We start from the raw sequence: 55481 nt of genomic DNA on the forward strand, positions 1-55481 counted from the left end.
GTGTGGAAGCGCAGTAATGCGTTAAGCTAACTGATACTAATTGCTCGTGCGGCTTGACCCTATAACTTTGATCTACATGATCAAGGTGTTATGCCAAGTTGACGCATTCAAGATTCCGATGCCAAAAGCATCCAAAGCTAATTCCAGACTCTATGAATTCGTTGCCTTGACTTGAGTCAAGGTGACAACCCTTTATGCCTGATGACCATAGCGAGTTGGTCCCACTCCTTCCCATCCCGAACAGGACAGTGAAACGACTCAGCGCCGATGATAGTGCGGGTTCCCGTGTAAAAGTAGGTCATCGTCAGGCTCTTACAGCCCAATCCGCCCAGCCCCTCAAAAGGCTGGGCGTTTTGCTTTGGGCACGCCGCGCAGGCGATAATCAGCGATTCAGAATGCGCGCGCCATCCGTGGCCGCAGCACCGACGGCGACGAGTTCTCCGAGGATCTCCCCGGTCAGGTCGTCCAATGGCGAGGCGCTGAAGAAACGCGTCCGGACCGTCTCCACATACGGCGTCTCCGCCAGCCAGGCGGCCCATTCACCGCGCGAGATGCTCTGCCATTCCAGCAGCTTGAATTTCAGCAGCACCTTGAGCGCGTGGCGCGCATGCTTGGCCGGCTGCTGCTGGAAGCCCTCGAGCCGGCTGCGAGCCTTGCGCAAGGCGGCCGGCGCATCGTGAAAGACACGCCCGTGGCCCGGAATCACGTGCAGCGGCGCCAGCGACGCGATCAGGTCCAGCGTGGCCCCGACCTCGTCGAACGACGGTTCGCCTAGCAACTCCGGGAAAACGACGCCAAACCCGCTTTCCCAGAGCGCATCGGCCGAGACCAGAGTCTTCGAAACGGGCTCGAACAGCATGACCGAATGCGGATCGTGTCCCTTGGCGGCATGGATCTGCCACGGGAGGCCGGCCAACACGATCTCGCGGCCCGCGGCGAGCAGCCCGTCGAAGCGAAAGCGGTCGCAGCGCTGGCCGGTGGCCTTGAAACTCAGCGCGTCTTCGTCCCAGGACGCCACGGCCGCGGATTCACCGGGCGGGATCAGCGTTCGAACGCCAGGGTGGCGCGCCTGCAGCGCGGCGTTGCCGCCGCAGTGGTCGCTGTGCAGGTGCGTGTTGAGCAGCAGGTCGAGGGGCCGCGGCCCCAGCGCGGCGTCCACCAGCGCGACGGTCTGCGCCGCGTGCGTCGCGTAGCCGGTGTCGATCACGGCCGTCTGCTCGCGGCCGATGAAGAGCACATTGTTGGCCGACAGCCAGCCGCGCTCGAAGACCTGGAGCCCCGAGGGCAGCCCGTCTGCCGACGTCGTCAAGCCGTTGCGCCCTCGCGCAGTTCGCGGCGCAGGATCTTGCCCACGTTGGTCTTCGGCAGCGCGTCGCGGAACTCGATCTGTTTCGGCCGCTTGTAGCCTGTCAATTGGTCATGGCAATAGCGCATCACCGCTTCCTCGGTCAGCGCCGGGTCCTTGCGGACGACGAAGACCTTGATCGCCTCGCCCTGCTTCTCGTCGGGCACGCCGACGGCGGCGCATTCCACCACGCCGGGGCACAGCGAGATCACGTTCTCGAGTTCGTTCGGATAGACGTTGAAGCCGCTGACGATGATCATGTCCTTCTTGCGGTCGACGATGCGGCTGTAGCCGTCCTCCTGCATGACGGCAACGTCGCCGGTGCGCATGAAGCCGTCGGCCGTGAAGGCGGCCGCGGTCTCGGCCGGCTGGTTGTAGTAGCCGACCATCACGTTCGGTCCCTTGATGCAGAGTTCGCCGGGCTCGCCCGCGGGCAGCGAGCGGCCCTGGTCGTCCTTGATCGCGATCTCGATGCCCGGCAGGGGCAGGCCGATGTTGCCGCTGTAGTGGGTGTTCGTGACCGGGTTGTTGGTGCCGATCGCGCAGGTCTCGCTCATGCCCCAGCCCTCGATCATCGGGCAGCCCGTGACCTCGAACCATTTGCGCGCCGTGCCCTCGGAGGCCGCCATGCCGCCGGCCTGCGAGACGAACAGCTGCGAGAAGTCGACGTTCTTGAACTCCGGATGGACCAGCAGGGCATTGAAGAGCGTGTTCACGGCGGGGAGCATGTGGAACGGCCGCTTCTTCAGCACGGCGACGAACTTGCCGATGTCGCGCGGATTGGGCACCAGCGTCAGGTGGGAGCCCTGGCGGATCGCGAGCAGCAGCAGCGTTAACGCGAAGATGTGATAGAGCGGCAGGGCGGCGATGCTGTTGACCTTGGACAGGTCGCCCGCCCGCCCCAGCGCCGGCGTGAACCAGGCCTCGGCCTGCAAGGTGGCGGCAACGATGTTGCGATGGGTCAGCACCGCGCCCTTCGACAGTCCGGTGGTGCCGCCGGTGTACTGCAGGAACGCGATCGAATCGAGGCTGCTCGGGTCGGCGGCCAGCGTGCGGCCGCGACCGGCCGCGATCGCGTCCTTGAAGGGCGTGACGGTGCGGCCGTTGGACAGCGCGATCTTGAAGGGCGGCACCATCTTCGCGAGATGGCGCACGGCGAAGGTGATCCAGGCGCCGTACATGCCGCCGAGCAGGTCGCCCATCGAGGTCACGGCCACGTGCTGGATCGCGGTCTGGTCGATCACCTGCTCGAGCGTGGTGGCGAAGTTCTCGAGGATGACGATCGCGGTGGCGCCCGAGTCCTTGAGCTGGTGCTCGAGTTCGCGCGCCGTGTAGAGCGGATTGACGTTGACGCAGGTGTAGCCCGCCCGCAGCACGCCGCAGACCGTGACCGCGAACTGGGGCACGTTGGGCAGCATCACGGCCACGCGGGCACCGGGCTCGAGGCCGAGCGACTGCAGCCACGCGCCCAGGGCCGTCGACAGCGTGTCGACCTCGCCATAGGTCATCCACTGCTCCATGCAGACCGAGAAGGGGCGCTCGGCGTAGCGCTTGAACGACTCGTCGAAGAGCTGCCCCAGCGAGCGGTACTGCTCGGGGTGGACTTCATGCGGCACGCCGGCGGGATAACTCTGAAGCACTGATGTCTGCATTCGATCTCCTTTGGCGCGGATTGTCGGAGCGAGCCGGCACCCGACGCCAGCGGGCTTGTCCTAGGGCCGCGGGTCGCGCGTGCGATAGTTGGCGGATGGTTGCACGTGCTCAGCGTTGGTTGGTATTGGCGTGGTGGATTGCCGCGGGCGCATGGACCGCCGCCTGGTGGGGCCGCTCGCCGGCGACGGCGATCGCCGGGCTGCTGGTGCTGAGCGGCACGCACGCGGTTTTCCTGGGGTTCGAGTTCGTGCTGGCCTGGCGCGTCGATGACAGCGACCCGCTGCCGCGTGCCAGCGGCTGGCAGTTCTTCAAGGCCTGGCTGGCCGAGAGCATCGCAGCGCCGTGCGTCTTCGCCTGGTACCAGCCCTTTCGGTGGCGCGCCATTCCGGACCACCTGCCGCAGGCCAGCCGGCGGGGCGTCGTGCTGGTGCACGGCTTCGTCGGCAATCGCGCCTTCTGGACGCCCTGGCTGCGCGAGCTGCGCGCCGCCGACCGTGCCTTCGTCGCGGTCGACCTCGAGCCGGTCTTCGGTTCGATCGACCGCTACGTGCAGACCATCGACGCCGCGATCGTGCGCGTGACGGCCGCCACCGGACAGCCGCCGCTCCTGATCTGCCACAGCATGGGCGGGCTCGCGGCCCGGGCCTGGCTGCGCGATGCCGACGGCGCGCGGGTGCATCGCATCGTGACAATCGGCACGCCGCACCGCGGCACCTGGCTGGCGCGCTTCGGCCGCACGGCCAACGGCCGCCAGATGCGCATGGGCGGCGACTGGCTGCAACGCATCGACGGCGAGCGCACGAGCGTGCAGCAGGTGCCCTTCAGTTGCTGGTATTCGAACAGCGACAACATCGTGTTCCCGACCTCGGTGGCGACGCTGCCGGGCGCCGACAACCGGCTCGCCGCCGGCCGTGGCCACGTGGAGCTGGCCTTCGACGCGCCCGTCCGGCGCGAGGTGCTGGCCTTGCTCGACGCTACTTGAGCCAGCGGTCCATCACGCGCTGGAACTCGCCGCCGGCCTGCGACAGGTGCAGCCACTGGTCGACATAGGACTTGAAGGCGACGTCGTCGCGCGGCAGCAGCCAGGCCATCTCGCCGTACTGCAGGGGCTTATCGGGATTGATCGCGCAGAGGCCGGGCTTGAGCTTCTGCTGCGTGATGGCCTCGGCCGACTCGGTGACGAAGACGTCGGCGCGGTTGGCCAGGATCTCGTCGAAGATCGTGACGTTCTCGCCGTGCAGGGTCAGCTTGGCCTGCTTGAAATTGGCGCGGGCGAAGCGCTCGTTGCTGCCGCCCGGGTTGAAGATCACGCGCACGCCCGGCTTGTCGATCTGGGCCACCGTCTGGTACTTGGCGACGTCGGCGCAGCGCGCGATCGGCGTCTTGCCGTTGACCATGTAGGCGCTGCTGAAGAAGGCCAGCTTCTGCCGGTCGGTGGTCACCGAGATGCCGCCGACCGCCATGTCGCACTTGCCGGCCGTGAGGTCGGGCAGCAGGTTGGCCCAGCTGGTCTTGACCCACTCCGGCCGTGCGTTGAGGCTGGAGGCGAAGCCCGTCATGAGATCGACGTCGATGCCCTCGTAGGCCGCGTCCGGCTTCTGGAAGCTGAAGGGCTTGTAGTCGCCCGGCGTGCAGATGCGCAGCACGCCGGCCTTCGGCACGGCGTCCAGGCGGGAGACCGGCGTCGCCGGGGGCGGCGCCGTGGCGCAGCCTGCGAGCGCCAGCACCGCGGCGGCGATCCAGGGAAGGGAGCGAAGCGAGGGCGACGTCGGAAGGCGCATGGAGACTCCAGGTGGGATGGGGGCGCCTATTGTGCGGCGGCCAGCACCCCGCGGCGAATCTGGTCGAGCTCGATGCTCTCGAACAGCGCCTTGAAGTTGCCTTCGCCGAAGCCGTCGTCGCCCTTGCGCTGGATGAACTCGAAGAAGATCGGCCCGAGCTGGTTCTCGCTGAAGATCTGCAGCAGCAGCGCACCCTTCTTGCCGTCGACCAGGATCTTGCGCTGCTTGAGCGCCGCCACGTCTTCGCCGTGGCCCGGGATGCGCTTGTCGATCAGCTCGTAGTAGGTGTCGATGGTGTCGAGCAGCTTGACGCCCGAGGCGCGCAGCGCATCGACCGAATGCGCGAGGTCGCGCGAGCCCATCGCGATGTGCTGGATGCCCTCGCCGCGATAGCTGTCGAGGTACTCCTGGATCTGGCCGGCCTTCTCGTTGCCTTCCTCGTTGATCGGGATGCGGATCTTGCCGCAGGGGCTGGTCATGGCCTTGCTCTTGACGCCCGTGACCTGGCCCTCGATGTCGAAGTAGCGGATCTCGCGGAAGTTGAACAGGCGCTCGTAGAAATCGGCCCATTCCTTGAGCCGGCCGCGGTGCACGTTGTGCGTCAGGTGGTCGATGTAGGTCAGGCCATGGCCTTCGGGCGCCAGCGCCTCGACCGCCGAGAGACCCGGCAGGGCCTCGAAGTCGACGTCGTAGAAGCCGATGTTGCCGATGTCGCCGGGCGCCGCGCCGTTCTTGCCGCGCCAGCGGTCGACGAAGTAGATCAGGCTGTCGCCGATGCCCTTGATCGCCGGGATGTTGAGCTCGCCCGGGCCGGCGCCGGGTGCGAAGCCCCAGGCGCCGAGGCCGATCGCGCGCTCGTAGGCGGCCTTGGCATCCTGCACGCGGAAGGCGATGGCGCAGATGCTGGGGCCGTGCTGGCGCGCGAAGCGCTGGGCGAACGAATCCGGCTCGGAGTTGATGATGAAGTTGATCGTGCCCTGGCGGTACAGCAGCACGTTCTTGTGGCGGTGCCTGGCGATCGGCCGGAAGCCCATCTGCTCGAAGACGCGCCCCATGGCGGCGGGGTCCGGTGCCGCGTACTCGATGAATTCGAAGCCGTCGGTTCCCATCGGGTTCTCCCAGGGGGTGAAGGCGGCGGTGTCGGTGGTGCTCATGGTGTGATCTCCGTGGGAAGTCAGTGTGCGGCCGCGGCGAAGCGGTGTCGGTATGGAACTGTAAAAGCGCGGGCCTTCATGATTTCGGCGTTTTTGGGCATCTAACGGGTATCTGACGCAGGAAAGATGCAAAATTTCGTAGATGGATGCACTTGACAAGATAGATCGGCAAATCCTTCGCACGCTTCAGGCCGATGGACGTGCCACCTACGACCAACTGGCCGAGCAGGTCAGCCTGTCGCCCAGCGCCGTCCTGCGGCGGGTCAAGCGGCTGGAGGAAAGCCGCGTCATCGACCGCTATGTGGCGCTGGTCAAGCCCGAGGCGGTCGGCCTGGGGCTCACGGCCTACCTCAACGTGCGGCTCGAAAAGCTCACCGAGAGCCACAAGCGCAACCCGATGGACTTGTTCCGGGCGAGCGTGCAAACTTGGCCCGAGGTCGTCGAATGCGCGGCGCTGACGGGCGAGATGGACTACCTGCTGCGCGTGGTCGTGGCCGACATGGCGCATTACAGCCGCTTCATCATGAACACGCTGCTGAAGCACCCGAGCGTCCAGGATTGCAAGACCAGCTTCGTGCTCGACCGGGTCAAGGCAACGACGGCCGTGCCCCTGTAACAACGTGCGTCGGCTGCCGATAAGGCAAGAGCGGAATTTGTTCACTGAATCGTCTGGGAGCAGACCCCGCGTCCTTGAAGGTTTAGGGAAAACCCTTATATTCCATGCATGCTTACCGCCAAGGCCCTCTTTCTAGCCTCACTCGGCGTCGGCTCGTTCTTGAAGGCGCCGATGGTTGAGGCGCAACCGCGCGCCGCCGCGCCGCACCCCGTCATGGTGCCGATCCGTTCGATCGGCCCGCGCGAGCGCGGCCGCATCGCGCAGCACCTGCTGGCCCTGCCGCAGCACGACCGCTACCTGCGCTTCGGCTATGCGGCCTCCGACGAACAAGTCCAGCGCTATGTCGACGGGCTCGATTTCGAGCGCGACGAACTGTTCGGCATCTACAACCGCCGGCTCGAATTGATCGCGATGGCCCACCTGGCCTTCGCACCGGCCGACCAGCAGCAGGACTGCGCCGAGTTCGGCGTGTCCGTGGCCGTCCACGCCCGCGGACGCGGCTACGGCGCGCGCCTGTTCGAGCGCGCCGTGGTGGTGGCGCGCAACGAAGGCGTCGGCATGCTGTTCATCCACGCGCTGAGCGAGAACGCCGCGATGCTGAAGATCGCGCGCAACGCCGGCGCGACCGTGGTGCGCAGCGGCTCCGAGTCCGAGGCCCATCTCGAACTCCCGGCCGCCACCTTCGACAGCCGCATGAGCGAGATCGCGCTGCAGCACTTCGCGCAGGTCGACTACCAGCTCAAGACCCGGGCCAAGCAGTTCTGGTCTTTCCTGGGCGAACTGCAGGAAATCCGCAGCGGCGTGCGCGCCGCGCGCGAGAAGTCCGCGCCCTGAACCCACCTCGAAGTCCGGCCGCGCAGCGCCCGGCTCCGGGGGTGGGTTATCCTCTGGTTTCCCCAACTCCGCCCTGCTGCAGTGGCCGACCCTCACCCTGATCGCGCGCCCGTCGAACGCGAAGACAAGCGCAGCTTTCTCCAGAAGCTCGCTGAATTCATCCACCCCGGGCCCGATTCCCGCGACGAACTGATCGAAACGCTCGCCGACGCCGAGGACAACGACGTGATCGGCGCCGAATCGCGCGTGATGCTCGAAGGCGTGCTGCGCATGGCCGACATGACGGCCGGCGAAGTGATGGTGGCGGCGCCGCGGATGGACCTGGTCAACATCGACGCGCCCTACGACGCGCTGCTGCACCTGGTGATCGACACCGCCCACTCGCGCTTTCCGGTCTACGAGGGCGAGAAGGAAAACATCATCGGCATCCTGCTCGCGAAGGACCTGCTCAAGCTGCAGCGCGCGCCGGGGCTGAACATCCGCGCGCTGCTGCGGCCGCCCACCTTCGTGCCCGAGAGCAAGGGCCTGAACGACCTGCTGCGCGAGTTTCGCGGCAACCGCAACCACCTGGCGGTGGTGATCGACGAGTTCGGCCGCGTCGCCGGCCTGATCACCATCGAGGACGTGCTCGAGCAGATCGTCGGCGAGATCGAGGACGAGTTCGACATTCCAGAGGACGAAGGCGACATCTTCGGCCTGGCCGACCACACCTACCGGGTGGCGGGCGACACGCCCATCGAGCGGGTGGCCGAGGCCTTCGGCATCACCTTCGACGACGAGGCGCTGAGCGAGGAATTCGACACCATCGGCGGCCTGATCGCGCACGAGATGGGCCACGTGCCCAAGCGCGGCGAGCACTACGCGCTCGGCGCCTTCGACTTCGTCGTGCTGCACACCAAGGGCGGCGCGGTGCGCTGGTTCAAGGTCTCGCCGGCGCGCGGCGACGATTCGGCCGATTGAAAACCACGTTGCGCGCGCTGGGCTTCGGGCTCGCGGGGCTGGCCCAGGCGGCTTCGATGGCCGCGCCCTGGAGCGGCCAGCCGCTGTGGTGGCTGCAGCTGCTGTCGCTGGCGGCGCTGGGCTGGCAGCTGGACGCGCTGCGTCCGGTCGGCGCCGATGCACCGGCTGCCGGGCCCCGGCCCTGGCGCGCGGCAGGGCTGCTCGGCTGGGTGTTCGCGAGCGCCTGGCTGTGCGGCACCTTCTGGTGGCTGTTCATCTCGATGCACACCTATGGGGGCTTGCCGGCACCGCTGGCGGCCGTGGCGGTGTTCGCGCTGGCGGCCGCGCTGTCGCTCTACTACGCGGTCGGCTGCGCCCTGTATGTGGCCTTCGCCCCGGCGAGCCCGCTGCGTTCGGCCGCCTTCTTCGCCGCCCTGTGGACCCTGGCTGAACTGCTGCGCGGCAGCTGGTTCACGGGCTTCCCATGGGGCGCGGGCGGCTATGCGCACGTCGAAGGGCCGCTGGCCCTCTATGCGCCCTGGGTCGGCGTCTACGGGATCGGCGCGATCGCCGCCGGCATCGCGACGCTGGTGCCGCTGGCCATGCGCCATGCGCGCGGGCGCGCCTTCGCGCTGCCCGTCGGGCTGGCGCTCGTGCTGTTCGGCGTTCCGGCGCTGATCGCCCTCGCGCGCGGCGTGCCGGCCGATGATGAGGCCCGCTCGCGCGGCCGCATCACCGTCGCCCTGCTGCAGGGCAACATCCCGCAGGACGAGAAATTCGTTCCCGGCGGCGGCATCGCGACCGCGCTGCAGTGGTACGGCGAGCAGCTGCGGGATGCCGACGCGCCGCTGGTGATCACGCCGGAAACGGCCCTGCCCCTGCTGCCCTCGCAACTGCCGCCGGGCTACCTGGAGGCGATTGCGGCCCGCTATGCGAGCGGCAGCCAGGCCGCCATCGTCGGCCTGCCGACGGGCGATGGCCGTTCCTACAGCAATGCCGTGCTGGGCTTCCGCCCGGGTGAGGCGGCGCCCTACCGCTACGAGAAGCACCACCTGGTGCCGTTCGGCGAATTCATCCCGGGCCTGTTCCGCTGGTTCACCGACATGATGAACATCCCGCTCGGCGACTTTCGCAGCGGCGGGCTGGCGCAGCCGCCCTTCGTCTGGCTGGGCCAGCGCATCGCGCCGAACATCTGCTACGAGGATCTGTTCGGCGACGAGATCGGGGCCAACTTCCGCAGCGCCGAGGAGGCACCGACGGTGCTGCTCAACGTCAGCAACATCGCCTGGTTCGGCGACTCGATCGCGATCGACCAGCACCTGGCGATCTCCCGCATGCGGGCGCTCGAGTTCCAGCGGCCGATGGTGCGCGCCACCAACACCGGTGCCACGGTGGTCATCGACCATCGCGGCCAGGTGACGCATTCGCTGCCACGGCTCACGCGCGGCGTGCTGAAGGCCGAGGTCGAGGGGCGGGGCGGCCGCACGCCGTACGCGGTGTGGGTGTCGCGCCTCGGGCTCTGGCCGCTGTGGGGATTGGCGCTGGCCGTGGTCGGCGCGACGATCTTCAGCCGGCGCCGCCGTTCGGCCTAGGCTTTCACCGGCCAGTCGCGCAGCTTGCCCGGATTGAGCAGGCCACGCGGGTCGAAGCGCTTCTTCATCTCGACGATCTCGGGCGCCAATGCGCCGCCGGCCTTGCCGTCCTCGACGACGAAGACATGCGGGTTGTTGATGCGCACGCCGTGTTCGCGATGCAGGCGGATGATCTCGGCCAGCCGCTCCTCGGTCGTGAAGCGCACCAGCTGCAGGGCGCTGCAGGTCAGGAGGCCGTCGAGGCCGCGCAGGAACTCGACGTGCATCAGCACCTCGCCGGCGAAGCGCTGCTCCATCTCGGTGATCTGCGCCACGTGCCGGCCCGGGACGAAGCTGCTCTGGAGGTAGGTCAGCGACTTGTCGACCTTGAGCGCATGCAGCGTCGTGTGGTTCCAGGTGAACTCCATCAAGGTGCGATTGCTCTTCCTCACCTCCTCGGCGGTCTTGCGATAGCTCATGCGGCCGCCGTGCACCTCGGCGAGCGCACGCATCGGGTCTTCGGAGGATTCCGCCACCAGCGACAGCACCGCGTGGCAGCCCTGGGGCAGATGCTCGGCCAGCTGCGCCAGGTGGTCGGGCACCGGGCTGGCGAAGAAGGCGACCTCGCGCTTGACGATGCCGGGGGCGTGCGCCAGCGCGTCGGCGAAGGCCAGCGCCGGGGCGAAGGCGTCGAACACCACCAGGCTCTCGAGCCAGGGATGGGCCGGCGCCAGCGCCACCTCCAGTTCCAGCACCAGCCCGTTGGTGCCCCACAGGTGGTGCATGCGCATCGCCTCGGCGCCGCGCAGTTCGACGATCTGCGGCTCGGGCTCGATGGTCATCGCGCGCAGGCCGAGCACGTTGCCGGGGGCGCCGAGCGGGCCGTAGTTGATCGAGCCGACGCCCCCGAAGCCGCCGCCGAACAGGCCGCCCAGGGTCGCGCTGCGGTAGGTCGACGGAATGCAGCGCAGCTCCTGGCCGGAGGGGCGGGCGTGCTTCTCGAGTTCGCCGAGCCGGATGCCTGCTTGCGCCCGCGCGACGCCGGGGCGCACCCACAGCAGCGCGTTGTAGCCGGTCATGTCGAGCACCACGCCGCCGGCCAGCGGCGTGGTTTGGCCGTAGTTGCCGGTGCCGCTGCCGCGGATCGTGATCGGCACGCCGAGCCGGGCGCAGGCGCCGACCAGCGCGCGGATCTCGTCCTCGGTGCGCGGGCGCACGACGGCATCGGCGCGCTTGTCCTTGAGCTGCCGGTCGAGCACCGGGCTGAACCAGGCGAAGTCCTGCGACAGCCGCGCGATGCGGCCGGGGTCGGTGATCCAGTCGAGTTCGGGCAGTTCGAGGTGCAGGCGCTCGATCGAGGTCATGGGTGCATTCATCGGAGTCAGTCTTGGGAGAGTTCGCTCGCGTGCCAGGAGCCGAGCGCGAGTTTCGTGAGCCAGGCCATCAGCACGAACAGCGCGACGCCGGTCAGCGAGATCAGCAGCAGGGCGGCGAACATGCGCGGGATGTTGAGCTGGAAGCCGGCCTGCAGGATCTGGTAGGCCAGGCCGGCGCCCGAGCCGCCGGTGCCGGCGACGAACTCGGCCACCACGGCGCCGATCAGCGCCAGGCCGCTGGAGATGCGCAGGCCGCCGAAGAAATAGGGCAGCGCGCTCGGGATGCGCAGGCGCACCAGCTGCTGCCAGCGGGTGGCGCGGTTGAGCTTGAAGTAGCTCTGCAGGTCGGGATCGATGCTGCGCAGGCCGAGCGTGGTGTTGCTGATGATCGGGAACAGCGCGACCAGCGCGGCGCAGACCACCATCGCCGCGGTCGGGTTCTTGACCCAGATGATGATCAGCGGCGCGACCGCGACGATCGGCGTGACCTGCAGCAGCACCGCGTAGGGAAACAGCGCGGTCTCGATCAGCTTGCTCTGCACAAACAGGAAGGAGATCAGCACGCCGGCGAGGGTCGCGGCCACGAAGGACAGCACCGTGATCTTGAGCGTCACCAGCAGGGCCATGCCGAGCGGCACCCAGTCGGTGACCAGCGTCTGCAGCATCAGGTACGGCGAGGGCACCAGGTAGGGCGGCAGCTCCATCGCCGTCACCAGGCCCTGCCAGAGCGCGACCAGCACCACGCCGACCAGCAGCGGGTACATCACGCGCTGGACGCGCGGCTGCTGGAGCAGCGGAATGCGGGCCGGTGGCTTCTTCAGTGTGGGCGTCGGTGCAGGGCGCGGCCTGGTGGAGGAGGTCATCGTGGTCGTTCCCGCGGCGGTGGTCGGTGCCAGCGCGCTCATGCCTGCACCTCGTCGTGCGCGCTGCTGGCGCGCAGCAGGCTGTCCTGCAAGGTCTTGGCGTAGCGGCTGAACTGCGGCGACACCATGAAGTCGGCGCGGCGCGGGTAGGGCTCGTCGATGCGGAACTGCTCGACCACGCGGCCCGGCCGCGCGGCCATCATCACGACGCGGCTCGACAGGAACACCGCCTCGTGGATCGAATGGGTCACGAAGATCACCGTCAGCTTCTTCTTCTGCCACAGCTCCAGCAGCTCGGCGTCGAGCTTGTGGCGCGTGATCTCGTCGAGCGCGCCGAAGGGCTCGTCCATCAGCAGCAGGTCGGGCTGCGTGACCAGGCCGCGCGCGATCGAGACCCGCATCTGCATGCCGCCCGACAGCGCCCGCGGCAGGGCGCCGGCGAACTTGTCCAGCCCCACCAGTTCGAGCGCCTCGGCGACGCGGTCTTCCGCCTCCTTGCGCGGCACGCCCGCCAGGTCGAGCGGCAGCCGCACGTTGCTGCGCACGCTGGCCCAGGGCATCAGCGTCGGCGACTGGAACACGAAGGCCATGCGGCGGCCGCTCTCGTCGATCTGCGCCACCGGCTTGCGCCACACCAGCAGGCGGCCGTCGGTCGGCTCGAGCATGCCGGCCACCATCTTGAGCAGGGTGCTCTTGCCGCAGCCCGAGGGACCGAGCAGGGTGACGAACTCGCCTTCGGCGATCCGGAGGTCGACCGGCAGCAGCGCCTGGGTGCCGTTCGGGTAGGTCTTCTCGGCCGAGAGGACCTCGACGGCCGGGACGGTGAGCCGGGGCTGCGCCGGCAGCGCGTAGGCGGCGGATTCGGTGTCGTTCATGCAGAGCCTTTCGAGAGGGCGCCCGGGCGCCCGGTGTGTCAGGGCAGGACCTTCGCGTCCTTCACGAAGTCGGTCGTGTAGGTCTTGGCGATCTCGACCTTGGCGGGGTCGAGCAGCTTGGCCGAGACCAGGAAGTCGTAGCTGGCCTTGGTGCGCGCATCGGTGATCACGCCGATGCCCTGCGTGGCCGCGTCGCCGCCGGTGACCATGCCCATCTCCTTGAGCTTGGCGACGCTGTAGGCCAGCTGGTCGTCGGTCATGTTGGGGTTGTCCTTCTTGATCAGCGCGTTGGCGGGCGCCGGATCGGCGAGGTAGCTCTTCCAGCCTTCGGCCGAGGCCTTGACGAAGGCCGCCACCTGCTTGCTGCGCTCCTTCACGGTCTTGTCCATGCACGACACCGTGGTCGCATAGGCCGGGAAGCCGTGGTCGCTGAACATCAGCACGGTGCTCTTCACGCCGGCCTTCTGGATCGCGTAGGGCTCGGAGGTCAGGTAGCCCTGCTGCGCCGTGTTCTTGTCGGCGACGAAGGGCTGGATGTTGAAGGTGTAGGGGCGCGTCTGCTCGTCGGTGAGGCCGAACCTGGCCTTCAGCCAGGGCCAGTAGCCGCGGTTGGCCTGGGCGCCGATCAGGATCGTCTTGCCCTTGAGGTCCTCGAACTTCTTGACGTCGTCGTGGGCGATCAGCACCTGCGGATCCTTCTGGAAGAAGGCCGCGACGTTGACCACCGGCACGCCGCCCTCGCGCACCTGCATCATCTGGATGTCGCTCGATCCCATGATGCAGTCGGCCTGGCCGGCGGCCATCATCTGCGTGATGTTGACCTGCGGGCCGCCCATCTTGATCGAGACGTCGAGGCCGTACTTCTTGTAGATGCCCTGGGCGAGCGCCTGGTAGAAGCCGCCGTGCTCGGCCTGCGCGTACCAGTTGGTCATGTAGGTGAACTTGTCCTGGGCCTGGGCCGGCGCGGCGACGGCCAGCGCGAGGGCCGCGGCCAGGGGGGCGAGACGAAGGGCGTGGGGAAGGCGCATGGTGAGGACCTCTCTGTGGGGTTGGAAGCGAAGCGGAACGGAATGCAAGGAGCGGGCCTCAGGCCGCGACGGTGGCGGCGGTCTGGATGAAGCCCTGCTCGTGGCCGCGGCCCCAGGTGGCTTCGTCGCGCACCACCCAGCGCAGCGCGTGCAGCTCGGTCAGCGCCTGGACCCAGCTCGCGGCCAGGGTGTCGAGGATCTCCTCGCCCTGCTCGCGGGTGGCGCTGGTCGGGTCGCCGATGACGCCGCTGGGGCCGAAGTCGCGCGCGGTCCAGGCGCAGGCCGGGCGGCCGTCGGGCGACAGCAGCTTGATCGGGAACGGCGGCGGGAAATTGGCAGCGGCGCGCTCCATGTGCACCGTCTCGGGCGCCAGCGCGAGCATCAGCGCCGTCTCCGAATGGCCGGCGTGCATGGCGAGGCGCTTTTCCTGGTCGCTCACCTGCTTGCTGGCCGCGCTCGGCAGCCGCGACACGCCATGCGGCACCACCACGTAGTCGCCATGGCGCAGGCGCAGCTCGCGCGCCGCCATCTCGAGCACCTGCGGCTGGCCGCCATGGCCGTTGGCCAGCAGCAGCTTGCGAAAGCCCGAGCGGTAGACCGACTCGCCGATCTCGATCACGGTCGCGAGCAGGGTGGTGCCGGTCAGCGTCATGGTGCCCGGGAAGTGCAGGTGCTCTTCCGACTTGCCATAGGTGATGGTCGGCAGCGCGAAGGCCCGGACCTCGGGCGGCAGGCGTTGCAGCGCCTTGCCCATCACGCCCGAGGCAATGACGCTGTCGACCGAGCAGGGCAGGTGCGGGCCGTGCTGCTCGATGGCGCCGCAGGGCAGCACGACGACGGTGTTCTCGCGGTCGGGCAGCGCGTCGATCTCGGTCCAGCTCAGGTAGGGCAGGAAGCGGTGGGGCGGGATGTAGCCGTGGAGCATGGGAGTCCTGTAGCGGGAGGGGTTCAGGCGAAGCGCGCCATGGCCTGGCCGACGCGCTGCATGAAGCGCTTCAGCTGCGGCTCGGTCGCCACGTTCATGTGGTAGTGGGCGTGGTAGTCGACCCGCGCCTGCTTGCCGGTGAGGCGCAGCATGTAGCGCGTGACGATCTTGCGCGGCGGGTCGCCCATGTACCAGGCCACCCAGCGCGGGCGGCCGTAGGTCACGACGGCGGAGATGCGCTGGATGTTGGTGAGCATCGGCTTGACGTTCTTCGGGTCGCTGAGGTCGAAGGCGACGCCGGGCATGAAGAGCCGGTCGAAATAGCCCTTGAGCATCGCCGGCAGGCCGAAGCACCAGGTCGGGAAGCAGAACACGATGCCTTCGGCCCACTGCAGCCGCTCGACATGGCGCTGCAGCGGCAGCTGGTTGCTCGGCACCTCGTGGTAGCCCAGGCGTTCCTCGCGCGACAGCACCGGGTCGAAGCCCTCGGCATAGAGGTCGCAGTCGTCGACCTCGTGGCCGGCGGCGCGCAGGTTGCGCAGCACCTCCTGGTGCAGCGCCGCATGGAAGCTGGTTTCGACCGGGTGGCAGTAGACGACGAGCACGCGCATGGTGTGTTTGACCGCTTAATCAGAGCAAGTGGTCAGGTTATGCAAGCGACGTGCCAGGGCCTCCGCACCAAAAGCGGGACAACTGGCCAGGAAAGCGGGTCAGGTCCTGATGCCGCAGCCGCCGAGGACGAAGGCCACCAACTCGCGCGCGATCGGCTCGCGGTCGAGCGGCGCGTCGGGCGGCAGGCCGAGCATCACGCGCGTCTGCAGCGCGTAGTCGGCATAGCTCTGGGTCATGGCCCAGATGTGCATCAGCAGCAGCCGGGCATCGAGCGGCCGCATCAGGCCGCGGGCGATCCAGCCGTTGATGATGTCGACCTTCTTTTGCGTCCAGAGCCTGGCGTTGGGCCAGTAGCGTTCGAGGTTGCGGCCGCCGTCGAGCACCTCGCGGGTGAAGATCCGCGAGATCTCGGGATTGTCGAAGGCGTGGTCGAGCTTCTTGCGGATGTAGTCGCCGAGCACTGCGCCGGGTGCGCCGGCGTGGTCCTCGAACGAGAACACCACCTTCCAGTCGTGCAGCACCTGCATCAGCAGCTCTTCGTAGAGCTCTTCCTTGCCGGGGATGTAGTAGTGCAGCTGGGGCTTGGTGAGTCCGGCGCGGGCGGCGATCGCCTGCGTCGAGGCGCCCTTGAGGCCGTGCAGGCTGAATTCGGCGATGGCCGCGCTGCGGATCGCGGCCAGGATGCGCTCGCGCCCGGGCCGCGCGCGCGACAGCGGGCCGCTGGGGGCCGGCATCTGCTGGGCGGACGGGGGCTCGGAAGAGAAGGTCTCGGAGGTCATCGTTTTCGGCGGGTGCCGCGGGAGGATGGTAGCGCTTGCCCGGAACTTGCTGCGCCACGACGGCCGGCGGGCCGGCATGACCGCATGCGTGCACGGCATCGAGGGCCTGCGCCGCAACGGCCGCGATCCGGTATCTTTTCGCCCCTGTCGCACCACACCTCCCAAGGAGCCTCCATGTACTTCGCTTCCCGTTTCCGCCAGCTGGCGGGCGCCGCCGCGCTGCTGGCGGCCGCTGCCGTCGCCCAGGCCCAGTCGCTGCCCAACGTCGTGATCCTGGCCACCGGCGGCACCATCGCCGGCGCCGGCGCCTCGGCGGTCAACAGCGCCACCTATTCGGCGGCCAAGGTGCCGGTCGACAAGCTGATCGCCGGCCTGCCCGAGCTCGCCAAGGTGGCCAACGTGCGCGGCGAACAGGTGTTCCAGGTCGCCTCCGAAAGCCTGACCAACGACAACCTGCTGACCTTGGCCAAGCGCGTTTCGGCCCTGTCGAAGCAGCCCGACGTCGACGGCATCGTGATCACCCACGGCACCGACACGCTGGAAGAGACCGCCTACTTCCTCACGCTGACGGTCCACACGGCCAAGCCGATCATCGTGGTCGGCTCGATGCGCCCGGGCACCGCGCTGTCGGCCGACGGTGCGCTGAACCTGTTCAACGCGGTCAACGTCGCGGCCAGCAAGGATGCCGGCGGCCGCGGCGTGCTGGTGACGATGAACGACGAGATCCAGAGCGGGCGCGACGTCAGCAAGACGGTCAACATCAAGACCGAGGCCTTCAAGAGCCAGTGGGGACCGCTGGGCATGATCGTGGAGGGGCGCAACTACTGGTTCCGCGCGCCGGTGAAGCGCCACACCATGCAGTCGGAGTTCGACATCGACAGCATCGACGCCCTGCCGCCGGTGGAGATCGCGCTGGGCTACGAAGGCGTGGCCCCCACCGCCATCAACGCGCTGGCCGCCAGCGGCATCAAGGCGCTGGTGCATGCCGGCACCGGCAACGGCTCGGTGGCCGACCGGATCGTGCCGGTGCTGCAGAAGGTGCGTGCCGACGGCATCCCCGTGATCCGCAGCTCGCGGGTGCCGGACGGCTTCGTGATCCGCAATGCCGAGCAGCCGGACGACAAGTACGACTGGGTGGTGGCGCACGACCTGCGGCCGCAGAAGGCGCGGATCCTGGCGATGGTGGCGCTGACGAAGACCAAAGACACGAAGGAACTGCAACGCATTTTCTGGGAGTATTGAGCCTGGCCGGCCGCTCGTAAAATGGCCGGTTCGCCGCCTCGGCGGGCGCTTCGCCCTCCTGCGGCCACCAGGCCCATCATGCTGACTTTCCAACAGATCATCCTCAAGCTCCAAGCCTACTGGGACGCCCAGGGCTGCGCCCTGCTGCAGCCGTACGACATGGAGGTCGGCGCCGGCACCTCGCACACCGCCACCTTCCTGCGTGCGCTCGGCCCCGAGCCCTGGAAGGCGGCCTACGTGCAGCCGAGCCGCCGGCCCAAGGACGGCCGCTACGGCGAGAACCCGAACCGGCTGCAGCACTACTACCAGTACCAGGTGGTGCTGAAGCCGGCGCCGAGCAACATCCTGGAGCTCTACCTGGGCTCGCTCGAAGCGCTCGGCTTCGACCTCAAGAAGAACGACATCCGCTTCGTCGAGGACGACTGGGAGAACCCGACGCTCGGCGCCTGGGGCCTGGGCTGGGAAGTCTGGCTCAACGGCATGGAGGTGACGCAGTTCACCTACTTCCAGCAGGTCGGCGGCATCGACTGCCGGCCGATCACCGGCGAGATCACCTACGGGCTGGAACGCCTGGCGATGTACCTGCAGGGCGTCGACAACGTCTACAACCTGAAGTGGACCGAGGGCTTGAGCTACGGCGACGTCTTCAAGCAGAACGAGGTCGAGCAGTCGACCTACAACTTCGAGCACAGCGACGCCGAGTTCCTGTTCACCGCCTTTGCCGCCCACGAGAAGCAGGCCAAGCACCTGATGGAGGCGCAGCTCGCGTTGCCGGCCTACGAGCAGGTGCTCAAGGCGGCCCACAGCTTCAACCTGCTGGACGCGCGCGGCGCGATCAGCGTGACCGAGCGCGCCGCCTACATCGGCCGCATCCGCAACCTCGCGCGCAGCGTCGCGCAGAGCTACTACGAGAGCCGCGAGCGGCTCGGTTTCCCGATGGCGCCGCGCGAGTGGGTTGCACAGATGACGAAGAAGGCGGCCTGAGCGATGACCACGAACAACAACCTGCTCGTCGAACTGTTCGTCGAGGAACTGCCGCCCAAGGCGCTGAAGAAGCTCGGTGATGCCTTCGCCACGGTGCTGCGCGACCAGCTGGTCGCCCAGGGCCTCGCCGATGCCGGCTCGGTGCTCACCGCCTATGCCTCGCCGCGGCGGCTGGCCGCGCACCTGACGAACGTGCTGGCGCAGGCCGCCGACAAGGCGGTTTCGCAGAAGCTCATGCCGGTGACGGTGGGCCTCGACGCCTCGGGCCAGGCCACGCCGGCCCTGCTCAAGCGGCTGGCGGCGCTGGGCGCCGACGCCGGCGCGGTGCCGGGGCTGCAACGCGCCATGGACGGCAAGGCCGAGGCGCTGTTCTTCCAGAGCATCGCCAAGGGCGCGACCCTGGCCGAGGGGTTGCAGAAGGCGCTGGCCGAGGCGATCGCCAAGCTGCCGATCCCGAAGGTCATGAGCTACCAGCTCGAGACGAACTGCGAACTGCCGGGCTGGTCCAGCGTCAGCTTCGTGCGGCCGGCGCATGGCCTGGTGGCGCTGCACGGCGACGCGGTGGTGCCGGTCGGCGCGCTCGGCCTCACGGCCGGGCGGCAGACCCACGGCCATCGCTTCGAGGCGGCGGTCGATCCGATCGAGCTGCGCGACGCCAACAGCTATGCCGGCCAGATGAGCGAACAGGGCGCGGTCATCCCGGGCTTCGAGGCGCGCCGGCTCGAGATCGCGCGGCAGCTCGCCGAAGCGGCCGTGAAGGTCGGCGGCGGCATGCAGCCGATCGACGACGACGCCCTGCTCGACGAGGTCACGGCGCTGGTCGAGCGGCCCAACGTGCTGGTGTGCGAATTCGAACGCGAGTTCCTCGACGTGCCGCAGGAGTGCCTGATCCTCACGATGAAGGCCAACCAGAAGTACTTCCCGCTGCTCGATGCGTCGGGCAAGCTCAGCAACAGGTTCCTGGTGGTCAGCAACATCCGCCCCGACGACGCCAGCGCGGTCATCGGCGGCAACGAGCGCGTGGTGCGCCCGCGGCTGGCGGACGCCAAGTTCTTCTTCGACCAGGACCGCAAGAAGTCGCTGGCGTCGCGGGTCGAATCGCTGGCCAAGGTGGTCTACCACAACAAGCTCGGCACCCAGGGCGAGCGGGTCGAGCGCGTGATGCGGATCGCGCGCGCGCTGGCCGAGCAGCTCGGCGACGCCACCCTGGCGCGCCAGGCCACCCAGGCCGCGCAGCTCGCCAAGGCCGACCTGGTGACCGACATGGTCGGCGAGTTCCCCGAGCTGCAGGGCACGATGGGTCGCTACTACGCGCTGCACGACGGCCTCGACGCCGCGGTGGCCGACGCGATCGAAGACCACTACAAGCCGCGCTTCGCGGGCGACGAACTGCCGCGCAACCCGGTCGGGGTCGTGGTCGCGCTGGCCGACAAGCTCGAGACCCTGGTCGGCATGTTCGGCATCGGCAACCTGCCGACCGGCGACCGCGACCCGTTCGCGCTGCGCCGCCATGCGCTGGGCGTGATCCGCATGCTGGTCGAGCGCCACCTGCCGCTCGACCTGCGCGCGGTGCTGGGCAGCGCCTTTGCCGCCTTCCATGCGCCGAAGGGTGGGGAGCTCGCACTGAACGATCCCACCGATGCCCTCGAAGCCTTCATCTACGACCGGCTCTCCGGCAGCCTGCGCGAGCAGGGCGCCAGCGCTCAGGAAGTCGATGCCGTGCTGGCCCCGCGTCCGCAGCGGCTCGGCGAGGTGCCCAAGCTGCTGGCGGCGGTGCGCGCCTTCGCCGCGCTGCCGGAAGCGCCTGCCCTGGCCGCGGCCAACAAGCGCATCGGCAACATCCTCAAGAAGTCGCCCGAGGCCGATGCCCACGTCAGCGACCTGCTGCTGTTGGAGCCGGCCGAGAAGGCGCTGCACGCCGCGATGCGCGAGGTGGTGCCGGTGGCCGACGCGCAGTTCGAGAAGGGCGACTACACCGCCTCGCTGCAGACGCTGGCGGCGCTGCGCGGGCCGGTCGACGCCTTCTTCGACGGCGTGATGGTCAATGCCGAGCAGGCCGACCTGCGGCTGAACCGGCTCGGCCTGCTGATGCTGCTGCATGCGGCGATGAACCGGGTGGCGCAGCTGGAACGGCTGGCGGCGTGAGCCCAGCGGCTCAATAATCGACCCATGAACCGGCAGCAGCAACTGGATCAGTTCTCTCTGGCTCTGCACCGCAAGGCCATTGCCGCCCTGCGTCGCGAGCCGGCGCTGCGGCAGCGTGCCCTCGAGACCTTGGAGCGCTGGCGCGCGCGCGCCGGTGCCACTCGGTCCGATCCGCTCTGGGTCGAGTGGGAGCATCTGCTCGAACAACAACTCCCGGTGCTCGAGACGGCGGTCTTGGCCGAGTCCGAGCACGGAACGCTCATGCGAAGCGTTTCACCCCTCGGCGGGCTTGTCGATCAGCACGAGCGCGGGGCCATGCTGCGGCAGGCGCGCGACCCAGTTGCCACGCGATGAAGCTGGATGAACTCAAGCATGTGCTGCGCGCCTCGGCCGCCATCGCAGATGAGAACTCGATGGTCGTCGTCGGCAGCCAGGCGATCCTGCTGCTGCTGGACGAGCCTCCTGAGTCGCTTCTCGTGTCGCGCGAGGTCGACCTTTATCCGGCATTGCATCCCGAGCGGGCCGATCTGATCGATGGTGCGATCGGAATGCATTCGAGTTTTCACGATACCTTCGGCTATTTTGCGGATGGCGTGGGGCCCGAGACGGCCGTCATGCCGGCCGACTGGATGAAGCGCGCGAGTCTTCACGACGTGGGTGAAGTCACCGCCATCTGCCCCGACCTGCATGACCTTGCGGTCTCGAAATGCGTGGCGGGTCGAGACAAGGACGCCGACTTCGTTCGCGAGCTGCTTCGAGGCGGATACATCACGGTGGAGACGCTCAAGGAGCGCATTGCAATGCTGGAAGCAACCCGGTATCCGTTGACGCACATCCAGCAATGGGTCGAGCGTCGCCGGATCGAAGCGAAAGCCTCACCATGAAACTCGTCATCCTCGACCGCAACGGTTCCCTCAACGTCCACCGCGAGGACTTCGTCAAGAGCGACCTCGAGTGGACGCCGCTGCCCGGCGCGCTCGAGGCGGTGGCGCGGCTCAATCATGCGGGCTGGCACGTGGTCATCGCATCGAACCAGTCGGGCCTCGGGCGCGGGCTGTTCGACGTCGCTTCGCTCAACGCGATGCACGCCAAGATGCACAAGATGCTGGCGGCCGTGGGGGGACGGGTCGATGCGGTGTTCTACTGCCCGCACAGCCCCGACGAAGGTTGCGACTGCCGCAAGCCCAAGCCGGGCCTGTTCCTGCAGATCGGGGAGCGCTACGGCGTCGACCTGGCCAACGTGCCGACCGCGGGCGACAGCCTGCGCGACCTGCTCGCCGGCGCGGCCGCCGGCTGCGAGCCGCACCTGCTGCTGACCGGCATGGGCCAGGCCTGCCGCGGCGTGCCGCTGCCCCCCGAATACCCGCCGAACACCTGCGTGCATGAAGACCTCGCGGCCTTCGTCGATTTCCTGCTGGAGCGCGAAGCGCGCGCGGCGCTGAAAGTGGCTGTCTGATGGATTTCGTCCGTTCCCTGGTCCACGCCCTGTGGATGCTCGTCACCGTGGTCCCCTGGGGGATCATCATGTGCGTCAACTCGCTCTGGAAGCGCGGCATCCCGCTCTACTGGATGGCCGTGACATGGCTCAACTGGGCGATCGGCGGCGCCCGCGTGCTGCTGGGCATCCGCACCCGCGTCACCGGCATGGAGAACCTGCCGACCGACAAGCTGGCCGGCTGCATCCTGCTCGTGAAGCACCAGTCGACCTACGAGACCTTCCTCATGCCCACGCTGATGCCGCACCCGCTGGCCTTCGTGTTCAAGAAGGAATTGATCTACGTGCCCTTCTTCGGCTGGGCGATGGCGCGGCTCGACATGATCCACATCGACCGCAGCCAGCGCACGCACGCCTTCAACAAGGTCGTGGCGCAGGGCCGCAAGCTGCTGGCACAAGGGATCTGGATCATCATGTTTCCCGAAGGCACGCGGATTCCGCGCGGCCAGAAGGGCCACTACAAGAGCGGCGGCACGCGGCTGGCCTGCGAGACCGGGGTGCCGGTGGTGCCGATCGCCGTGACCTCGGCCAAGGTCTGGCCGCGCAAGGCCTTCATCAAGCGTCCGGGCGTGGTCGATGTCTCGATCGGCCCGGCCATCTCGAGCGTCGGCCGCAAGCCCGACGAGCTGATGCGCGAGGTCGAGGCCTGGATCGAGGCCGAGATGCACCGGCTCGATCCCGACGCTTATGTGCCGGAGGCCGCGCCCGCGGCGTCGACCACCGCCTGATGGCCTGACCATGCGCGGCCTGCTGCAGTTCACGCTCGACCTGTTCGATGCGTCGACGGACGAACCGGCGCCGCTGCCGCCGCCGGCCGGCCCGCACGCGCCGGCGATCCCGCTGGGCGACGCGGTGAGCCCCGCGAGCTTCGTGCATCCGCGCGCCACCCGCGAGGTCACGCTGGGCAATGCCCGCGTCGCCTACGAATTCACCCGCGGCAAGCGGCGCACCATCGGCTTCCTGGTCGGCGCCGAGGGCCTGTCGGTGCGGGCGCCGCGCTGGGTGGCGCTGCGCGACGTCGATGCCGCCGTGCGGGAGAAGGGCGACTGGATCCTGCGCAAGCTGGCCGAGACCCGGCAGCGCCATGCACGGCTGGAGTCGGCCCGCATCGAATGGCAGGACGGCGTGGCCTTCCCCTTCCTCGGCCAGCAGGTCACGGTGCGGCTCGATCCGCACCATGCCTTCGATGGCGTGGGGGGCGTGCTCGATGCCGGGGCCGAGGGTGGCGGGGCCCCGGTGCTGCGGCTGGCGCTGGCCAAGAACGCCGGCGCGCCACAGATCCGCGACGCCGCCCAGGCCTGGCTGATGCGCCAGGCGCGGCGCATCTTCATCGAGCGGCTCGATCATTTCGCGCCGCGCCTGGGCGTGCGCTGGAACAAGCTGTCGCTCTCGAACGCCTCGACCCGCTGGGGCAGCGCCAGCGCCGACGGCGCCATCCGGCTGCACTGGCGGCTGGTGCATTTCCGGATGTCGGTGATCGACTACGTGGTGGCCCACGAACTGAGCCACCTGCGCGTGATGGACCACAGCCCGCGCTTCTGGGACACCGTGGAAAGCGTGATGCCCGACTACCAGCAGCTGCGCAGGCAGCTCAAGGACGAGCCGGTGCCGCGCTGGTAGATTGCAGGCCGGTTCAGCGCGCGTGCGTCACGCCGCCATCCACCACCAGCGTCGACCCCATCACATAGTCCCCGGCCCGCGAAGCCAGGTAGATCGCCGCCGCCGCCATGTCCTCGGGCTCGCCGATGCGGCCGGCCGGGATCCGCGCCTTGACCTCGTCGCCGTGGTCGCGCGCGTCCTTGTTCATGTCGGAGGCGAAGGCGCCCGGCGCGATCGCGCTGACCACGATGCGATCCTGCGCCAGGCGCAGCGCCATGCGGCGCGTGAGCTGGATCAGGCCGGCCTTGCTGGCGGCGTACGAATAGGTTTCCTGCGGATTGACCGAGATGCCGTCGATCGAGGCGATATTGATGACCTTGGCCAGGTGGTCGGTGGCCGCCTTCTTGAGCAGCGGCGTCAGGGCCTGGGTCAGGAAGAAGGGCGTCTTGAGGTTCAGGTCGACCACCTTGTCCCAGCCGCTTTCGGGGAACTCGGCGTAGGGCGCGCCCCAGGCCGCGCCGGCGTTGTTGACCAGGATGTCGAGCGCGCCCTCGTGCTTCGCGTAGGCCTCGACCAGCGCCTGCGCGCCCTGCAGTGTCGAGACGTCGGCCGGCAGCGAGACGCAGTGGCCGAAGGCCGACAGCTCCTTGGCGGTCTGGTCGCAGGCCGCGGCCTTGCGGGCCGAGATGTAGACCCGGGCGCCCTGGGCCAGGAAGCCCTCGGCGATCATCCGGCCGATGCCGCGCGAGCCGCCGGTGATGAGCGCGGTGCGGCCCTTGAGCGAGAAGAGTTGGGTGGTGTCCATGCGGTGTGTCTCCTGGTGTTCGATGCGGGGGCCGGGCAATGCGGCTTCCGGGAGCTTAGTGCGGCCCGGCGTCCCGGGGCGTCACCTTGGTGCCAGCTCAGGCCGGCAGGGTCAGCGTGCGCAGGCTGGTGAAGCGCCGCTCGGCGCCGGTCACCGGGTCGACGAAGGAGATCTCGCGCGCCAGCAGTTGCAGCGGGTGGTCGAAATCGTCGCTGCCTTCGGGCAACAGCACCGGGTAGATCGCGTCGTTGCGGATCGGCATGCCGAGCGCCGCGCAGTGCACCCGCAGTTGGTGGCGGCGGCCGGTGAACGGCGACAGGCCGAGCCGCGCCCAGCCGCCGCGCGCCTCCAGCATCTCGAAGTGGGTCTCGGCATTGGGCTCGCCGGCGACCTCGGCCATGCGCATGAAATGCTGGTCGGGCGCGAGCCGGCTGTGGCGCACGGCGGGCAGTGCGCGCCCGGCCCGCCAGGGCACGATCGCCTCGTAGCGCTTGTGGACGGCGCGCTCGGCGAACAGCGCGCTGTACGGGCCGCGGCTCGCCGGCAGCACAGAGAACAGCACGATCCCCGCGGTCTCGCGGTCGATGCGGTGCAGCGGCGCCAGGTGCTCGAGGCCCAGGGCCCGCTTGAGCCGCACCAGCAGGCTCTGCTGCACGTACTTGCCGACCGGCGTGACCGGCAGGAAATGTGGCTTGTCGACCACCAGCAGGTGCGCATCCTGATGGATCACCTGCTCCTGGAACGGGATCACGGGCTCGGCCTCGAGCGCCCGGTAGTAGTAGACGCGCAGCCGCGGCTGGTAGGGCCGGGCGTGCGTCACGCGCTGGCCGTGCTCGTCGACCACGTCGCCGGCCTCGATGCGCGCCGCCCAGGTGGCGCGCGGGATGGCCGCGAAGCGCTGGACCAGGAACTCGGCGATGGTCGGCCAGTCGCCCACGGGCAGCGCCACGCAGCTCGGTCCCACGCCGTCGCGCACGGGGAGCGGCAGGGCTGCCATCTCAGGCGCCCAGGGCGGCGGCGATCTCGTCGAACAGCGGGCGCTGGGCGGAGTCGTCGTCGAGGCAGCGTGCCTGGAGGCCGGCCAGCAGCGCCCGCGTGGCCGCATCGGGCGCTTCGCAGCGCTCGGCCAACTCCTCCAGCAGGCAGCCGAAGGCGCGCGCCTCGGTGCGCTGCAGCGCCTGCGACTGCGCCGCATCGTCGCGCGGCAGGAACGAGGCGGCGCCGAAATCGCCGAGCAGGGCGTCGCCGCGGCCGTTCCAGAGAATGTTGTGGCCGTAGAGATCGCCATGCAGGATGCCGCGCGCATGCAGCCGCGCGATCGCCGAGGCGATGCCGCGGGCCATGCGCAGGGCCGTCGGCGCCGACCAGCGGGCCTCGTCGCCATAGACGTCGCGGGTGCACGAGGCGAGGCTCGGCGGGCCGGCCAGGTTGCGGAAGCCCGGGTCGACCAGTTCGAGCACCAGGCCGGCGCTGGCCTCGGGATGGTGCGCGATCCGGCCCAGCACCGGGATCAGCCCCGGATGGGGCCCGGCCGCCAGGCAGGCCGCCATCTCGCTGTGCGGCCAGCCGTCGCTGGTCACGGCGCCCTTGAACAGCTTCACCGCCACCGGCCGCAGGCGGCCGTCCGGCTGCCGCCAGTCGGCCTGGTGGATCACGCCGGAGGCGCCTTCGCCGAGCTTGTGCTTCAGCGCGAGCGACGACCAGTCGATGGCCTGGTTCGGCTGCGCATCCATCGCCATCGCCTCGGGCGCCTCGTCGAAGGGGTTGCCCGCGAAGGCCAGCCACGACAGCCGCGGCAGCGAGAGCAGCCAGCCCGGCAGTGCCTCGAAGCGGTTGGCCGACATGCGCACCAGTTCGAGCGCCCGGCAGTCCGCCATCGATTCCGGCAGTGCCTTCAGGCGATTGCCGGCGAGCATGAGCTTTTGCAGCCGCGCGCGCTCGCCGAGTTCGGCCGGCAGGGCGTCGATCCGGTTGTCGGTGAGGATCAGCCAGCGCAACGAGGGCGGCAGCGCCGCCGCCGGCACCTTTTCGATCTGGTTGGCCTTGAAGGCCACCATCTCGAGCCGCGGGCATTGGCCGACGGCTTCGGGCAGTTCGGTGAACTGGTTGTCGGAACAGAAGAGAACGCGCAGGCGGTGCAGCCGGTGCAGGTCGTGCGGCAGCGTGCGCAGCGCGTTGCCGGAGAGGTTGAGCACCTCGAGCGAATCCGCCAGCCCGAAGACCTCGGGCGGCAGCTCGGTGAGGCCGCCGCTGAGGTCGAGCCGCTGCGCTCCGGCCATCTCGCCCGCGCGCAGCCGACCCAGCGCATCGCTCATGCCAGCGCGCCGAACCGGTAGATGCCGTCGTCGCCGAGCCGGCGTCGCAGCTGGCCCGAGAACCACAGGAGGTGCAGGTGGGCCACGGTCTCGCCCATCGCGAAGGTCATCTGGTGCAGGTCGAGCTGCCGCTTGAACAGGATCGGCAGGCCTTCGGCGGCGCTGTGCGGGCGGGCCAGGCAGGCTTCCAGCAATTCGGCCAGGCGGTCGCGGTGGTGCTCCTGCAGCTGCTCGACGCGGCGATGGATGCCGGTGAAGGGCTTGCCGTGCGACGGCAGGCCCAGGGTGTCGACCGGCAGCGACTTGAAGCGCTCGATGCTGTCGAGGAACAGCCGCAATGCGTTCGCCTCGGGCTCGCCCGCGTGCACGCTCACGTTGGTCGAGATGCGCGGCAGCATCATGTCGCCGCCCAGCAGCACCTTGAGTTCTTCGCAATAGAGCGCGATGTGCTCTGGCGCATGGCCGTAGCCGCTGATGCAGCGCCAGGCACGGCCGCCGATCATGACGTCGTCGCCGTCGAGCATGCGCACGAAGCTCGCCGGCACCGAGGGCACCATGTTGGCGTAGTAGCTGGTGCGGGCGCGGATCTTGGCGACCGCCTCGGGGTCGGTCAGGCCGTGCGAGGCGAAGAAGTCGGCCGCCGCGTCGCCGCCGGCCAGCGTGTCGCCGGCGGTGGTGAGCACGCGCGCCACGTGGTAGTCGGTCGAGCTGATCCACAGCGGCGCCTTCCAGCGCTCGCACAGCCAGTGCGCCAGGCCGATGTGGTCGGGGTGCATGTGGGTCACGATGACACGCAGGATCGGCAGCCCCTGGAGCTGGGTCTCGAAGATCTGCTCCCACTGGGCGCGGGCCGCGTCATGCGAGATGCAGCAGTCGACCACGCTCCAGCCTTCGACGCCGTCAATGCTGTCGCGCAGCAGCCAGAGGTTGATGTGGTCGAGCGCGAAGGGCAGCGCCATGCGGATCCAGCGAATGCCGGGCGCCACGTCGACCGCCTGGCCGGGGGCCGGCAGGGTGTCGCCGAGGGGGTAATGGAGTTCGCGTTCGAGAAGGTTCATGTACGATTGACGTTAACGTAAACGTCATGGCTTTGAGCCCACATTGTAGGCAGTGCCGCCCGAACTTGCTGTCGCCCACGCTCCGACCCATTTTTTCATGCCTTCGCAGACCTTCACCATCGGCGAGCTCGCCAAGGAGTTCGATCTCACCACCCGGGCGATCCGCTTCTACGAGGACATCGGCCTGCTGGCGCCGCGCCGGGCCGGGCTGCAGCGAATCTACACCTCCCGCGACCGGGCCCGGCTGACGCTGACCTTGCGCGCCAAGCGGCTCGGCCTGAAGCTGACCGAGGCGCGCGAGATACTCGACATGTACGACAGTCCGCGCGACACCGCCGTGCAGCTGGAGCGCTTCCTGGGCGTGCTCGGCGCCCACCGCGAACAGCTCGAAGCGCAGCTGGCCGAACTGCAAGCCAACCTGGACGAGGTCCGGGCGCAGGAAAAACAGGCCCGGGCGGCGCTGGCGCGCGCGTCGAAGCCGAAAGCGCGCTGAGCCCGGCCGGCGCATCCCCCCAACTCTTTCATCACGAAAAATGACCATCGAAAACAAGCCCGACTCCCTCGAGGACCTGTTCGCTCACAACCGCGCCTGGTCGTCGCGCATGGAGCGCGATCGGCCCGGTTTCTTCACCAGCCTGGTGAAGCAGCAGACCCCCAAGTACATGTGGATCGGCTGCTCCGACAGCCGGGTGCCCGCCAACCAGATCACCGGCCTCGAGCCGGGCGAGGTGTTCGTGCACCGCAACGTCGCCAACATCGTGGTGCACTCCGACCTCAACGCGCTGTCGGCGATCCAGTTCGCGGTCGAGCGGCTCAAGGTCCAGCACATCATGGTGGTCGGCCACTACGGCTGCTCCGGCGTCCAGGCCGCGCTCGAAGGCGCGCGCATCGGCATCGCCGACAACTGGCTGCGCCACATCCAGGACGTGCGCGACCGCCACCACGTGATGCTCGACAGCCTGCCCGAGGCCGCGCGCGCCAACGCGCTGTGCGAGCTGAACGTGGCGGAGCAGGTGGTCAACGTGGCCGTCAGCACCGTGATGCAGGATGCCTGGAGCCGCAACCAGTCGGTCACGATCCACGGCTGGGCCTTCGGCGTGCACGACGGCCTCATCCAGGACCTGGAGCTGACCGTGGACGGCACCAAGCCGATGGAGAACCAGTACCGCGCCGCCGTCCAGCGCATCCGCTACAAGTGGAGCAAGCCGGCGGACACGGGCACCTCCGAATACATCAAGTAGCCCGGCATCGGCCCATGTTCCCGCAGCGCCTCGATTCGCCGCTCGCCTATGACATCGCGCGGGCGATGCGCGACGGCTTCGATCGGCACTATCGGCTGTTCCGCGCCGAGTCGGCGCGCGCCAAGCACCGCTTCGAGACCGCCGACTGGCATGGCCAGCAGCGGGCCCAGCGCGAGCGCATCGAGTTCTACGACCTGCGGGTGGGCGAGGCGGTGGCCCGCCTCGAGAAGGAGTTCAAGGCCGGCGAGCAGCCGATGGAGGTCTGGCACCAGGTCAAGCTGCACTTCATCGGCCTCTTGGTCGACCACCACCAGCCGGAGCTGGCCGAGAGCTTCTTCAATTCGGTCACGACCAAGATCCTGCACCGGGCCTACTTCCAGAACGATTTCATCTTCGTGCGGCCGGCGATCAGCACCGAGTACATCGAGCCGCGCGATGCGCCGACCTACCGCGCCTACTACCCCGAACGCGAGACGCTGGCCGACACGGTCGAGCGGATGCTCGAGGACTACGCGCTGCAAGGGCGCTTTGCCGACCGGCGCCGCGACGCCGAGCGCGTGGCGGTGGCGATCCTCGGGCGCTTCCACCAGGTCAAGCTGCGCGCCAATTTCCAGCTGCAGGTGCTGTCGGGGCTGTTCTATCGCAACAAGGGCGCCTACGTGGTCGGCAAGATCAACAACGGCTTCATCGAGATGCCGTTCGCGCTGCCGATCCTGCACGACGCCGAGGGCCGGTTCTATGTCGACGCGGCGCTGTTCGGCGAGGAAGACCTGCAGATGCTGTTCAGCTTCGCGCGGGCCTACTTCATGGTCGACATGGAGGTGCCCTCGGCCTACGTGCAGTTCCTGCGTTCGCTGATGCCGCGCAAGCCGCGCGCCGAGATCTACAACGCGCTCGGCCTGGCCAAGCAGGGCAAGACGCTGTTCTATCGCGACTTTCTCTACCACCTGAATTATTCCAGCGACCGGTTCCGCATCGCGCCGGGCATCAAGGGCATGGTGATGCTGGTGTTCGACCTGCCCTCGTTCCCGTACGTGTTCAAGGTCATCAAGGACTTCTACCCGCCGCAGAAGGACACCACGCGCGAGCAGATCAAGCGCAAGTACCTGCTCGTGAAGCAGCACGACCGCGTGGGGCGGATGGCCGACACCCTGGAGTACAGCGACGTCGGCTTTCCGCTCGACCGCTTCGAGCCCGAGCTGATCGAGGAGATCCGCAAGTTCGCGCCGAGCCAGCTCGAGATCGGCGACCGCGACGGCAACGGGGAGATGGAGGTGGTGGTCAAGCACGTCTACATCGAGCGCCGCATGATCCCGTTGAACCTCTTCCTGCAGGAGTCCTTCGACCTGCTGGCGCAGCCCGAGCACGCCAGGCGCGCGAGCAAGCAACTGGAGCACGCGGTGATCGAGTACGGCAATGCGATCAAGGACATGGTGGCGGCCAACATCTTCCCGGGCGACATGCTGTTCAAGAACTTCGGCGTCACGCGCGGCGGCAAGGTGGTGTTCTACGACTATGACGAGATCGAATACCTCACCGACTGCAACTTCCGCAAGGTGCCGGCGCCGCGCAACGAGGAGGACGAGATGAGCGGCGAGGTCTGGTACTCCGTCGGCCCGAAGGATGTGTTCCCCGAGACTTTCGAGCCCTTCCTGCTCGGCAACCCGGCGGTGCGCGAGGCCTTCATGGCCCACCATGCGGACCTGCTCGACGCCGCCTTCTGGCAGAGCCACAAGCAGCGCATCCAGGCCGGGCAGATGCTGGATGTCTTTCCCTACGACGAGTCGCTGCGCTTCAAGCACGGCAGCGCCACCCCCTATTTCTGATTTCCGACTGACAACCACTGAAGGAGCAAATCCATGAGCGAATCGATCGTGATCGTCGGCGCCGCCCGCACCCCGATGGGCGGCTTCCAGGGCGACTTCTCTTCCCTCTCGGCGCATGACCTGGGCGGCGTCGCCATCAAGGCGGCGGTCGAGCGCGCCGGCATTCCGGCCGACAGCGTCGGCGAGGTGCTGTTCGGCAACTGCCTGATGGCCGGCCAGGGCCAGGCGCCGGCGCGCCAGGCGGCCTACAAGGGCGGCCTGCCCGACAGCGCGGGCGCGGTCACGCTCAGCAAGATGTGCGGCTCGGCCATGAAGGCCGCGATGCTGGCGCACGACATGCTGCTGGCGGGCACGCACGAGGTGATGGTGGCCGGCGGCATGGAGAGCATGACCAACGCGCCCTACCTGATGCTCAAGGGCCGCGGCGGCTACCGCATGGGCCACGACCGCATCTTCGACCACATGATGCTCGACGGCCTCGAAGACGCCTACCAGCCGGGCCGCTCGATGGGCACCTTCGGCGAGGACTGCGCGGCCAAGTACAAGTTCACGCGCGAGCAGCAGGACGCCTTCGCGATCGCCAGCGTCGAGCGCGCCAAGGCGGCGACGACGTCGGGTGCCTTCAAGGCCGAGATCGCCGCGGTCACCGTCAAGGGCCGCGGCGGCGACACCGTGATCGAGATCGACGAAGGCCCGGGCAAGGTCAAGCTCGACAAGATCCCGACGCTCAAGCCGGCCTTCAAAAAGGACGGCGGCACCATCACCGCGGCGTCGAGCTCGTCGATCAACGACGGCGCCGCGGCGCTGGTGATGATGACCGGCAGCGGCGCGGCGAAGAACGGCGCCAGGCCGATCGCCCGCATCGTCGCCCACGCCACCCATGCGCAGCAGCCCGAGTGGTTCTCCACCGCCCCGGTCGGCGCGGTCGCCAAGCTGTTCAAGAAGACCGGCTGGAGCGTCAAGGACGTCGACCTCTGGGAGGTCAACGAGGCCTTCGCGGTGGTGCCGATGGCGCTGATGCACGAGCTGGGCGTGTCGCACGACATCGTCAACGTCCATGGCGGCGCCTGCGCGCTGGGGCACCCGATCGGCGCCAGCGGCGCGCGCATCATGGTGACGCTGATCCACGCCCTGCAGCAGCGCGGCAAGAAGCGCGGCGTCGCCACGCTGTGCATCGGCGGCGGCGAAGGCACCGCGGTGGCGATCGAGCTGGTCTGAGCCGCTGCCTAGAATCGTTTTTTCATTCCCTTCGGAGTTCTTGTTGATGCCTTCGGTTTTTTCCCGCAGCGCGCTGGCCGCGCTGCTCGCCACCGCCTTCGTCGCCCCCGCCGCCTGGAGCCAGACCCGCGACCAGGCCCTGTTCGCTGCCGCCACGGCCGAGAAGCCGGCCGTCATCAAGACGCTCGAGACCTTGGTCAACATCGAGACCGGCACCGGTGACGGCGACGGCATCGGCGCGGCCGGCAGCTACCTCGAGTCCGAGCTCAAGGCGCTCGGATTCACGGTCACGCGCAGCAAGTCGGCCGGCATCGTGGTCGGCGACAACATCGTCGGCAAGCTCAAGGGCAAGGGCGGCAAGAACCTGCTGCTGCTCTCGCACATGGACACGGTCTACCTCAAGGGCATCCTGGCCAAGGCGCCGTTCAAGGTCGAGGGCGACCGCGCCTACGGCCCCGGCATCGCCGACGACAAGGGCGGCAACGCGGTCATCGTGCACACGCTCAAGCTGCTCAAGGACCGCGGCTTCAAGGACTTCGGCACGATCACGGTGCTGTTCAACACCGACGAGGAAAAGGGTTCCTTCGGCTCGCGCGACCTGATCCAGGAAGAGGCGGCCAAGGCCGACTACGTGCTGTCGTTCGAGCCCACCGGCGCCGGCAAGGAAGACCTTTCGCTCGGCACCTCGGGCATTGCCTATGTCCAGGTCAACATCACGGGCAAGGCCGCGCATGCCGGCGCCGCGCCCGAGCTCGGTGTCAATTCGCTGGTCGAGGCCTCCGACCTGGTGCTGCGCACCATGGACATCGACGACAAGGCGAAGGGCCTGCGCTTCAACTGGACCATCGGCAAGGCCGGCGCGGTGTCCAACATCATCCCGGCCAGCGCGACGCTGAATGCCGACGTGCGCTACGCCCGGAACGAAGACTTCGACGCCGCGATGAAGACGCTCGAGCACAAGGCGCAGCAGAAGAAGCTGCCCGAGGCCGAGGTCAAGGTGCTGGTCACGCGCGGGCGCCCGGCCTTCAATGCGGGCGAGGGCGGCCGCAAGCTGGTCGACAAGGCCGTGGCCTACTACAAGGAAGCCGGCGGCGAACTCGGCATCGTCGAGCGCACGGGCGGCGGCACAGACGCCGCCTATGCCGCGCTGGCCGGCAAGCCGGTCATCGAGAGCCTGGGCCTGCCCGGCTTCGGCTACCACAGCGACAAGGCCGAGTACGTGGACACCAGCGCGATCCCGCGCCGGCTGTACCTGGCCAGCAAGCTGATCATGGACCTGGGCCAGGGCAAGTAGGCCCATGATCCGTACCCTCGACGACTTGCGCGCGCTCTACGCGGCGCCCGGCGAGCGGGCGCTGCGCAAGCAGCTCGCGCAGCTCGACGTGCATGGCCGGCGTTTCGTCACGCTGTCGCCGTTCTGCGTGATCGCGAGTGCGGGTGCGCCGGATCGGTTGCTCGATGCTTCTCCGCGTGGCGGGTCTCCGGGCTTCGTCAAGGTCGCCGACCCGAGCACGCTGCTGGTGCCGGACAGCGGCGGCAACAACCGGCTCGACACGTTCGAGAATCTGCTGGCCGATGCGCGCATCGGGCTGCTCTTCATGATCCCCGGCGTGGACGAGACCCTGCGCGTCAACGGCATCGCCCGCCTGCGCGACGAAGCGGCCTTCGTCGATGTCTTCGCGCAGGAGCGCCAGCGGCCGCGGCTGGTGATCGAGGTGCGGATCAAGGAAGCCTACCTGCACTGCCCCAAGGCCTTCATGCGCTCGGCGCTGTGGCAGACCGAGAGCTGGCCGCCGCGCACCGTGCTCCCCAGCCTGAACCAGATGATTCACGACCAGACCCGGGTGACGGACGCACCCGAACCGCTGGCCGACATGGTTGCGCGCTACCGCGACCAGATCGCGCAAGAGCTCAAGCCCACGCCCTGACTCCCCTCACCGAGTGCCACCACCATGCTGCTGACCCCTGACCAGGAAGCCATCCGCGACGCCGTGCGCGCCTTCGCCCAAGCCGAACTCTGGCCCCACGCGCCGCGCTGGGACCGCGAGCACAGCTTTCCGAAGGAGGCCCACGCCGGCCTGGCGGCGCTCGGCGCCTACGGCATCTGCGTGCCCGAGGAAGACGGCGGCGCCGGGCTCGACTACCTGACGCTGGCGCTGGTGCTGGAAGAAATCGCGGCCGGCGACGGCGGCACCAGCACCGCGATCAGCGTCACCAACTGCCCGGTCAACGCGATCCTGATGCGATACGGCAATGCGCAGCAAAAGAAGCAGTGGCTGCAGCCGCTGGCGCAGGGCCGCATGCTCGGCGCCTTCTGCCTGACCGAGCCCCAGGCCGGCAGCGACGCCTCTTCGCTGCGCACCACGGCGCGCAAGGAAGGCGATGGCTGGGTGATCGACGGCGTCAAGCAGTTCATCACCAGCGGCCGGAACGGCCAGGTCGCGATCGTCATCGCGGTCACCGACAAGGGCGCGGGCAAGCGCGGCATGAGCGCCTTCATCGTGCCGACCGATGCGCCCGGCTACAACGTTGCGCGGCTCGAGGACAAGCTGGGCCAGCATTCGAGCGACACCGCGCAGATCAACTTCGACGCCTGCCGCATCCCGCTGGAAAACCTGATCGGGCAGGAAGGCGAGGGCTACAAGATCGCGCTCGGCGCGCTGGAGGGCGGGCGCATCGGCATCGCCGCCCAGAGCGTGGGCATGGCGCGCAGCGCCTTCGAGGTGGCGCTGGCCTACGCCAAGGAGCGCCAGGCCTTCGGCGGCAGCATCTTCGAGCAGCAGGCGGTGGGCTTCCGGCTGGCCGAATGCGCCACCCAGCTCGAGGCCGCGCGCCAGCTGATCTGGCATGCGGCCGCCCTGCGCGACGCCGGCCGGCCCTGCCTGAAGGAGGCGGCCATGGCCAAGCTGTTCGCCAGCGAGATGGCCGAGCGGGTCTGCAGCGCCGCGATCCAGACGCTGGGCGGCTACGGCTACGTCAACGACTTTCCGCTCGAGCGCATCTACCGCGACGTGCGCGTGTGCCAGATCTACGAAGGCACGTCGGACATCCAGAAGCTGCTCATCCAGCGCGCCTTGGCGTGAGGTGATTCCGGGCGTCTGCACAATACGCCCTGGATCTTTCCTTCGCCCACCCCCTTTTCATGTCCGCATCCCCCTCCAGCTCTGCCCGTGTTCCCTGCCCCTGCGGGCGCCGCGATCGGCGGGAGCTGCCCCTGGCCTACGCGCAGTGCTGCGGCCGCTACGTGGACGATTTCGCGCACACGCCGGCACCGGATGCCGAATCGCTGATGCGCTCGCGCTACACCGCCTTCGTGCGCGAACGCGCCGACTACCTGCTGGCCACCTGGCACGCCACCACGCGACCGGCGAGCGTCGATTTCGAGCCCGCCGTGAAGTGGCTGGGCCTGGACGTCCGCTCGCGCTCGGTGCTGGATGCCGACCACGCGGAGGTCGAGTTCGTCGCCCGCCAGCGCAGCAGCGCCGGCGTGGCGAGCCGGCTGCACGAACGCAGCCGCTTCGTGCGCGAAGAGGATGACGGGCAGCTCCATCGCTGGTATTACATCGACGGCGACCTTCACTGACCGATCCGGTCGGGAAAGCCCGACGGCTCGCACAGGGCCTCGATTGAATGCTATACATTTAATAGCAAACGCGACGGATTGTGTCTTTTGTGGCGACAGACCGATTCCTTCCGGGCTATTTATCTTGCGCCGCTCCTGCCTCACACTCCGTACCCTGTGAACGTTGCGCCGAGGGCGCAGCGACGAACCGCTCAACCGGCCGCAGGCCAAGAGGTGCACCATGGGCAGCTGGACGAACCGCATGCTGGATCGGGGACGGCTGTGCGCCGCGATGGCGCTGCCGGCCGTGGCCGCGCTGCTGATGGCCGCGCCGGACGCGCGCGCGCAGGACCGGAACCTGCTCACGCCGTTCTCGGGCGCGACCGGTGCCCAGCCGCCGGCGCCGTGGCATTTCACCACCTTGCCCAACAAGTCGCCGACCCGCTTCGAGGTCGATCAGCTCGACGGCCAGCGGGTGCTCAAGGTCGACGCTGACAATTCCTACGGGAATCTGGTCCATCCGGCCCGGGTCGAGCTCAACGACAAGGCCACCCTGGCCTGGCGCTGGCGGGTCGAGGCCTTCGTCGAGGGCGCCGACCTGCGCACCCGCGCCGGCGACGACGGCGCAGCCAAGGTCTGCGTGTTCTTCGATTTCCCGCTCGACCGGCTGTCGGTCGGCGAGCGCACCCGCCTGGCGCTGGCGCGCCGCGCCACCGGCGAAGCGGTGCCGACCGAGACCCTGTGCTACGTCTGGGACAACAAGGAAGCCAAGGGCAACCAATTCGACAATGCCTTCACCAAGCGCATCCGCATGGTGGTGCTCGAATCCGGCGCCGCCGCCAAGCCGGGCAGCTGGACGGCCGAGCGCCGCAACCTGCTGTCGGACTACCGCCGCGCCTTCGGCGGCGAGGCCGGCGACATCCAGCCCGACGTGACGGCGGTGGCGGTCTCGGCCGACGCCGACAACACCCACGGCCACGGCATCGCCTATTTCTCGGATCTCGACCTGCGCGGCAACCCGCCCTCGCCAGCGGCTGCATCGGCTGCAGCGGCCGCGCCGGCGGCGGCCGAGCGGCCGCCACAGGGCCAATAGCCGCGCGCCTGCCCCGGCCGCCACGTCCCGAACACCATGAACGACTTCGTTGCACTCCTCGCCAGCCAGGGCGCCGCCCTGGTCTTCGCCGCCACGCTGGCGACGCGCCTCGGGGCGCCGGTGCCGGCGGTGCCGTTCCTGGTCGTGGCCGGCGGGCTGACGGTCGGCGGGCAAGTGTCCTTTGCCGCGGTGGTGCTGGCCGCGGTGCTCGGCAACATCCTCGGTGACGGCGTCTGGTTCCTGGCTGGGCGCCGCTGGGGCTACCGCGTGATGCGGCTGCTGTGCCGGATCTCGCTGTCGCCCGACTCCTGCGTCAGGCGCAGCGAATCGATCCTCGGGCGCTGGGGCGGGTGGTCGCTGATCGCGGCCAAGTTCGTGCCGGGCGTCTCGGTGGTGGCGCCGCCGATGGCGGGCGCCCTCGGCATGTCGAACCTGCGCTTCCTGGCCTACGAAACCGTGGCCGCGCTCATCTGGACCCTTCTTTGCCTGTTCGTCGGCCGGATCTTCCATGCCGCGATCCAGGACGTGCTGGCGGTGATCTCCAACATTGGCCTGGGCGCGCTGGCGATCGGCGTGCTGGCGCTGGCGGCCTTCATCGGCTGGCGCTGGCGGCAACGCCGGCTGGCGCAGCAGGTCGACGACATCGTCCACATCCAGGTCGAAGCCTTGCGCGAGGCGCTGGCGGCGGGCGCCGGCCCGACCGTGATCGACGTCCGCTCGGACGAGGCCCGCGCGCTCGACGCGCGGGCGATCCCGGGCGCGATCGGCATCGGGCTGAAGCAGCTGCCGAAGCGGCTGTCGGCCTTTGCCGATGGGCGTGAGCTGGTGGTCTTCTGCGATTGCCCCGACGACGCCTCGGCGATCGCGGCGGCCCGTGTGCTGATGGGCGCCGGCCTGCCGCGGGTCAGCGTCCTGGCAGGCGGGCTCGATGCGTGGGCGGCGGCGCACGCGGGCGAGCCGATGCGGCCAGTCGCGCCGCCGTTGGCGGCGGCACACTCCGCTTGATCCCGCCGCCCCAGGCGGCCTAGAATCGGACCCGCTCCGGGGTGCACGCTGATGCGTGCTGAGATGGCCAAGCGGCCGAACCCGCGAACTTGATCTGGTTCATACCAGCGTAAGAAGAGCTGCGACTCCCCGGCACCCCCACTCCCTTTGCGTGGAGCGATGCCGTCCAGAGGCATCGCGGAGCACCCGTTGTTCTCAAAACAGGAGTGCCCCGCATGAATGCCATCGACAAGTTCGCTTCCCTGCTCACGCTCACGCGCGAGCCTTTCCCGGCCTCGACCAAGGGCGCCATCGCCGGCAGCCGGCCCGACCTGCGCGTGCCGGTGCGCGAGGTCCTGCTCACCAACGGCGAGCAGGTGTCGCTCTACGACACCTCGGGCCCGTACACCGACCCGGCCGCCGACATCGACGTGCGCCGCGGGCTGCCCGGCGTGCGCGATGCCTGGATCGCCGAACGCAACGACACCGAGTGCTACACCGGCCGCGTGCACCTGGCGCTGGACGATGGCGCGACCCATGCCGACCGCGACGCCCAGCGCATCGCCGAGCTGCGCGCCGGCGCCGCCGCGCTGCAGCGCACCCCGCGCCGCGCCAAGGCCGGCGCCAACGTCACGCAGATGCACTACGCCCGGCGCGGCATCGTGACGCCCGAGATGGAGTACGTCGCGCTGCGCGAGAACGGCCGGCGCGAATGGATGGCCGAATACATGGCCGACGAAGCGCGCGAAAAGCGGCTGGCCGGCAACCCGATGGGCGCCCGCATCCCGAAGATCATCACGCCCGAGTTCGTGCGCGAGGAAGTGGCGCGCGGCCGCGCCATCATCCCGGCCAACATCAACCATCCGGAGGTCGAGCCGATGGCGATCGGGCGCAACTTCAAGGTCAAGATCAACGCCAACATCGGCAACTCGGCCGTGACCTCCAGCATCGAGGAAGAGGTCGAGAAGCTGGTGTGGGCGATCCGCTGGGGCGCCGACAACGTGATGGATCTTTCCACCGGCCGCAACATCCACACCACGCGCGACTGGATCGTGCGCAACAGCCCGGTGCCGATCGGCACGGTGCCGATCTACCAGGCGCTGGAGAAAGTCGGCGGCGTGGCCGAGGACCTGAGCTGGGAGATCTACCGCGACACCTTGATCGAGCAGGCCGAGCAGGGCGTCGACTACTTCACTATCCACGCCGGGCTGCGGCTGCCATTCATCCACCTGACGGCCGACCGGCGCACCGGCATCGTCTCGCGCGGCGGCTCGATCATGGCCAAGTGGTGCATCTCGCACCACAAGGAGAGCTTCCTCTACACCCACTTCGAGGACATCTGCGACATCATGAAGGCCTACGACGTGAGCTTCTCGCTCGGCGACGGCCTGCGCCCGGGCTGCGCCTCGGACGCCAACGACGAAGCCCAGTTCGCCGAGCTGCGCACCCTGGGCGAGCTCACGCAGATCGCCTGGAAGCACGACGTCCAGACCATGATCGAAGGCCCCGGCCACGTGCCGATGCACCTGATCCAGGCCAACATGGACGAGCAGCTGAAGCACTGCCACGAGGCGCCCTTCTACACCCTCGGCCCGCTGACCATCGACATCGCGCCGGGCTACGACCACATCGCCAGCGCGATCGGCGCCGCGATGATCGGCTGGGCCGGCACCGCGATGCTGTGCTACGTGACGCCCAAGGAACACCTGGGCCTGCCGGACCGCGACGACGTCAAGCAGGGGATCATCGCGTACAAGATCGCGGCCCATGCGGCCGACGTGGCCAAGGGGCACCCGGGAGCGCGCTCGCGCGACGACGCGCTGTCCAAGGCGCGTTTCGAGTTCCGCTGGCAGGACCAGTTCAACCTCGGCCTCGACCCGGACACGGCGCGCGAGTTCCACGACGAGACCCTGCCCAAGGACAGCAGCAAGGTGGCGCATTTCTGCTCGATGTGCGGCCCGAAGTTCTGCTCGATGAAGATCACGCAGGAAGTGCGCGAGTACGCCGCCCAGCGCGGCATCGAGGCGACCGACGCGGTCGAGGACGGCATGGCCGGAAAGTCAGCCGAGTTCAAGGCGGCGGGCGGCGAGATCTACATTCCGATCCAGCCGGCCTGAGCGTGACATGAGGGATGGGGGCCATTTGGTTAGGATGGCAGCCATGAATTCCATCCCTTTCGACGCCGTTCTGTTCGACTGCGACGGCGTCCTGGTCGACTCCGAACCCATCACCAACCGCGTGCTCGCCGAGATGCTCGGCGAGCTGGGCTGGGCGCTCAGCACCGAGGAATCGATGCGGATCTTCACCGGCAAGGCGGTCAAGGACGAAGCCGCGCTGATCGAGGCCAGGACCGGCTTCGCGATCACGCCCGAGTGGCTGCACGGCTTTCGCGGCCGCCGCAACGAGGCGCTGGAGCGCGACCTGCTCGCGATTCCCAACGCCGCCCAGGCGGTGCGCGCGCTGCACGCGGCGCTGGGCGGCCGCATCGCCTGCGCCTCGGGCGCCGATCGACACAAGGTCGAGTTGCAGCTCGAGAAGATCGGCATCCTCGACTGCTTCGCCGGCCGGATCTTCAGCGGCCACGAAACCCCGCGTTCCAAGCCCGCGCCGGACGTCTACCTGGCGGCGGCTGCGGCGCTCGGCGTCGACCCGGCGCGCTGCGCGGTGATCGAGGACACGGTCACCGGCGCCATGGCCGGCGTCGCCGCCGGCGCCACCGTGTTCGGCTACAGCCCGAGCGATCTGGGCCACAGCGGGCCCGAAGCGCTGCGTGCCGTCGGCGTGGCGCAGATCTTCGCCGACATGGCGCAGCTGCCGACGCTGCTGGCCGACTGGCGCCCCGCAATCGCCTGAAACCCGCCGCATGCCCGGCCTGCGCGCGCTCTGCGGTCTCTTGATCGCCGCCTGCCTGGCGGGCTGTTCGTCGATCCGGCCATGGCTCAACGAGCCGCTGGTCGAGCGGGCGCCGCCGCCCTCCAGCCTGATGGCGCCGGAGTCGGGCCGCGACCCGACGATCCTGGTCGCCGTCACGCTTTCCGGCGGCGGCGCCCGTGCCGCTGCCTTCGGCTATGGCGTGCTGGAGGAGCTGCGGCGCACCAAGTTCGACCTGAACGGCCGCCACGCCGACCTGCTCGACGCCACCGACGTGATCAGCGGGGTCTCGGGCGGCAGCATCCTGGCGGCCTACTACGCGGCCTTCGGCGCCGACAAGCTGCAGAACTTCGAGCGCGACTTCCTGCGCCAGAACTTCCAGAACAGCCTGATCCTGCAGGCGCTGCGTCCGGGCAGCCTGTATGACCTGACATCGCCCTGGTACGGCCGCAGCCACCTGCTGGCGCGCCGGCTGGACGAGATCTACGAGGGCAAGACCTACGCCGACATCGAGCGCAACGCGCGCCATCCGCAACTCGTGATCGCGGCCACCGACATGTCGCTGGGCACGCCCTTCGAATTCACCTCCGACCAGTTCGAGCTGATCTGCTCGGACCTGCAGAGCGTGCCGCTGTCCTTCGCGGTCGCGGCCTCGTCGGCGGTTCCGATCCTGCTGAGCCCGCTGACGCTCAAGAACTATTCGCAGGAGTGCCGCGACCGTGGCATCGTGCCGCGGCTGGCCGTGCGCGGCGGCGGCAACTACCGGGCCCGCATGTTCCGCATGCAGGCCAACAGCTACCTCGACGCGCAGAGCCGCCCCTTCATCCATCTGGTCGACGGCGGCGTGGCCGACAACCTGGCGGTGCGCCGCCTGCTCGACCGCGCGCTGGTCGGCGGCGGCCTGCGCGAGAGCTTCGAGGAGGTGGGCATCCCGCGCGGCAGCGTGCGCAAGCTGATCGTGATCAGCGTCAACTCGGCGCGCGACCCGGCCAACAACATCGACCAGAGCGACCGGGTGCCCGGTGTCCGCGGGGTGGCCGACACGCTGCTGTTCGGTGCCGGCGCGCGCGCCACGCTCGAGACCCAGGAGTTCCTGCTCGACACGGCGCGCCAGTGGCGGGAGGACCTCAAGTCGCGCAGCGCCGACGGCTCGGATGCGTTCGCGCCCGACGCCGAGATCCATGTGGTGCAGGTCAACCTGCGCGATGCCGCCGATGGCGAGCTGCGCCAGCGGCTGCTGCAGGTGCCGACCGCATTCTCGATCAGCGACGAAGAGGTGACCCGGCTGATCGCGGCGGGGCGCAGCGTGCTGCAGCGCTCGCCCGAGTTCCAGGCCTTGAAGCGGTCGCTGGGCGCGGCCCAGGACTGAGGGGAATGCAGCCCGTGGCGCCACCGATTGACATTTGAATTTGATTGGGTACATTCGAATTCAAATGAAATCATCTGCATCCATGGTCCCGGTTTCAGGGCGTTTGCCGGAGGATCTCTACCAATGGCTCTCGGCCTTGCCCCTTGAGGGCGCCACCACTTTCAGCGACAAGATGCGCGAAGCGATCGCGACGCTCAAGCGGCTTCATGACGGTGGCGCGGACTATGTCGGTGCGTTGACGATGCATCGCGACTTGTCGCGTTCAGCGCGCGACCAGTTGGCAGCGCTTGAACTTCAGAGCGGAGAGCATTCGGAGGTCGTGGCCGCCGTGCTGGAACATGCGCCTGCGTTCGGTGCGGCGCTGCAGTCGGCGCATGTTGCGACGCTTGACGATGCGCGTCTGCTCGAAGCGCAGTTGGTGCGTCGCGCACTTCAGCTCGCCGAGACCTTGTTGCGCCAGATGCTGACGACGGAGGCGGCGGCCTACGACCCGCAGGTCGTCCGGCGCCATGCCGGACGTCTGATCGAATTGGCACGCGCCATTCCCCCCCTCAATCAACCCCAAGGAGACTAGCAATGGCAGACAGTTTGCGCGCACGAGTCACACGTTTCATCGCGGGCGGTGCGCACGCACTGGTCGATCGGCTGGAGGACGCGACGCCGGTCGCGGCGATGGAGCAGTCGGTGAGGGAGGTCGACCAATTGACGGACGAGGTGCGCGCCGAACTGGGCCGTGTCGCCGCCAACAGGCACCTGGCGCAGCAGCAGCATCTGCACCTGAATCGGGAACACGAGGAACTGGCCGCAGCCGTCGAATCGGCGGTGGCATCGGACAGGGAGGATCTGGCGCGTCCCGGGATTGCCCGCCAAATCGACATCGAAGCGCAGCTGCCGGTGTTGGCGTCCAGCCTGGCCGAATTGGTGCAGCAGGAGAAAGACCTGTCGGGCTATGTCGATGCGTTGATGGGCAAGCGGCGCGAGATGGAGCGGGCGATCCGCGAGTTCGAAGTCTCACGCGGCGCGGCGCAGTCGGTGGGCGTCAGTGGGTCCCTCGCCAAGGGTCGGGACGTCGAGGGCAAGCTGCAGGCTGCGCAGGCGGCGTTCGACCGAACCTACCAGCGGCAGACCGGCCTGGATGCCAACGGGCGCCAAGGCTCACTGGAACAAGCCGCAAAGGTGCGCGACCTCACGGAGCTGGTGCGCGACAACAAGATTGCGGAGCGGCTGGCCGCTTTGAAGGCCGGCAGCCAGTGATTCTGCTGACTGCTCCAGAAACCTGGCCCTTCGGCGCCGCGCTCGGCGTCATGGTCGGCTTGAGCGTCCTCGAGGGAGCCGGCCTCCTGCTCGCCCACAGCCCTTCGCAATGGCTGGAAGCGCTGCTACCGGAATCCCCGGAGGGGGTAGACGGCCCGTTGGGCTGGTTGCATGTCGGCAAGGTCCCCTTGCTGGTGCTGCTGATCCTGTTTCTCGCGGGCTTCTCGATCTCCGGCTATGTGATTCAGGTTGCCGCACTCTCGATGGGGGGCGGCCTTTTGCCTGCCTGGGGGGCGAGCATCCCGGCCGCCTGTGCCGGTCTCTCGACCGTGAGTGCCCTGGGCGCATTGATTGCACGCGTGATGCCGGGCGACGAGACCACGGCCGTGAGCGAGCAAAGCCTAGTGGGCCGCGTCGGTCTGGTCGTGCGCGGCCACGCCCGGCAGGGCATGGCGGCGGAAGCCAAGGTTCGTGACGCCCACGGACACGTCCACTACGTGATGGTCGAGCCCGACCTCCCGGACCAATCCTTCGCCGAAGGCGCCGACGTCCTGCTGGTCAAGAAGGTCGGGGCCCGGTTTCGCTGCATCGGCAACCCGCACCCCGAACTGCTGTAGCGACCCGCCTGCAAAGACAAGAACCACCCATTCATCGAGGAGGAAACACACACATGTACGACACGCTCATCAATATCGCCCTGCCATCGGGCATCGTCCTGCTTGCGCTGCTGCTGATCGGGGTGGTCTTTGCCCGCCTCTACCATCGGGCCACCAAGGAAACGGCTTTCGTGCGCACCGGACTCGGCGGCCAGAAGGTGATCATGGACGGCGGCGCCATCGTGTTGCCCATCTTTCACGAGACCATTCCTGTCAACATGAACACGCTCAAGCTCGAGGTCTCGCGCAAGGAAGAGCAAAGCTTGATCGCGCTCGACCGGATGCGGGTCGACGTTGCCGCGGCCTTCTTCGTACGGGTGAAGCAGACGACGGAGTCGGTCAGCACCGCGGCGCAGACCTTGGGGCGCAAGACGATGGAGCCGGCGCAGCTCAAGATGCTGGTGGAAGACAAGTTCGTCGATGCGTTGCGTGCCACGGCGGCGACCATGTCCATGCAGGAACTTCAGGACAAGCGCCGCGAGTTCGTCCAGGCGGTGCAGAACGCCGTGGCGGAGGATCTCGAGAAGAACGGGCTTGAATTGGAGTCGGTGTCGCTCACCAGCATGGACCAGACTTCCAAGGAGTTCTTCAATCCCAACAATGCCTTCGATGCCGAAGGCCTGACGCGGCTGACCGAGGAAACCGAAGCCCGGCGCAAGCAGCGCAACGACATCGAGCAGGACACCGAGGTGCAGGTGCGCACCAAGAACCTCGAGGCCGAGCGCCAACGGCTCGACATCACGCGGCAAGTCGAATTCGCCACGCTCACGCAACAGCAGGCGGTGGCGAATGCCAAGGCCGAACAGGTCGCCGAGATTGCCAAGATCGAGGCGGAGCGTCACCGCGAGGCGGAGGAGGTGCGCATCAATGCCGATCGCCTGGTGAAGGAGCGTCGCATCGAGGCAGACCGCACGGTCAACAGCGCCGAGATCGACAAGGAACTTTCGATCCAGAAGAAGAAAATCGAGGCCGAACGCGAGACGCGCGTGAAGCAGGCCGAGCAGCGTCAAGCCGTCGAATTGGCCAATCAGGACGCGGCGATCGCCATTGCCCAGAAGTCCCAGGAACAATCCCAGGCGGACACGGCGGCCAACACCGCGCTGGCCGAGTCGGTACGGGCGGAGGAACTGGTCAAGACCGCGCGGGAGGTGGTCGTCGCCGAGCGTGCGAAGTCCATCCAACTGATCGATGCTTCTCGCGAAGCCGAACAGCAGGCGATTGCCGTCAAGGTCGGGGCCGAAGCCGAGCGTGAGGCGGCCGAGAACCGGGCCTTGGCCTTGCGCACCGAGGCCGATGCGCGAAAGGCCGCAGCACTGGCAGAAGCCGAAGGCATCGCCGCCATCAATGAGGCGAAGAACCGCCTTGGCGCTGCCCAGATCGATCTGTCGGTGCGCATGCAACTGATTCAGTCGCTGCCGCAAATCATCGAGAAGGCGTCCAAGCCGATGGAGAAGATCGACTCGATCCGTCTGTTCCAGGTCAACGGCATGCCCGGTGCGCCCGGCGGCATGGGGTCGGGTGCGGGCGCCATGAATGGATCGGGCGGGGCGACGCTGCCCGAGCAGGTGATGAACTCCGCCCTTCAATACCAGGTGGCCAAGCCGATCGTCGATGCCATCATGAAGGACGCCGGCCTGCACAACCCTTCATTGAGCGGCATCGCGCAGTCGATCGCGGAGATGGCGTTGCCAAGCGCGGTCACTGCGACCCATGACGACGGCCCCTACCTTCCGACCCCGGTTGGCGGCACGCAGGCGTTGCAGTCGAGCACCACCTGAACCTGACAGTCGGAGGCCAGCGGCGCTGCCACCGGCTCGCTGGGGCAGAGGAGACTCAGGCGTTGCCGCGCGGCAGCGCCGCCTGGGCCATCGTGGTGAGCGACACCGTCATCGCCCGGGCCCGGTCCGCCCACATGTGCGACACCAGCTGCTCGGCGTTCTCGGTCACGTAGCCGGTGTTGCGGGTGCGGCCCGAGGTCGCGATGAAGTCCATCAGGTCGGCGAAGGCCGAGCTGTCGGTGTCTGGAATCTGCTGCATGCGCCGATCGTAGGCCGAGGCCAGTGCCCATTGCGTCGGACGAGCACCTATTCGGTGCCCGCGGGCGCACTATTTCACGGATTCGCCGTGTCGCTGGCCGGCGGCAGGCCGTTGCGCCTCACTTCGCCCGGCGTGGCGCCTGACCAGGCCCTGAATGCGCGCGAGAAACTTTTCTCATTGCGGAATCCGACCGCCAGCGCGATCTGCTTGATCGGCCGGTCGGTCCGGCGCAGCTGGTCGGCCGCCGTCCGGTGGCGGATCTCGTCCTTGAGGGCCTGCAGCGAAACGCCTTCTTCCATCAGCTGGCGGTGCAGGGTGCGGCTCGACAGGTTCAACAGGGCCGCCAGGTCCTCGGCGGTCGTGGCTTCCGCGGCGCGGGTGCGCAGCAGTTCGCGCACCCGTTGCCCCAGCAGGCGGTCGCGCCGGTACTGCAGCACCGTGAGCGGCAGGGCGCGCCGCAGCATGGTGCGCAGCGCCGCCTCGTCGCGCCGCAGCGGCAGCGCCAGGTAGCGCGGGTCGAAGCTGTAGCTGGCCCGCTCGGCGCCGAAGCGCAGGCTGCCGCCGAACATCAGCGGATAGGCCTCCTGGTGCGGCGGCGCCTGGAACGGAAAGGCGGCGGCGCCGAGGGACACCCGCGAATCGATCGCCCAGCAGGCATAGCCGTGGAGGAAGCGCAGGTTCGACACCAGGCAGAACTCGCGAAACTCGCCCAGCGGCCGGTGTTCGGTGATCGACACGGTCGCCAGGCCGCCGGCCTGCGACAGCTCGAGCGTGATGTCGTCGGTCAGCAGCCGCAGGTGCCGGCACCAGCGCTTGATCGCCACCCCCAGGTCGGGCGCACTCAGGGAGGCCCGGCACAGCATGCCGTAGCTGCCCCAGGGCAGCTTGCGCCGGAACCAGCCCAGCGCTTCGTCGTCGAGCTCCTGCATCGCGTGACCCGACAGGACCTCGAATTGCGCCGCCGTCACGCGGGCCTGGGGATCGGCCAGTTCGCGCGGCGTGATCTGTGCCTGGGCCAGGGCCCCTGAAGGGTCGACGCCGTAGCGTTCGTAGCCCCCGACGATCGCTCGCACAAAGGCCATCGGCGTGGCCGCGCGGCGGGTGCTCTGGAGTGGGGAGGAGGACATGACGGCGTGCGGTTCAGGTGGCGCGATTTGCAACCATTGTGGCGCCAAATGCGCCGGCACACGGCGTAAGCTGCGACATTCCGCCTCGGAAAGTTCCGGCGCGGACCTGACCGACCAAGGAGACAAACCCATGCACGATCCCGGCCTGAACTTCGACCTGGGCGAGACCGTCGACGCCCTGCGCGACGCCATCCAGGATTTCGCCGCCCACGAGATCACGCCGCGTGCGGCCGACATCGACCGCGACAACCAGTTTCCGGCCGACCTGTGGAAGAAGCTCGGCGAGCTCGGCCTGCATGGCATGACCGTGAAAGAGGAATACGGCGGCACCGAGCTCGGCTACCTGGCGCACATCGTCGCGATGGAAGAGGTCTCGCGGGCCTCGGCCTCGGTCGGGCTCTCGTACGGCGCGCATTCCAACCTGTGCGTCAACCAGATCCACCGCAACGGCAGCGCGGCGCAGAAGGCCAAGTACCTGCCCAAGCTGGTCAGCGGCGAGCACGTGGGCGCACTGGCGATGAGCGAGCCGAACGCCGGCTCCGACGTGGTCAGCATGAAGCTGCGGGCCGAGAAGAAGGGCGACCGCTACGTGCTCAACGGCGGCAAGATGTGGATCACCAATGGCGGCGACGCCGACACGCTGGTGATCTACGCCAAGACCGAACCCGAGATGGGCGCCCGCGGCATGACCGCCTTCATCGTCGAGCGCGGCTTCAAGGGCTTCTCGGCCGGCACCAAGCTCGACAAGCTCGGCATGCGCGGCTCCAACACCTTCCCGCTCTACTTCGACAACTGCGAGGTGCCCGAGGAGAACGTGCTGGGCGGCGAGGGCATGGGCGCCAAGGTGCTGATGAGCGGCCTCGACTTCGAGCGCGCGGTTCTGTCCGGCGGCCCCCTGGGCATCATGGCCGCCTGCATGGACGCGGTGCTGCCCTTCGTGCACGAGCGCCAGCAGTTCGGCCAGAGCATCGGCGAATTCCAGCTGATGCAGGGCAAGCTGGCCGACATGTACTCGACCTGGCAGGCCACGCGGGCCTATGTTTACGCCGTGGGCAAGGCCTGCGACCGCAGCGACCATGCGCGCACCTTCCGCAAGGACGCGGCCGGCGCCATCCTGTACTCGGCCGAGAAGGCGACCTGGATGGCCGGCGAGGCGATCCAGGCGCTGGGTGGCGTGGGCTACACCAAGGACTTCCCGGTCGAGCGGCTGTGGCGCGACGCCAAGCTCTATGAGATCGGCGCCGGCACCAGCGAGATCCGGCGCATGCTGATCGGCCGCGAGCTGTTTGCAGAGACAGCCTGACGGAGGCGCGATGAACCCGACGCTGAGCATGGCGCAGGGCGCCACCGATGTGCCGCTGATCGAGCAGACGATCGGCGACTTCTTCGACGACATGGCGGCCCGGCAGGGCGACCATGAAGCACTGGTCAGCGTGCACGAGGGCAAGCGCTACAGCTACCGCGAGCTGCAGCGCGAGGCCGACCGGCTCGCCAGCGCGCTGCTGGGCCTGGGCCTGGCGCCGGGCGACCGCGTGGGCATCTGGTCGCACAACAACGCGCCCTGGGTGCTGATGCAGCTGGCCACGGCCAAGGTCGGCATCGTGCTGGTCAACATCAATCCGGCCTACCGCACCTCGGAGCTCGAATACGCGCTCAACAAGGTGGCATGCAAGGCGCTGGTCACGATGAAGCGCTTCAAGACCAGCGACTACGTCGGCATGCTGCGCGAGCTGGCGCCCGAGCTGTCCGACGCGGCGCCCGGCGCGCTGAAGGCGGCGCGGCTGCCGCACCTGCGCACCGTGGCGTGGATCGATGCGGCGGGTGAGGAGGGCGAACTCCCGGGCCTGCTGCGCTTCTCGGCACTGCACGACAACGGCGATGCCGACGACCCGCAGGTCGACCTGATCGCCAGGACGCTCAAGGCCAGCGACCCGATCAACATCCAGTTCACCAGCGGCACCACGGGCTTCCCCAAGGGCGCGACGCTGACGCATCGCAACATCCTCAACAACGGCTTCTTCATCGGCGAATGCATGCGGCTGTCGCCGGTCGACCGCCTGTGCATCCCGGTGCCGCTCTACCACTGCTTCGGCATGGTGCTGGGCAACCTGGCCTGCCTCACGCACGGTGCGACCATCGTCTATCCGAACGACGGCTTCGATCCGCTCACGGTGCTGCAGACGGTGCAGGCGGAGAAATGCACCGGGCTGCATGGCGTGCCGACCATGTTCATCGCCGAGCTCGATCATCCGCGCTTCAAGGACTTCGATCTGTCGAGCCTGCGCACCGGCATCATGGCCGGCTCGCCGTGCCCGACCGAGGTCATGAAGCGGGTGGTCGAGCAGATGCACCTGCGCGAGATCACGATCGCCTACGGCATGACCGAGACCAGCCCGGTGAGCTGCCAGAGCTCGACCGACACGCCGCTCGAGAAGCGGGTGTCGACTGTGGGCACGGTGCAGCCGCACCTGGAGATCAAGATCGTCGATCCGGTCGACGGCGCCGTCGTGCCGCGCGGCAGCTCGGGCGAGTTCTGCACCCGCGGCTATTCGGTGATGCACGGCTACTGGGAAGACCCCGAGAAGACCCGCGAGGCGATCGACGCCGAGGGCTGGATGCACACCGGCGACCTCGCCACCATGGACGCCGAGGGCTACGTCAACATCGTCGGGCGCATCAAGGACCTGGTGATCCGCGGCGGCGAAAACATCTACCCGCGCGAGATCGAGGAGTTCCTGTATCGCCATCCGAAGGTGCAGGACGTGCAGGTGGTCGGGCTGCCCGACAAGAAGTACGGCGAGGAGCTGTGCGCCTGGATCATCGCCAAGCCGGGCCAGCAGGTGACGGCCGACGAGGTGCGCGACTTCTGCAAGGGCCAGATCGCGCACTATAAGGTGCCGCGCTACATCGAGTTCGTGACCGAGTTTCCGATGACGGTCACCGGCAAGATCCAGAAGTTCAAGATTCGCGAAGCAATGAAGCACCAGCTGGGGCTGGACGAGGACAAGACTGCATGAAGCTCGAGACAAAACTCAACGCCCGCTCGGCGGAATTCCAGGCCAACGCGACCGCGATGCGGGCATTGGTCGACGACCTGCACGTGCAGTTCGCCAAGGTCGAGGCCGGCGGCGGCGAGGCCGCGCGCAGCAAGCACACGGCGCGCGGCAAGCTCTTGCCGCGCGACCGCGTGGCGCAGCTGCTGGACCCGGGCACGCCCTTTCTCGAGGTGGCGCCGCTCGCCGCCCATGCGATGTACCACGGCGCGGCGCCCGGCGCGGGCCTGATCGCGGGCATCGGCCGGGTCAGCGGGGTCGACTGCATGATCGTCTGCAACGACGCCACCGTGAAGGGCGGGACCTACTACCCGGTCACGGTCAAGAAGCACCTGCGGGCGCAGGAGATCGCCGAGCAGAACCGCCTGCCCTGCATCTACCTGGTCGACTCCGGCGGCGCCAACCTGCCGAACCAGGACGAGGTTTTTCCCGACCGCGACCACTTCGGCCGCATCTTCTACAACCAGGCGCAGATGAGCGCCCAGGGCATCGCGCAGATCGCGGTCGTGATGGGCTCCTGCACCGCGGGCGGCGCCTACGTGCCGGCGATGAGCGACGAGAGCATCATCGTGAAGAACCAGGGCACCATCTTCCTGGGCGGCCCGCCGCTCGTGAAGGCGGCGACGGGCGAGGTCGTCACCGCAGAAGACCTGGGCGGCGGCGACGTCCACACGCGGCTGTCGGGCGTGGCCGACCACCTGGCGCAGAACGACCTGCATGCGCTGGCGCTGGCGCGCTCGGCGATCGCGAACCTCAACGCCCGCAAGGCCGCGGCAGAGGCGCCGCCGGCGCACGCCATCCCGGCCCCGGCCTTTCCGGCCGAGGAGCTCTACGGCGTCATCCCCACCGACACCCGCAAGCCCTTCGACGTGCGCGAGATCATCGCCCGCATCGTCGACGGCAGCGAGTTCCACGAGTTCAAGTCGCGCTTCGGCAGCACGCTGGTGTGCGGCTTCGCCGAGATCGAGGGCATGCCGGTGGGCATCGTCGCCAACAACGGCATCCTCTTCAGCGAGTCGGCGCAGAAGGGCGCCCACTTCATCGAGCTGTGCGGCCAGCGCAAGACGCCGCTGGTGTTCCTGCAGAACATCACCGGCTTCATGGTCGGGCGCAAGTACGAGAACGAGGGCATCGCGCGCCACGGCGCCAAGATGGTGACGGCCGTGGCCACCGTCAACGTGCCCAAGTTCACGATCATCATCGGCGGCAGCTTCGGCGCCGGCAACTACGGCATGTGCGGGCGGGCGTACTCGCCGCGCTTCCTCTGGATGTGGCCCAACGCGCGCATCAGCGTGATGGGCGGCGAGCAGGCCGCCAGCGTGCTGGCCACGGTCAAGCGCGACGGCATCGAGGCCAAGGGCGGGCAGTGGAGCGCGGAAGAAGAAGAAGCCTTCAAGTCGCCGATCCGCCAGCAGTACGAGGTGCAGGGGCACCCGTACTACGCCACGGCGCGGCTGTGGGACGACGGCATCATCGACCCGGCCGACACGCGGCGCGTGCTGGCGCTGGGCCTGGCGGCGTCGCGCAATGCGCCGATTCCCGAGCCGAAGTTCGGCATCTTCCGCATGTGAGCACGGCCATGGACTCCTTCACCAAACTGAGTGTCACGGTCGACGGCGCGGTCGCACGCATCTGGCTCGACCAGCCCGAGGCCCGCAATGCCTTCGACGACATCGTGATCGCCGAGCTGACGCAGGCCTTCATCGAGGCCGGCGCCGCGCCGCAGGTCCGGGCCATCGTGCTCGGCGCCAACGGCCCGGCCTTCTGCGCCGGCGCCAACCTGAACTGGATGCGGCGCATGGCCGACTATTCGCGCGCCGAGAACCTCGCCGACGCCGGCAAGCTGGCCGCGATGCTGCGCACCATCGCCGACTGCCCGAAGCCCACCATCGCACGCGTGCAGGGCGACGTCTATGCCGGCGGCATGGGGCTGGTCGCCGCCTGCGACATCGCGGTCAGCGCCGACAGCGCCTGGTACTGCCTGAGCGAAGTCAAGATCGGCCTGGTGCCGGCGACCATCAGCCCCTACGTGCTGCGCGCCATGGGCACGCGGGCAGCACAGCGCTGGTTCCTCACGGCCGAGCGCTTCGCAGCGGCCGAGGCGCACCGCATCGGCCTGGTGCACGAGGTGGTGGCCGCCGACGCGCTCGATGCCAAGGTGGCCGAGATCGTCAAGGCGCTGACCGGCGCCAGCCCGGCCGCGGTGCGGGCCTGCAAGACGCTGATCGCCGATGTCGCCGGCCGGGAGATCGACGATGCGCTGGTCGCGAAGACGGTCGAGGGCATCGCCGACATCCGCGCCAGCGACGAAGGGCGCGAGGGCGTGCAGTCCTTCCTGCAGAAGCGCAAGCCTTCCTGGCTGACGCCATGAACGCGCTCGACATGCCGCAGCTGCTCGCCCTGGCCGCGGCGCTGGGCTGGGCGAGCGGCGTGCGCCTGTACCTGGTGGTGCTGCTGACCGGCCTGGCCGGCTATCTCGGCTGGATTCCGTTGCCCAGCGGCCTGCAGCTGCTGGCCCATCCGGTGGTGCTGGCGGCCAGCGGCTTCATGGTCTTCGTCGAGTTCTTCGCCGACAAGATCCCGGGCCTCGATTCGATCTGGGACATGGTCCATACCGCGATCCGCATTCCCGCCGGGGCGGCGCTGGCGGCCGGCGTGTTCGGTGCCGACCATGCCGCGATGGCGCTGGTGGCGGCCCTGGTCGGCGGCGGCTTCGCGGCCACGGCGCATGCGGCCAAGGCCACCACCCGGGCCGCGATCAACACCTCGCCCGAGCCTTTCACCAATGTGGGCGCCTCGCTGGTCGAAGACACCGCCGTGCCGGTCGGGTTGTGGCTGGCGGTGGCGCATCCGCTGGTGTTCGGACTGCTGTTCATCGCCGTGCTGGTGCTCAGCGTCTGGCTGATCCGCAAGAGCTGGCGCTTCCTCAAAGCCTTGTTCGGCCGTGTGGCTCGGATCTTCAGCGGCCGGTCCGATCCTGGCGTGGTGCCCGCCTTCCAGCTCAAGAAAAATTCTCCTGGAGACTCATCGAATGTTTAAGAAGATCCTGATCGCCAACCGTGGCGAGATCGCCTGCCGAGTGGCTTCGACGGCGCGCCGCATGGCCATCCGGACGGTGGCGGTGTACTCCGACGCCGACGCCCACGCCAACCACGTGCGCGCCTGCGACGAGTCGGTGTACCTGGGCGGCAGCGCGCCCAAGGACAGCTACCTGCGCTGGGAGAAGATCCTCGAAGCCGCCAAGGCCACGGGTGCCGAGGCGGTGCACCCGGGCTACGGCTTCCTGAGCGAGAACGAGGAATTCGCGCAGGCCTGCGCCGATGCCGGGCTGGTCTTCATCGGCCCGCCGCCGTCGGCGATCAAGGCCATGGGCCTGAAGGCGGAGTCGAAGCAGCTCATGGAAAAAGCCGAGGTGCCGCTGGTGCCCGGCTACCACGGCAGCGACCAGGACCCGGCGCTGCTGCAGCGCGAGGCCGACCGCATCGGCTACCCGGTGCTGATCAAGGCCAGCGCGGGCGGCGGCGGCAAGGGCATGCGGGTGGTCGACAAGGCGGGCGACTTCGCGGCCGCCCTGGCCTCGTGCCAGCGCGAGGCGATCAACAGCTTCGGCGACGACGCGGTGCTGATCGAGAAATACGTGCAGCGGCCGCGCCACATCGAGATCCAGGTCTTCGGCGACACGCTGGGCAACTACGTCTACCTGTTCGAGCGCGACTGCTCGGTGCAGCGCCGTCACCAGAAGGTGCTCGAGGAAGCGCCCGCGCCCGGCATGACCGAGGCGATGCGCAAGCAGATGGGCGAGGCGGCGGTGGCGGCGGCGCGGGCGGTGAACTACGTCGGCGCGGGCACGGTCGAGTTCATCGTCGAGCAGCGCGGCGATGCGGAGATGAATTTCTTCTTCATGGAGATGAACACCCGGCTGCAGGTCGAGCATCCCGTGACCGAGGCGATCACCGGGCTCGACCTCGTCGAATGGCAGCTGCGCGTGGCTTCGGGCGAAGCATTGCCGCTGAAGCAGGAGCAGTTGCAGATCCACGGCCACGCGATCGAGGCGCGGATCTGCGCCGAGAACCCCGACAACAATTTCCTGCCCGCCACGGGCACGCTGCGGGTCTACCGCAAGCCGCAGGCGACCGCCTTCCAGCGCAGCCGCGTGCGCATCGACGACGGCGTGCGCGAGGGCGGCGTCATCTCGCCCTTCTACGACTCGATGATCGCCAAGCTGATCGTGCATGGCGCCACGCGCGAGGAAGCGCTGGCGCGGCTGGACCTGGCGCTGGCGCAGACCCATATCGTCGGCGTGGCGACCAACGTGCAGTTCCTGCGCGGCATCCTGCGCACCGATTCGTTCGCCAATGCCCGGCTCGACACCGCGCTGATCGAGCGCGAGCGCTCGGTGCTGTTCGACCAGGAGCCGCTCGGGCTGCCGCTGGCGGCCGCGGCATCGATCGCGCGCACCCTGTTGGCCGAGGCGGCGGGCGCGAGCGCCGATCCGTTCAGCCGGCGTGATGGCTGGCAGTCGCATGGGGTGGCGACGCGGCCGTTCGAGTTCGAATTCCGCGGCGAGCCGAAGAGCGCCACGCTGCGCTACCTGCACGACGGCGCGCTGTGGCTGCAGGTCGGCGACGTGGCCGGCCCGCTGGTGATCGGCAGCTTCCCCTCGGGCGAACTCGAGCTGCAGTTCGACGGCCAGCGCCATACCCTCGACGTCTACCAGGACGAGGACACGGCCCATGTGTTCGGCGCCGAGGGCGCGACCCGCATCCTCGCCATCGACCGGCTCGCGCATGCGGGCGAGACCCATGCCGAAGGCGGTCGGCTGACGGCGCCGATGCCCGGCAAGGTCGTGTCCTTCGCGGTCAAGGCGGGCGACAAGGTCAGCCGCGGCCAGCCGCTGGCCGTGATGGAGGCGATGAAGATGGAGCACACGATCGCGGCGCCGGCGGATGGCACGGTCGAGGAGCTTCTCTACGGGCCTGGCGATCAGGTTGCCGAGGGGGCTGAGCTGCTGCGCATCACTGTTTAAGCTTGGGGGATGACATCTCCCCTAAGAATCACCGTCTGCCTCACCGACAACCGCCCCGATCCCTGGATCGAGGGTCTCCGCGCCGCCCTGCCCGAGGCCGAGGTGGAGAACTGGGCGCCCGGCGCCGCGCCCGCCGACCACGCGGTCGTCTGGGCCCCGCCGCAGCAGTT

54 protein-coding genes, 1 rRNA gene and 1 riboswitch (1 of these 56 running past the window's edge) are annotated in these 55481 nt (G+C 68.5%); of the genes, 38 read left to right on the forward strand and 17 right to left on the reverse strand.

Features of this window, described 5'->3' with window-relative positions; translation table 11 throughout:
* The first annotated feature begins 197 nt into the window (after window positions 1-197).
* Window positions 198-310, forward strand: a 5S ribosomal RNA gene (gene rrf / locus QTI33_RS10355).
* 72 nt (window positions 311-382) lie between these two features.
* Here the strand turns inward: rrf and QTI33_RS10360 are convergent.
* Window positions 383-1309 (reverse strand): MBL fold metallo-hydrolase, encoded by a 927-nt coding sequence (locus QTI33_RS10360; RefSeq protein WP_286505775.1) that lies wholly within the window; start codon window positions 1307-1309, stop codon window positions 383-385.
* Entirely contained in the window at window positions 1306-2997 is a 1692-nt protein-coding gene (locus tag QTI33_RS10365) for an AMP-binding protein (RefSeq protein ID WP_286505779.1), read from the reverse strand. The genes QTI33_RS10360 and QTI33_RS10365 overlap by 4 nt, the downstream gene beginning before the upstream one ends.
* 125 nt (window positions 2998-3122) lie before the next feature.
* Between QTI33_RS10365 and QTI33_RS10370 the strand changes: the two genes are divergently transcribed.
* On the forward strand, window positions 3123-3980 hold the full coding sequence (locus QTI33_RS10370; RefSeq protein WP_353506332.1) for an esterase/lipase family protein: 858 nt from the start codon (window positions 3123-3125) through the stop codon (window positions 3978-3980).
* Here the strand turns inward: QTI33_RS10370 and QTI33_RS10375 are convergent.
* A complete protein-coding gene (locus QTI33_RS10375; RefSeq protein WP_286505781.1) occupies window positions 3973-4779 on the reverse strand; it encodes a transporter substrate-binding domain-containing protein in 807 nt (268 codons plus the stop codon). The genes QTI33_RS10370 and QTI33_RS10375 overlap by 8 nt on opposite strands.
* Before the next feature lie 26 nt (window positions 4780-4805).
* On the reverse strand, window positions 4806-5933 hold the full coding sequence (gene hppD, locus QTI33_RS10380) for a 4-hydroxyphenylpyruvate dioxygenase (RefSeq protein WP_286505782.1): 1128 nt from the start codon (window positions 5931-5933) through the stop codon (window positions 4806-4808).
* A 142-nt stretch (window positions 5934-6075) separates the two neighbouring features.
* Here hppD and QTI33_RS10385 point away from each other — a divergent pair, with 142 nt between their 5' ends.
* The 4 genes from QTI33_RS10385 to lnt all read left to right on the forward strand — a co-directional run bounded on the left by QTI33_RS10385 (window position 6076) and on the right by lnt (window position 9914).
* Entirely contained in the window at window positions 6076-6549 is a 474-nt protein-coding gene (locus QTI33_RS10385) for an Lrp/AsnC family transcriptional regulator (RefSeq protein WP_286505783.1), read from the forward strand.
* Window positions 6550-6657: 108 nt separating this feature from the next.
* Entirely contained in the window at window positions 6658-7383 is a 726-nt protein-coding gene (locus QTI33_RS10390; RefSeq protein ID WP_286505785.1) for a GNAT family N-acetyltransferase, read from the forward strand.
* A gap of 81 nt (window positions 7384-7464) precedes the next feature.
* Window positions 7465-8343, forward strand: coding sequence for a CorC family transporter (locus QTI33_RS10395; protein ID WP_286505786.1), 879 nt, complete (start codon window positions 7465-7467; stop codon window positions 8341-8343).
* Between the two features lie 56 nt (window positions 8344-8399).
* Entirely contained in the window at window positions 8400-9914 is a 1515-nt protein-coding gene (gene lnt, locus QTI33_RS10400) for an apolipoprotein N-acyltransferase (protein WP_286506319.1), read from the forward strand.
* Here lnt and QTI33_RS10405 read toward each other — a convergent pair.
* From QTI33_RS10405 to QTI33_RS10435, 7 genes are all read right to left on the reverse strand, one after another.
* The gene (locus tag QTI33_RS10405; RefSeq protein WP_286505787.1) at window positions 9911-11269 is read right to left on the reverse strand and encodes an FAD-binding oxidoreductase; all 1359 of its coding nucleotides are present in this window, start codon (window positions 11267-11269) and stop codon (window positions 9911-9913) included. The two genes, lnt and QTI33_RS10405, sit on opposite strands and share 4 nt — an antisense overlap.
* A 5-nt stretch (window positions 11270-11274) precedes the next feature.
* Window positions 11275-12132, reverse strand: coding sequence for an ABC transporter permease (locus tag QTI33_RS10410; RefSeq protein WP_444814836.1), 858 nt, complete (start codon window positions 12130-12132; stop codon window positions 11275-11277).
* Between the two features lie 38 nt (window positions 12133-12170).
* Window positions 12171-13007, reverse strand: a complete 837-nt coding sequence (locus tag QTI33_RS10415; protein WP_286505788.1) for an ABC transporter ATP-binding protein — start codon at window positions 13005-13007, stop codon at window positions 12171-12173.
* Window positions 13008-13045: 38 nt separating this feature from the next.
* The gene (locus tag QTI33_RS10420; RefSeq protein WP_286505789.1) at window positions 13046-14035 is read right to left on the reverse strand and encodes an ABC transporter substrate-binding protein; all 990 of its coding nucleotides are present in this window, start codon (window positions 14033-14035) and stop codon (window positions 13046-13048) included.
* Between the two features lie 58 nt (window positions 14036-14093).
* On the reverse strand, window positions 14094-14960 hold the full coding sequence (locus tag QTI33_RS10425; protein WP_286505790.1) for a creatininase family protein: 867 nt from the start codon (window positions 14958-14960) through the stop codon (window positions 14094-14096).
* Window positions 14961-14983: 23 nt separating this feature from the next.
* The gene (locus QTI33_RS10430) at window positions 14984-15571 is read right to left on the reverse strand and encodes an NAD(P)H-dependent oxidoreductase (RefSeq protein WP_286505791.1); all 588 of its coding nucleotides are present in this window, start codon (window positions 15569-15571) and stop codon (window positions 14984-14986) included.
* Window positions 15572-15670: 99 nt separating this feature from the next.
* Window positions 15671-16351, reverse strand: a complete 681-nt coding sequence (locus QTI33_RS10435) for a TetR family transcriptional regulator C-terminal domain-containing protein (RefSeq protein ID WP_286505792.1) — start codon at window positions 16349-16351, stop codon at window positions 15671-15673.
* A gap of 174 nt (window positions 16352-16525) precedes the next feature.
* Here QTI33_RS10435 and QTI33_RS10440 point away from each other — a divergent pair, with 174 nt between their 5' ends.
* From QTI33_RS10440 to QTI33_RS10475, 8 genes are all read left to right on the forward strand, one after another.
* Entirely contained in the window at window positions 16526-17593 is a 1068-nt protein-coding gene (locus QTI33_RS10440) for an asparaginase (RefSeq protein ID WP_286505793.1), read from the forward strand.
* 78 nt (window positions 17594-17671) lie between these two features.
* Window positions 17672-18577 carry a glycine--tRNA ligase subunit alpha gene (gene glyQ, locus QTI33_RS10445; RefSeq protein ID WP_286505795.1) on the forward strand — a complete coding sequence of 302 codons (906 nt, stop codon included), beginning with the start codon at window positions 17672-17674 and terminating at the stop codon, window positions 18575-18577.
* Window positions 18578-18580: 3 nt separating this feature from the next.
* Window positions 18581-20722 (forward strand): glycine--tRNA ligase subunit beta, encoded by a 2142-nt coding sequence (gene glyS / locus QTI33_RS10450; RefSeq protein WP_286505796.1) that lies wholly within the window; start codon window positions 18581-18583, stop codon window positions 20720-20722.
* 24 nt (window positions 20723-20746) lie between these two features.
* The gene (locus QTI33_RS10455) at window positions 20747-21076 is read left to right on the forward strand and encodes a hypothetical protein (RefSeq protein ID WP_286505798.1); all 330 of its coding nucleotides are present in this window, start codon (window positions 20747-20749) and stop codon (window positions 21074-21076) included.
* The gene (locus tag QTI33_RS10460; protein ID WP_286505800.1) at window positions 21073-21606 is read left to right on the forward strand and encodes a DUF6036 family nucleotidyltransferase; all 534 of its coding nucleotides are present in this window, start codon (window positions 21073-21075) and stop codon (window positions 21604-21606) included. Before QTI33_RS10455 ends, QTI33_RS10460 begins: the two co-directional genes overlap by 4 nt.
* Window positions 21603-22178, forward strand: coding sequence for a D-glycero-beta-D-manno-heptose 1,7-bisphosphate 7-phosphatase (gmhB, locus tag QTI33_RS10465; RefSeq protein WP_286505802.1), 576 nt, complete (start codon window positions 21603-21605; stop codon window positions 22176-22178). Before QTI33_RS10460 ends, gmhB begins: the two co-directional genes overlap by 4 nt.
* Window positions 22178-22945, forward strand: a complete 768-nt coding sequence (locus tag QTI33_RS10470; protein ID WP_286505803.1) for a lysophospholipid acyltransferase family protein — start codon at window positions 22178-22180, stop codon at window positions 22943-22945. The genes gmhB and QTI33_RS10470 overlap by 1 nt, the downstream gene beginning before the upstream one ends.
* A 10-nt stretch (window positions 22946-22955) precedes the next feature.
* Window positions 22956-23837 (forward strand): M48 family metallopeptidase, encoded by an 882-nt coding sequence (locus tag QTI33_RS10475; RefSeq protein WP_286505804.1) that lies wholly within the window; start codon window positions 22956-22958, stop codon window positions 23835-23837.
* A 13-nt stretch (window positions 23838-23850) separates the two neighbouring features.
* Here QTI33_RS10475 and QTI33_RS10480 read toward each other — a convergent pair whose 3' ends face one another.
* The 4 genes from QTI33_RS10480 to QTI33_RS10495 all read right to left on the reverse strand — a co-directional run bounded on the left by QTI33_RS10480 (window position 23851) and on the right by QTI33_RS10495 (window position 27994).
* Entirely contained in the window at window positions 23851-24621 is a 771-nt protein-coding gene (locus tag QTI33_RS10480; RefSeq protein ID WP_286505805.1) for an SDR family oxidoreductase, read from the reverse strand.
* A 97-nt stretch (window positions 24622-24718) separates the two neighbouring features.
* Window positions 24719-25618, reverse strand: a complete 900-nt coding sequence (locus QTI33_RS10485) for a pseudouridine synthase (protein ID WP_286505806.1) — start codon at window positions 25616-25618, stop codon at window positions 24719-24721.
* A 1-nt stretch (window position 25619) separates the two neighbouring features.
* Window positions 25620-26936, reverse strand: coding sequence for a leucine-rich repeat-containing protein kinase family protein (locus QTI33_RS10490; RefSeq protein WP_286505807.1), 1317 nt, complete (start codon window positions 26934-26936; stop codon window positions 25620-25622).
* The gene (locus tag QTI33_RS10495; RefSeq protein ID WP_286505809.1) at window positions 26933-27994 is read right to left on the reverse strand and encodes an MBL fold metallo-hydrolase; all 1062 of its coding nucleotides are present in this window, start codon (window positions 27992-27994) and stop codon (window positions 26933-26935) included. The genes QTI33_RS10490 and QTI33_RS10495 overlap by 4 nt, the downstream gene beginning before the upstream one ends.
* Window positions 27995-28091: 97 nt before the next feature.
* On the opposite strand from QTI33_RS10495, the gene QTI33_RS10500 reads away from it, so the two are divergent.
* From QTI33_RS10500 to QTI33_RS10580, 17 genes are all read left to right on the forward strand, one after another.
* Window positions 28092-28487 (forward strand): MerR family transcriptional regulator, encoded by a 396-nt coding sequence (locus tag QTI33_RS10500; RefSeq protein WP_286505811.1) that lies wholly within the window; start codon window positions 28092-28094, stop codon window positions 28485-28487.
* 40 nt (window positions 28488-28527) lie between these two features.
* Window positions 28528-29235 (forward strand): carbonate dehydratase, encoded by a 708-nt coding sequence (can, locus tag QTI33_RS10505; protein WP_286505813.1) that lies wholly within the window; start codon window positions 28528-28530, stop codon window positions 29233-29235.
* Between the two features lie 14 nt (window positions 29236-29249).
* The gene (aceK, locus tag QTI33_RS10510; RefSeq protein WP_286505814.1) at window positions 29250-31061 is read left to right on the forward strand and encodes a bifunctional isocitrate dehydrogenase kinase/phosphatase; all 1812 of its coding nucleotides are present in this window, start codon (window positions 29250-29252) and stop codon (window positions 31059-31061) included.
* A gap of 33 nt (window positions 31062-31094) precedes the next feature.
* On the forward strand, window positions 31095-32279 hold the full coding sequence (locus tag QTI33_RS10515; RefSeq protein WP_286505815.1) for an acetyl-CoA C-acyltransferase: 1185 nt from the start codon (window positions 31095-31097) through the stop codon (window positions 32277-32279).
* Window positions 32280-32325: 46 nt separating this feature from the next.
* Window positions 32326-33573 (forward strand): glutamate carboxypeptidase, encoded by a 1248-nt coding sequence (locus QTI33_RS10520; RefSeq protein WP_286505817.1) that lies wholly within the window; start codon window positions 32326-32328, stop codon window positions 33571-33573.
* Between the two features lie 4 nt (window positions 33574-33577).
* Window positions 33578-34207: an MSMEG_1061 family FMN-dependent PPOX-type flavoprotein gene (locus QTI33_RS10525; protein WP_286505818.1), complete on the forward strand. Its 630-nt coding sequence runs from the start codon at window positions 33578-33580 to the stop codon at window positions 34205-34207.
* A gap of 24 nt (window positions 34208-34231) precedes the next feature.
* Window positions 34232-35362 carry an acyl-CoA dehydrogenase family protein gene (locus tag QTI33_RS10530; RefSeq protein ID WP_286505819.1) on the forward strand — a complete coding sequence of 377 codons (1131 nt, stop codon included), beginning with the start codon at window positions 34232-34234 and terminating at the stop codon, window positions 35360-35362.
* A gap of 59 nt (window positions 35363-35421) precedes the next feature.
* Entirely contained in the window at window positions 35422-35862 is a 441-nt protein-coding gene (locus QTI33_RS10535; RefSeq protein WP_286505820.1) for a YchJ family protein, read from the forward strand.
* A 220-nt stretch (window positions 35863-36082) separates the two neighbouring features.
* Complete coding sequence (locus QTI33_RS10540; protein ID WP_286505821.1) at window positions 36083-36934, forward strand: DUF3047 domain-containing protein; 852 nt, start codon at window positions 36083-36085, stop codon at window positions 36932-36934.
* A 36-nt stretch (window positions 36935-36970) separates the two neighbouring features.
* Window positions 36971-37939 (forward strand): VTT domain-containing protein, encoded by a 969-nt coding sequence (locus QTI33_RS10545; RefSeq protein WP_286505823.1) that lies wholly within the window; start codon window positions 36971-36973, stop codon window positions 37937-37939.
* Window positions 37940-37966: 27 nt separating this feature from the next.
* A riboswitch (TPP riboswitch) is annotated at window positions 37967-38072 on the forward strand.
* A gap of 82 nt (window positions 38073-38154) precedes the next feature.
* A complete protein-coding gene (gene thiC / locus QTI33_RS10550; protein ID WP_286505824.1) occupies window positions 38155-40035 on the forward strand; it encodes a phosphomethylpyrimidine synthase ThiC in 1881 nt (626 codons plus the stop codon).
* A gap of 43 nt (window positions 40036-40078) precedes the next feature.
* Window positions 40079-40771: an HAD family hydrolase gene (locus tag QTI33_RS10555; RefSeq protein ID WP_286505826.1), complete on the forward strand. Its 693-nt coding sequence runs from the start codon at window positions 40079-40081 to the stop codon at window positions 40769-40771.
* 10 nt (window positions 40772-40781) lie between these two features.
* Window positions 40782-42158 (forward strand): patatin-like phospholipase family protein, encoded by a 1377-nt coding sequence (locus tag QTI33_RS10560; protein WP_286505827.1) that lies wholly within the window; start codon window positions 40782-40784, stop codon window positions 42156-42158.
* A 64-nt stretch (window positions 42159-42222) separates the two neighbouring features.
* Window positions 42223-42732, forward strand: a complete 510-nt coding sequence (locus tag QTI33_RS10565; protein WP_286505828.1) for a hypothetical protein — start codon at window positions 42223-42225, stop codon at window positions 42730-42732.
* A 2-nt stretch (window positions 42733-42734) separates the two neighbouring features.
* Entirely contained in the window at window positions 42735-43412 is a 678-nt protein-coding gene (locus QTI33_RS10570) for a PspA/IM30 family protein (protein ID WP_286505829.1), read from the forward strand.
* Complete coding sequence (locus QTI33_RS10575) at window positions 43409-44029, forward strand: YqiJ family protein (RefSeq protein WP_286505830.1); 621 nt, start codon at window positions 43409-43411, stop codon at window positions 44027-44029. Before QTI33_RS10570 ends, QTI33_RS10575 begins: the two co-directional genes overlap by 4 nt.
* 53 nt (window positions 44030-44082) lie before the next feature.
* Entirely contained in the window at window positions 44083-45846 is a 1764-nt protein-coding gene (locus tag QTI33_RS10580) for a flotillin family protein (RefSeq protein WP_286505831.1), read from the forward strand.
* A gap of 55 nt (window positions 45847-45901) precedes the next feature.
* On the opposite strand, the gene QTI33_RS10585 is transcribed toward QTI33_RS10580, so the two are convergent.
* Both QTI33_RS10585 and QTI33_RS10590 read right to left on the reverse strand, forming a co-directional pair.
* Complete coding sequence (locus tag QTI33_RS10585) at window positions 45902-46105, reverse strand: hypothetical protein (RefSeq protein ID WP_286505833.1); 204 nt, start codon at window positions 46103-46105, stop codon at window positions 45902-45904.
* A gap of 74 nt (window positions 46106-46179) precedes the next feature.
* Window positions 46180-47232 carry an AraC family transcriptional regulator gene (locus QTI33_RS10590; RefSeq protein ID WP_286505836.1) on the reverse strand — a complete coding sequence of 351 codons (1053 nt, stop codon included), beginning with the start codon at window positions 47230-47232 and terminating at the stop codon, window positions 46180-46182.
* A gap of 130 nt (window positions 47233-47362) precedes the next feature.
* Between QTI33_RS10590 and QTI33_RS10595 the strand changes: the two genes are divergently transcribed.
* The 7 genes in view from QTI33_RS10595 to QTI33_RS10625 are tightly spaced (at most 10 nt apart) and all read left to right on the forward strand, a layout consistent with a single transcriptional unit that may run on beyond the window.
* Window positions 47363-48535 (forward strand): isovaleryl-CoA dehydrogenase, encoded by a 1173-nt coding sequence (locus QTI33_RS10595; RefSeq protein ID WP_286505837.1) that lies wholly within the window; start codon window positions 47363-47365, stop codon window positions 48533-48535.
* A gap of 10 nt (window positions 48536-48545) precedes the next feature.
* Window positions 48546-50249: an AMP-binding protein gene (locus QTI33_RS10600; protein WP_286505839.1), complete on the forward strand. Its 1704-nt coding sequence runs from the start codon at window positions 48546-48548 to the stop codon at window positions 50247-50249.
* Window positions 50246-51856 (forward strand): carboxyl transferase domain-containing protein, encoded by a 1611-nt coding sequence (locus tag QTI33_RS10605; RefSeq protein ID WP_286505840.1) that lies wholly within the window; start codon window positions 50246-50248, stop codon window positions 51854-51856. Before QTI33_RS10600 ends, QTI33_RS10605 begins: the two co-directional genes overlap by 4 nt.
* An 8-nt stretch (window positions 51857-51864) precedes the next feature.
* The gene (locus tag QTI33_RS10610; protein WP_286505841.1) at window positions 51865-52656 is read left to right on the forward strand and encodes an enoyl-CoA hydratase/isomerase family protein; all 792 of its coding nucleotides are present in this window, start codon (window positions 51865-51867) and stop codon (window positions 52654-52656) included.
* A complete protein-coding gene (locus QTI33_RS10615) occupies window positions 52653-53324 on the forward strand; it encodes a DUF4126 domain-containing protein (RefSeq protein WP_286505842.1) in 672 nt (223 codons plus the stop codon). The genes QTI33_RS10610 and QTI33_RS10615 overlap by 4 nt, the downstream gene beginning before the upstream one ends.
* Window positions 53317-55311: an acetyl/propionyl/methylcrotonyl-CoA carboxylase subunit alpha gene (locus QTI33_RS10620; protein ID WP_286505843.1), complete on the forward strand. Its 1995-nt coding sequence runs from the start codon at window positions 53317-53319 to the stop codon at window positions 55309-55311. Before QTI33_RS10615 ends, QTI33_RS10620 begins: the two co-directional genes overlap by 8 nt.
* A gap of 9 nt (window positions 55312-55320) precedes the next feature.
* On the forward strand, window positions 55321-55481 hold the 5' end (the start) of the coding sequence (locus QTI33_RS10625) for a 2-hydroxyacid dehydrogenase (protein ID WP_286505844.1). It continues 781 nt past the right edge of the window; the window shows 161 of its 942 coding nt (coding positions 1-161); the start codon lies at window positions 55321-55323; its stop codon lies off the right edge, out of view.

It is taken from the genome of Variovorax davisae, assembly GCF_030316845.1.
GTDB classification, from domain to species: Bacteria; Pseudomonadota; Gammaproteobacteria; order Burkholderiales; family Burkholderiaceae_C; genus Variovorax; species Variovorax davisae.

Excerpts from the sequence above, each read along its gene's own strand:
- QTI33_RS10620 (WP_286505843.1), top strand. The coding sequence starts at position 53,317 with ATGTTTAAGAAGATCCTGATCGCCAACCGTGGCGAGATCGCCTGCCGA.
- QTI33_RS10560 (WP_286505827.1), top strand. The coding sequence starts at position 40,782 with ATGCCCGGCCTGCGCGCGCTCTGCGGTCTCTTGATCGCCGCCTGCCTG.
- QTI33_RS10545 (WP_286505823.1), top strand. The coding sequence starts at position 36,971 with ATGAACGACTTCGTTGCACTCCTCGCCAGCCAGGGCGCCGCCCTGGTC.
- QTI33_RS10425 (WP_286505790.1), bottom strand. The coding sequence starts at position 14,960 with ATGCTCCACGGCTACATCCCGCCCCACCGCTTCCTGCCCTACCTGAGC.
- QTI33_RS10590 (WP_286505836.1), bottom strand. The coding sequence starts at position 47,232 with ATGTCCTCCTCCCCACTCCAGAGCACCCGCCGCGCGGCCACGCCGATG.
- QTI33_RS10540 (WP_286505821.1), top strand. The coding sequence starts at position 36,083 with ATGGGCAGCTGGACGAACCGCATGCTGGATCGGGGACGGCTGTGCGCC.
- glyS (WP_286505796.1), top strand. The coding sequence starts at position 18,581 with ATGACCACGAACAACAACCTGCTCGTCGAACTGTTCGTCGAGGAACTG.
- QTI33_RS10410 (WP_444814836.1), bottom strand. The coding sequence starts at position 12,132 with ATGACCTCCTCCACCAGGCCGCGCCCTGCACCGACGCCCACACTGAAG.
- QTI33_RS10455 (WP_286505798.1), top strand. The coding sequence starts at position 20,747 with ATGAACCGGCAGCAGCAACTGGATCAGTTCTCTCTGGCTCTGCACCGC.
- QTI33_RS10520 (WP_286505817.1), top strand. The coding sequence starts at position 32,326 with ATGCCTTCGGTTTTTTCCCGCAGCGCGCTGGCCGCGCTGCTCGCCACC.
- can (WP_286505813.1), top strand. The coding sequence starts at position 28,528 with ATGACCATCGAAAACAAGCCCGACTCCCTCGAGGACCTGTTCGCTCAC.
- gmhB (WP_286505802.1), top strand. The coding sequence starts at position 21,603 with ATGAAACTCGTCATCCTCGACCGCAACGGTTCCCTCAACGTCCACCGC.
- QTI33_RS10500 (WP_286505811.1), top strand. The coding sequence starts at position 28,092 with ATGCCTTCGCAGACCTTCACCATCGGCGAGCTCGCCAAGGAGTTCGAT.
- QTI33_RS10485 (WP_286505806.1), bottom strand. The coding sequence starts at position 25,618 with ATGGCAGCCCTGCCGCTCCCCGTGCGCGACGGCGTGGGACCGAGCTGC.
- QTI33_RS10480 (WP_286505805.1), bottom strand. The coding sequence starts at position 24,621 with ATGGACACCACCCAACTCTTCTCGCTCAAGGGCCGCACCGCGCTCATC.
- QTI33_RS10405 (WP_286505787.1), bottom strand. The coding sequence starts at position 11,269 with ATGAATGCACCCATGACCTCGATCGAGCGCCTGCACCTCGAACTGCCC.
- QTI33_RS10615 (WP_286505842.1), top strand. The coding sequence starts at position 52,653 with ATGAACGCGCTCGACATGCCGCAGCTGCTCGCCCTGGCCGCGGCGCTG.
- lnt (WP_286506319.1), top strand. The coding sequence starts at position 8,400 with ATGGCCGCGCCCTGGAGCGGCCAGCCGCTGTGGTGGCTGCAGCTGCTG.
- QTI33_RS10565 (WP_286505828.1), top strand. The coding sequence starts at position 42,223 with ATGAAATCATCTGCATCCATGGTCCCGGTTTCAGGGCGTTTGCCGGAG.
- QTI33_RS10420 (WP_286505789.1), bottom strand. The coding sequence starts at position 14,035 with ATGCGCCTTCCCCACGCCCTTCGTCTCGCCCCCCTGGCCGCGGCCCTC.
- QTI33_RS10580 (WP_286505831.1), top strand. The coding sequence starts at position 44,083 with ATGTACGACACGCTCATCAATATCGCCCTGCCATCGGGCATCGTCCTG.
- QTI33_RS10440 (WP_286505793.1), top strand. The coding sequence starts at position 16,526 with ATGTACTTCGCTTCCCGTTTCCGCCAGCTGGCGGGCGCCGCCGCGCTG.
- QTI33_RS10555 (WP_286505826.1), top strand. The coding sequence starts at position 40,079 with ATGAATTCCATCCCTTTCGACGCCGTTCTGTTCGACTGCGACGGCGTC.
- QTI33_RS10490 (WP_286505807.1), bottom strand. The coding sequence starts at position 26,936 with ATGAGCGATGCGCTGGGTCGGCTGCGCGCGGGCGAGATGGCCGGAGCG.
- QTI33_RS10495 (WP_286505809.1), bottom strand. The coding sequence starts at position 27,994 with ATGAACCTTCTCGAACGCGAACTCCATTACCCCCTCGGCGACACCCTG.
- QTI33_RS10470 (WP_286505803.1), top strand. The coding sequence starts at position 22,178 with ATGGATTTCGTCCGTTCCCTGGTCCACGCCCTGTGGATGCTCGTCACC.
- QTI33_RS10390 (WP_286505785.1), top strand. The coding sequence starts at position 6,658 with ATGCTTACCGCCAAGGCCCTCTTTCTAGCCTCACTCGGCGTCGGCTCG.
- QTI33_RS10535 (WP_286505820.1), top strand. The coding sequence starts at position 35,422 with ATGTCCGCATCCCCCTCCAGCTCTGCCCGTGTTCCCTGCCCCTGCGGG.
- QTI33_RS10430 (WP_286505791.1), bottom strand. The coding sequence starts at position 15,571 with ATGCGCGTGCTCGTCGTCTACTGCCACCCGGTCGAAACCAGCTTCCAT.
- QTI33_RS10600 (WP_286505839.1), top strand. The coding sequence starts at position 48,546 with ATGAACCCGACGCTGAGCATGGCGCAGGGCGCCACCGATGTGCCGCTG.
- QTI33_RS10570 (WP_286505829.1), top strand. The coding sequence starts at position 42,735 with ATGGCAGACAGTTTGCGCGCACGAGTCACACGTTTCATCGCGGGCGGT.
- QTI33_RS10435 (WP_286505792.1), bottom strand. The coding sequence starts at position 16,351 with ATGACCTCCGAGACCTTCTCTTCCGAGCCCCCGTCCGCCCAGCAGATG.
- QTI33_RS10605 (WP_286505840.1), top strand. The coding sequence starts at position 50,246 with ATGAAGCTCGAGACAAAACTCAACGCCCGCTCGGCGGAATTCCAGGCC.
- QTI33_RS10515 (WP_286505815.1), top strand. The coding sequence starts at position 31,095 with ATGAGCGAATCGATCGTGATCGTCGGCGCCGCCCGCACCCCGATGGGC.
- QTI33_RS10530 (WP_286505819.1), top strand. The coding sequence starts at position 34,232 with ATGCTGCTGACCCCTGACCAGGAAGCCATCCGCGACGCCGTGCGCGCC.
- QTI33_RS10365 (WP_286505779.1), bottom strand. The coding sequence starts at position 2,997 with ATGCAGACATCAGTGCTTCAGAGTTATCCCGCCGGCGTGCCGCATGAA.
- QTI33_RS10460 (WP_286505800.1), top strand. The coding sequence starts at position 21,073 with ATGAAGCTGGATGAACTCAAGCATGTGCTGCGCGCCTCGGCCGCCATC.
- hppD (WP_286505782.1), bottom strand. The coding sequence starts at position 5,933 with ATGAGCACCACCGACACCGCCGCCTTCACCCCCTGGGAGAACCCGATG.
- QTI33_RS10385 (WP_286505783.1), top strand. The coding sequence starts at position 6,076 with ATGGATGCACTTGACAAGATAGATCGGCAAATCCTTCGCACGCTTCAG.
- aceK (WP_286505814.1), top strand. The coding sequence starts at position 29,250 with ATGTTCCCGCAGCGCCTCGATTCGCCGCTCGCCTATGACATCGCGCGG.
- QTI33_RS10375 (WP_286505781.1), bottom strand. The coding sequence starts at position 4,779 with ATGCGCCTTCCGACGTCGCCCTCGCTTCGCTCCCTTCCCTGGATCGCC.
- glyQ (WP_286505795.1), top strand. The coding sequence starts at position 17,672 with ATGCTGACTTTCCAACAGATCATCCTCAAGCTCCAAGCCTACTGGGAC.
- QTI33_RS10610 (WP_286505841.1), top strand. The coding sequence starts at position 51,865 with ATGGACTCCTTCACCAAACTGAGTGTCACGGTCGACGGCGCGGTCGCA.
- QTI33_RS10595 (WP_286505837.1), top strand. The coding sequence starts at position 47,363 with ATGCACGATCCCGGCCTGAACTTCGACCTGGGCGAGACCGTCGACGCC.
- QTI33_RS10415 (WP_286505788.1), bottom strand. The coding sequence starts at position 13,007 with ATGAACGACACCGAATCCGCCGCCTACGCGCTGCCGGCGCAGCCCCGG.
- QTI33_RS10475 (WP_286505804.1), top strand. The coding sequence starts at position 22,956 with ATGCGCGGCCTGCTGCAGTTCACGCTCGACCTGTTCGATGCGTCGACG.
- QTI33_RS10525 (WP_286505818.1), top strand. The coding sequence starts at position 33,578 with ATGATCCGTACCCTCGACGACTTGCGCGCGCTCTACGCGGCGCCCGGC.
- thiC (WP_286505824.1), top strand. The coding sequence starts at position 38,155 with ATGAATGCCATCGACAAGTTCGCTTCCCTGCTCACGCTCACGCGCGAG.
- QTI33_RS10585 (WP_286505833.1), bottom strand. The coding sequence starts at position 46,105 with ATGCAGCAGATTCCAGACACCGACAGCTCGGCCTTCGCCGACCTGATG.